Source organism: Pseudomonas sp. efr-133-TYG-23, from assembly GCF_030209215.1.
Taxonomy (GTDB): Bacteria; Pseudomonadota; Gammaproteobacteria; order Pseudomonadales; family Pseudomonadaceae; genus Aquipseudomonas; species Aquipseudomonas rhodesiae.
The window spans coordinates 1-57671 of the sequence record NZ_JARVSL010000018.1 but is presented as its reverse complement, the minus strand read 5'-3'; the positions used below and the strand labels follow the sequence as shown (position 1 = coordinate 57671).

Below are 57671 nucleotides of genomic sequence, written 5' to 3'. Positions count from 1 at the left end.
GGTGTCGTGCTTGATCAGCTTGGAACCCAGCAGGCTCTTGAGCGAGCGCATCAGCCGGCCTTCGTAGTTTTCCAGGTATTCGTGCAGGGCCAGGCGACCGTAGACCGGGCGACGCTCCTCGAAGTTGAAGAACACCACCGACGGCAGGGTGATTTTGTCGTCCTCCAGCGCAATAAGCGTCTCCTCGCCGGGGCGGATCCAGCCGACGGTGGAGTTGGACGTGCCGAAGTCGATGCCGCAGGCACGGGCTGGGGATGGGTTTTTCATGTCTATCGGGTTCCGGTCGAAAAACGGCCGCGCAGTGTATGCCAGTCCAGAGCCGATGCGTAGGCCGACTATCTGTTAAATCACGCTTGAAAGTCGCCGATTTGCCCCCACATCTGTTGCATACGGCTAGCGCCGATAACACTTTGACGCACCCCCAGGCCATAAGACTCAACAAGTGCAAAGCATCGCACCTTGTGCCCTGGGCTGTGCGATCCCGATGAGAGGATGGTGAACCGCCGATGGATTTCAAAGACTACTACAAGATTCTGGGTGTCGAGCCGACGGCCGATGACAAGGAAATCAAGACCGCCTATCGCAAGCTGGCTCGCAAATATCACCCCGATGTGAGCAAGGAAAAAGACGCCGAAGCCAAGTTCAAGGACGCGTCCGAAGCCTATGAAGCGCTCAAAAGCGCGGATAAGCGCGCCGAATACGACGAGCTGCGCAAGTATGGCCAGCATGGTCAGCCGTTCCAGGGGCCACCGGGCTGGCAGAGCCGTGGCGGCTTTGGTGGCGGCCAGGACGCGGGCGACTTTTCGGACTTCTTCAGTTCGATCTTCGGCTCCCGTGGCGACGCCTTTGGCGGCGGCCAGCGCCGCTCCGCAGCGCGCAAGGGCCAGGACGTGGAGATGCAACTCTCGGTATTCCTTGAGGAAACGCTGTCCACCGAGTCCAAGCAGATCAGCTTCCAGGTGCCGCAATACGACGCCTCGGGCCGGCATGTCAGCAACACCACCAAGAGCCTGAACGTGAAGATCCCCGCCGGCGTCACCGACGGCGAGCGTATCCGCCTCAAGGGGCAGGGTGCGCCCGGCGTGGCCGGAGGGCCCAATGGCGATCTGTACCTGATCATCAAGTTCGCGCCGCACCCCAAGTTCGAAGTGGACGGCGAAAACCTGATCACCCAGTTGCCGCTGGCACCGTGGGAATTGGCGTTGGGCGCGGAAGTCGCGGTGCCGACCTTGACCGGCAGGATCAACCTCAAGGTGCCGGCCGGCAGCCAGAACGGCCAGCGCATGCGCGTTAAGGGGCACGGTTTGATGAACAAGGCCGGGCAGCGCGGGTTCCTCTACGTGCAGCTCAAGGCAGTGATGCCTAAGCAGGCCGACGACGAAACCATCGCGCTGTGGCAGGCGCTGGCCAAGAAAGCCAACTTCAACCCGCGCGAAAACGTCTAAACCCGCCCCGGCGCGGGACCGTCACAGCGAGCGCGGCAGCACCACGGTAAAGGTGGTGCCGTCCGCCTCGCTGGACGTCACTTCAATGCTGCCCCGATGGGCCAGCACCACTTCCTTGACGATAAACAAACCCAACCCCAGGCTGGTCGACGTGCTGCCCGGTTCCTCATTGGCGCTGCGCACCAGTGGGTCGAACACCGTGCCCAGGGCGGCTTCGGGGATCGGCGGGCCGTAGTTGTGCATGCGCAATTCCACGCTGTCCGCCGTGCCTTTGAGCGTCAGGGTCACCGCCTGGCTGTGGGTGCCGTGCTGCAAGGCGTTGCCGATCAGATTCTGCAGCAGTTGGTCGACGCGGCCACGGTCCCACTGACCGTGGGTGTCGCCGTGGATGATCAGCGCCGGGTTGCATTCCGGGCGACCTGCGCACGCCTCGTCGATGGCCTCGCGCGCGGCGTCCGCCAGGCTCATGGGTTTGGGGTCGATGGGCAGGCTGCTGCCCAAACGGCTGCGTACGAACTCCAGCAGGTCGCTGACCATCGCCCCCATGTGGCGCGCGCCGTTGCGGATATTGCCCAGCAGGCTCAACCCCTGGTTATCCAACTGGGCCTTGCGCAACAGCATCTCGCTCGACATGTTCACTGCCTGCAACGGCGCGCGCAGGTCGTGGCCTAGGATCGCCAGGAAGATGTCCCGCGAGCGCGCCACTTGTTCGGCGTAGGCTGCGGTGGACTCGGCCAGGGCTTCGTCGATGGCTTCATTGAAGCGGATCATGTCTTGCAGGTCTGCCCGTTGCGGGGTTTGCACGCTGTCGACCCACAGCCGGATCACGCAGGCGCGCAAATGGCGGAACTCGGAGGTCATCTGCACCAGGTCAAAGCCCACGGTATGGCGCAGCTCGCCATGGCTGGCTGCGGCTTGATCCAGGCTGGGGGTTTTCTCCGGGCCTTCGCCCTTGGCCTTGGCGGCTTGTTCGCTGGCGCTTTGGCGGGTGTTCATGTCACGGGCGGCGGCCAGCAGGATCGAATGGGCGTGGTCGCGCAATTGTGTGCGGTTGAGGGTGTCGGCGGCGGGTGTCAGGGTCTGGGCGAACAGCTCCCATTCATCAACGATCTGCTCGGCGTGTAACACGATGAATTCGGATAAACGCATGGCCAGGTTTCCAGAACGATGAAAGCGCGTGGCGCATCGTAGCGCCATACGCGTGCTTCATTCACTGGCCCCGCAGGCCTGTGCCGATGAACGGTCAGAACAGGAAATAACGCTGCGCCATCGGCAGCACATCCGCCGGTTCGCACCAGAGCAATTGCCCGTCTGCCTTGACCTGATAGGTCTGCGGGTCCACGTCGATCTCCGGCAGGTAATCGTTGTGGATCAGGTCGGTTTTCTGCACATCACGGCAGCCCTTGACCACGCCGATGCGTTTCTTCAAACCCAGCGCTTCGGGCAGACCCTCGTCCAGCGCCGCCTGGCTGATAAACGTCAGGCTGGTGGCGTGCAATGAGCTGCCAAAGCTGGCGAACATCGGGCGGTAGTGCACCGGTTGCGGGGTCGGGATCGAAGCGTTGGCATCGCCCATCAGGCTGGAGGCAATCGCGCCGCCCTTGAGGATCAGCGTTGGCTTGATCCCGAAGAACGCTGGACGCCACAGCACCAGGTCGGCCCATTTGCCCACTTCGATGGAGCCCACCTCATGGCTGATGCCATGGGTGATCGCCGGGTTGATGGTGTACTTGGCGATGTAGCGTTTGGCGCGGAAATTGTCGTTGCCCGGGCCGTCGCCGGGCAGGGCGCCGCGTTGCTTTTTCATTTTGTCGGCGGTTTGCCAGGTGCGCGTGATCACTTCGCCGACGCGGCCCATAGCCTGGCTGTCGGAGCTGATCATCGAGAACGCGCCGAGGTCGTGCAGGATGTCTTCGGCGGCGATGGTTTCGCGGCGGATGCGGCTTTCGGCGAAGGCCACGTCTTCGGCAATGCTGGGGTCTAGGTGATGGCAGACCATCAACATGTCCAGGTGCTCGTCGATGGTGTTGCGGGTGAACGGCCGCGTCGGATTGGTGGAGCTGGGCAGTACGTTGGGGAAGCCGCACGCCTTGATGATGTCCGGCGCGTGGCCGCCGCCGGCGCCCTCGGTGTGGTAGGTATGGATGGTGCGACCCTTGAGCGCGGCGAGGGTGGTTTCGACAAAACCGGACTCGTTGAGGGTGTCGCTGTGGATCGCCACTTGCACGTCGTAGTCGTCCGCCACCGTTAGGCAGTTGTCGATGCTCGCCGGGGTGGTGCCCCAGTCTTCATGCAGCTTCAAACCGATGGCGCCAGCCTTGACCTGTTCGATCAATGGGCCCGGCAGGCTGGCGTTGCCCTTGCCGGTAAAACCGATGTTCATCGGGAACGAATCGCTGGCCTGCAGCATGCGCGCCAGGTGCCACGGCCCCGAGGTGCAGGTGGTGGCGTTGGTGCCGGTGGCCGGGCCGGTACCGCCGCCGATCATAGTGGTGACGCCGCTGGTCAGCGCTTCTTCGATCTGCTGCGGGCAAATGAAATGCACATGGGAGTCGATGCCGCCGGCGGTGAGGATCATGCCTTCGCCGGCGATCACTTCAGTGCTGGCGCCGATGGCCATGGTCACGCCGGGCTGGATATCCGGGTTACCGGCTTTGCCGATGGCGTGGATGCGCCCGTTCTTGAGGCCCACGTCGGCCTTGACGATGCCCCAGTGGTCGATGATCAACGCATTGGTGATCAAGGTGTCGACCACCTCGGCGGCGAGCAACTGGCTCTGGCCCTGGCCATCGCGAATCACCTTGCCGCCACCGAATTTGACCTCTTCGCCGTACACGGTGAAGTCCTGTTCCACTTCGACGAACAGCTCGGTGTCGGCCAGGCGGACCTTGTCGCCGACGGTGGGGCCGTACATATCGGCGTAGGCTTGGCGGCTGATTTTCATGTGTGTGCCCTGAAATATTTGTGTTGAATGTGAAATCGCTATCGGGGGCAAGCCCCCTCCCACCTTTGGAATGCGTTCCCCTGTGGGAGGGGGCTTGCCCCCGATGAGGCCCTAAAGGTCGCCCATGATCCGCCCGGCAAACCCGAACACCCGCCGACCGCCGCTCAAATCCACCAGCTCGACCTCACGGCTCTGCCCCGGCTCGAACCGCACCGCCGTACCCGCCGGAATATTCAAACGCATGCCACGGCTGGCGGCGCGGTCAAAGGTCAGCGCGTCGTTGGTTTCGAAAAAGTGGTAATGCGAACCCACCTGGATCGGCCGGTCGCCGCTGTTGGCCACGCTCAGGGTGACGGTACGGCGGCCGACGTTGAGTTCGATCTCGCCGGGCTGGATCTGAAATTCACCAGGAATCATGCAGGTTGCCCCAGGGTCTTGTAGTAGATGGCGGTCGGGCTGTAGCGCCCGTCCGGGCTTTGGCAGTAGTCGGGCAGCTCACCGATCTTGGTGTAGCGCAGCGACTGGTAGAAGGCTTCGGCCGGCGAGCCGGCTTCGGTGTCCAGGTACAGCAGGCCACGCCGGTGCTGGCGGGCGGCGAGTTCCAGGGCGTTCATCAATTGCTGGCCGAGGCCGTGGCGGCGGGCGCTGCTGTGCACCAGTAGCTTCTGGACTTCGGCGCGATTGAGGCCGTTGGCTTTCTGGCACAACGCCAACTGCACGCTGGCGATCACCTGCTCGTCGCGCACCACCACCCACAGCAACAGGCTGGCGTCTTGCAGGCTCGCCTGCACGCCGTTGAGGTAACTGCGCGCCTGGGCGTCATCGAAGTCGGCCATGAAACCCACCGACGCACCGTGACTGACCGCGTCCAACAGCAGTTCACTCAAGCCCTGGCGGTAATGGGCGAAACTTTCCGCATTGACGCGACGCATTTGCGCAGCACTCATCGATCTCACTCCTTGGGCGGTTCGGCGCCGGGGTTCAGGGCCAGTTGCATAAAGGTCAGGTCCAGCCAGCGGCCGAACTTGATGCCCACTTGCGGCATTTGCCCGGTGGTGACGAAGCCCAGGCGCTCGTGCAGGCGGATCGAGGCCTGATTGCCACTTTCGATGGCGGCGACCATCACGTATTTGCCGGCGCTGCGCGCTCGTTCGATCAGCACTTGCATCAAGCGTGGGCCAAGGCCCTTGCCGCGTTGGTCGTTGCGCACGTACACCGAGTGCTCGACGCTGTAGCGAAAACCTTCGAATGGTCGCCAGTCGCCGAACGAGGAATAGCCCGTCACCTCGTCGTTTTCCACCGCCACCAGGATCGGGTAACCCTGGGCCTGGAGCGCGTTGAACCACGCCAGGCGGTTGGCCAGGTCCACCGGTTGTTCGTTCCAGATCGCCGTAGTGTTGCGCACCGCGTCGTTGTAGATATCGCGAATGGCGGGAAGGTCCTTTTCGGTTGCATCACGAATCATGAGCGTGCCTCAGGCAATCGGTTGATGAACGGTGACTAGCTTGGTGCCGTCCGGAAAAGTGGCTTCCACCTGGATATCCGGGATCATCTCCGGGATGCCTTCCATCACTTGTTCACGGCTCAGCAGGGTGGTGCCGTAGTGCATCAGGTCGGCCACCGTGCGGCCATCGCGGGCGCCTTCCATCAAGGCGGCGGAGATGTAGGCGATGGTTTCCGGGTAATTGAGCTTCACCCCACGCGCCAGGCGGCGCTCGGCAACTAAGCCGGCAGTGAAGATCAGCAGTTTGTCTTTTTCCCGTGGGGTCAGGTCCATGGTTCAGTCCGTCGTGAAATACATTCGTAAATACAGTGAAGATTAAGTGTGGGAGGGGGCTTGCCCCCGATAGCAGTGGGTCAGTGAAAAATGCTCTGCTTGACACGCCACTATCGGGAGCAAGCCCCCTCCCACATTTTTGATCTTCATGTGCTCCAGATTCTCGGTGATACCGCTTCTCGGCCCAATATGGCCGGGCGCAACAGCCGCCACACATCAATCAACCATCCCCGCGCCAGCAACGCCTCGCTGGCCAGGCAGCGGGCCACCAGCAAGCCGGGCAATTGGGTCAGGTCGCCGCGCACGGCGTGGGGCAGCGCGCGGCAACGTTCCAATAACTCAGGGTCGATATCGCCCGTCACCAGCAACGTGGCGAACACCGGTTGCCCGTCCAGGCCGATGGGCGAATCCAGCAGCCCGTCGCCGCCGACGATGCGTTGGCGTTCATGCCAGAGCGACTGCCCGTCGCGGCGGATATCCAGGTGCGATTGAAAGTGCCCAAGGTCGAAGCGTTCGTCACTGGCCGGTCGGCCCAGCGCAACCACGTCCCAATAGAACAGCCGGGCATCGCCGTGCAGGTCGATGCGCGTGGTGAGTTCGGCTTGGGCCGCACTGAACACGATGGTTTCCTGGGGCAGCCACTCCAGCGTGGCGCCGGCCTCTACCGTCAGCGCCAGTTGTTGAAAAGCCGGGCTGCTGGCGCGGTACCACTTGGCCGCGCCAGGGCTGGTCAGTTGTGCCCAGGCGCCCTCGGCGACGTGGGCGCTGATGTCCAGGCGGTCGCCGCCGGCAATGCCGCCCGGTGGGTGCACTATGATGTGCTGGCACACCTCGGGGCCTTCGGCATACAGATGCTTTTGCACGCGCAGCGGGCCGACGTGGCGGCGCATCACCGGGCGCGTGGTGTCGCCGAAGCGCGCGTAGCCTAGCTCCAGCGCGGCGTGCCAGCTGGGGGTGAACAGGGCAGGGGAAACGGGCAGGTTCATAACGGCGTGCTTTTCATGAGGTCGCAACAGATTAGATGGTTACCAGGCCGCGCACACCTTCGCTTTCCATATTTTCGCCACGGCCTTGCTGGACGATTTCCCCACGTGACATCACCAGGTACTGGTCGGCCAGTTCGGCGGCAAAGTCGTAGAACTGCTCCACCAGCAGGATCGCCATATCGCCCCGGGCCGCGAGTTTTTTGATCACCGCGCCGATCTCCTTGATCACCGACGGCTGGATGCCCTCGGTGGGTTCATCGAGGATCAACAGGCGTGGGCGACTGGCCAGGGCGCGGCCGATTGCCAATTGCTGCTGCTGACCGCCGGACAAGTCACCGCCACGACGATGCTTCATTTGCAGCAACACCGGGAACAGTTCATAGATAAACGCCGGCACTTCCTTGGCCTCGGCGCCGGGGAATCGCGACAGGCCCATCAGCAGGTTTTCTTCCACCGTCAGCCGCCCGAAAATCTCCCGGCCCTGAGGCACGTAGGCGATCCCGGCGTGTACGCGCTGATGGGGCTTGAACCCGGTGATCGGCTTGCCCTCCCAATTCACTGCGCCTTCTTTGGCCGGCAGCAAACCCATCAGGCATTTGAGCAGGGTGGTCTTGCCCACGCCGTTACGGCCGAGCAGGCAGGTCACTTCGCCGATTTTTACGTCGAATGAGAGCCCGCGCAGGATGTGGCTACCGCCGTAGTACTGATGCAGCTTGTCGACTTGCAGCATGTTCAATTCTCCCCAATGATCGTTCCCATGCTCCGCGTGGGAATGATCAACGAACTCCGTTAGTTGGCGTTAAGCGGCAAGCTTCAAGCTTCAAGCTGCAAGTTAGAGCGGACGGATGCCTGCTTTGCTTTAACTTGCCGCTTGAAGCTTTAGGCTCGAAGCTGGCCGATGTATCACCGTCCCAAATACACCTCAATCACCCGCTCATTTTCCTGCACCTGCTCCAGCGATCCTTCGGCCAGCACGCTGCCCTGGTGCAACACCGTCACATGGTCGGCAATCGCGCCGACAAAGCCCATGTCGTGTTCCACCACCATCAGCGAATGCTTGCCCGCCAGGCCCTTGAACAATTCGGCGGTGAATTCGGTTTCGGCGTCGGTCATGCCGGCCACCGGTTCGTCCAGCAACAGCAACTGCGGGTCTTGCATCAACAGCATGCCGATTTCCAGGAATTGCTTTTGGCCGTGGGACAGCAGCCCGGCCGGGCGATGCACCGAAGCGCTGAGGCGGATGGTGTCGAGCACTTCATCGATACGATCCTTTTGTGCGCCGCTCAGGCGCGCACGCAGGCTGGCCCATACCGACTTGTCGGTCTTTTGCGCCAGCTCCAGGTTTTCGAACACGCTGAGAGCTTCGAACACCGTGGGTTTCTGGAACTTGCGACCGATGCCGGCCTGGGCGATCTGCACTTCGCTCAGGCTGGTCAGGTCCAGGGTTTCGCCGAACCAGGCATTGCCGTGGCTGGGGCGGGTCTTGCCGGTAATCACGTCCATCAGCGTGGTTTTGCCCGCGCCGTTGGGGCCGATGATGCAGCGCAGTTCGCCGACGCCGATGTACAGGTTCAAGTCGTTGAGCGCCTTGAAACCATCGAAGCTCACGCTGATATCTTCCAGGGTCAGGATGGTGCCATGGCGGGTGTTCAGGCCCTTGCCGGCCACCTGGCCCAAGCCGATGGCGTCGCGGCCGCTGCCCGCATCGAGAATAGGTTCAAGCATCACATTCCTCATTTCTTCAGCAGCCCGATCACGCCCTTGGGCAGGTACAGGGTGACGATGATGAACAGCGCCCCGAGGAAGAACAGCCAGTATTCCGGGAAGGCCACGGTGAACCAGCTCTTCATGCCGTTGACCACCCCGGCACCCAGCAGCGGACCGATCAGCGTGCCGCGCCCGCCCAGGGCCACCCACACGGCGGCTTCGATAGAGTTGGTCGGCGACATTTCGCTGGGGTTGATGATGCCCACCTGCGGCACATACAGCGCCCCGGCCAGGCCGCACAGCACCGCGCTCAACACCCACACGAACAGCTTGAAGCCGCGTGGGTCGTAGCCGCAGAACATCAGGCGGTTCTCGGCGTCGCGCAGGGCGGTCAGCACCCGGCCGAACTTGCTGCGCGCCAGGCGCCAGCCGATGAACAGACTCGCCACCAGCAACAGCACCGTGGCCAGGAACAACACCGCCCGCGTGCCCGGCTCGGTGATGCCGAAGCCGAGGATGCTGCGAAAGTTGGTGAAGCCGTTGTTGCCGCCAAAGCCGGTCTCGTTGCGAAAGAACAGCAGCATGCCGGCAAAGGTCAGGGCCTGGGTCATGATCGAGAAATACACGCCCTTGATTCGCGAGCGAAAGGCGAAGAACCCGAACACCAGGGCCAGCAACCCCGGCGCCAGCACTACCAGGCACAAGGCCCAGAGAAAGTGATCGGTGCCGGCCCAATACCAGGGTAATTCGGTCCACGATAAAAAGGTCATAAACGCCGGCAGCTCACTACCGGCGGCCTGGCGCATCAGGTACATGCCCATCGCGTAACCGCCCAGGGCAAAGAACAAACCGTGGCCGAGGGACAGCATCCCGGCGTAACCCCACACCAAGTCCAAGGCCAGGGCGACGATGGCATAGCACAGGATTTTGCCCACCAGGGTCAGGGTGTAGGCCGATACGTGCAAGGCGTTGTCCACCGGCAACAGCGACAGCAATGGCAACGCCAGCAGCAGCGCCAGGATCACCGCGCCCACGGCGATGGTCACCTTGGGGCCGGCCTTTTGCGTGGCCGTGAGCATCAATGGCTGGTTCATCAGTCGATCACCCGTCCTTTCAGTGCGAAGAGTCCTTGCGGGCGTTTCTGGATAAACAGAATGATCAGCGCGAGGATCAGGATCTTGCCCAGCACCGCGCCGATCTGCGGCTCCAGAATCTTGTTGGCGATGCCCAGGCCGAAGGCGGCCATGACGCTACCGGCCAGTTGGCCGACGCCGCCGAGTACAACCACCAGGAACGAGTCGATGATGTAGCTCTGGCCCAGGTCCGGGCCGACGTTGCCGATCTGGCTGAGTGCGACACCGCCCAAGCCGGCGATGCCGGAACCCAGGCCGAACGCGAGCATATCCACACGCCCGGTGGGTACACCGCAGCAGGCGGCCATGTTGCGGTTCTGGGTCACGGCACGCACGTTGAGCCCCAGGCGCGTCTTGTTCAACAGCAGCCAGGTCAGCACCACCACGCACAGCGCAAAGGCGATGATCACGATGCGGTTGTACGGCAACACCAGGTTGGGCAGTACTTGAATACCGCCGGACAGCCATGCCGGGTTGGACACTTCGACGTTCTGCGCACCGAACACCAGACGCACCAGTTGGATCAGCATCAGGCTGATGCCCCAGGTGGCCAGCAGGGTTTCCAGCGGTCGACCGTACAGGTGACGAATCACCGTGCGTTCCAGGGCCATGCCGATGGCGGCGGTGACAAAGAAGGCCACCGGCAACGCGATCAAGGGGTAGAACTCGATGGCCGCGGGCACGTAGCGCTGCATCAGCAACTGCACCACATAGGTGGAATAGGCGCCGAGCATCAGCATCTCGCCGTGGGCCATATTGATCACGCCGAGCAGGCCGAAGGTGATCGCCAGGCCGAGGGCGGCCAGCAGCAGGATCGAGCCCAGGGACATACCGCTGAACGCCTGGCCGAGGATTTCACCCAGCATCAGTTTGCGTTTGACTTGGGCCAAGCTGGTTTCGGCGGCGGTATGCACGGCGGCGTCGGTTTCCACGCCCGGCGCCAGCAGCGCTTCCAGGCGCGTGCGCGCCAGCGGGTCGCCGGTGCTGCCTAGCAGGCGCACGGCGGCCAGGCGTATCGCCGGGTCGGCGTCGACCAGTTGCAGGTTGGCCAGGGCCAGGCTGAGGGCGGTGTGTACGTCCTCATTGGTTTCGGCGGCGACCTGCTGGTCGAGGAATTTCAATTGCGCCGGTTGGGCGCTTTTTTGCAGGGTTTGCGCAGCCGCTAGACGCACTTTGGGGTCGGCGGCCAGCAGTTGTTGGCTGGCCTGTACGTTATCGATCAAGCCGCGTAGACGATTGTTCAAACGCACGGTCTTGGTTTCGCCATTGACGGTGAGTTGGCCCTGTTGCAGGGCGTCCACCAGCTCGATGCGCGCAGGGTCGGGGTTGGCGGCCCAGTCCTGCAACAGCTTGGCCTGTTGCGTCGGGTTGGCGGCCAGGAAGTCTTCGGCATCGCCGGCGTGTACCACCAAAGGCAGCAACAGCAAGGCTGTGACGATGAAACGGTGCAGGGCAGTGGGCATACAAAATGTCCTGATCGTGTGGGAGGGGGCTTGCCCCGATGGCGGCGTATCAGTCAGCACATGCAGTGCCTGACACTCAGCTATCGGGGCCCCCCTCCCACAGTTGGCCTGTGGTGGGGCTTAGTTGCTCTTCACCGCATAGTCCGGCTTTTTGTCATTGCCTGGGATGTATGGGCTCCACGGCTGTGCTCGAATCGGCTCCTGGGTCTGCCACACCACCGAGAACTGCCCGTCGGCCTGGATCTCGCCGATCATCACCGGCTTGTGCAGGTGGTGATTGGTCTTGTCCATGGTCAGGGTAAAGCCCGACGGCGCGGCGAAGGTCTGGCCGCCCAGCGCTTCACGCACTTTGTCGACGTCGGTGGACTTGGCTTTCTCCGCCGCCTGCGCCCACATATGGATACCCACGTAGGTGGCTTCCATCGGGTCGTTGGTCACGGCTTTGTCGGCGCCCGGCAGGTTGTGTTTCTTCGCATAGGCTTTCCAGTCGGCGACGAATTTCTGGTTCACCGGGTTCTCCACCGACTGGAAGTAGTTCCAGGCGGCGAGGTTGCCCACCAGCGGCTTGGTGTCGATGCCGCGCAGTTCCTCTTCGCCAACAGAGAACGCCACTACCGGCACTTCGGTCGCTTTGAGGCCCTGGTTGGCCAGCTCTTTGTAGAACGGCACGTTGGAGTCGCCGTTGACGGTGGAGATCACGGCAGTCTTGCCGCCGGCCGAGAACTTCTTGATGTTGGCGACAATGGTCTGGTAATCGGCATGGCCGAACGGGGTGTAGACCTCTTCGATGTCTTTATCCGCTACGCCTTTGGAATGCAGGAACGAGCGCAGGATTTTGTTGGTGGTGCGCGGGTACACGTAGTCGGTGCCGAGCAGGAAGAAACGCTTGGCGCCGCCGCCTTCCTCGCTCATCAGGTATTCAACGGCCGGGATCGCCTGCTGGTTCGGCGCCGCGCCGGTGTAGAACACGTTCGGCGACATCTCTTCGCCTTCGTACTGCACCGGGTAGAACAGCAGGCCGTTGAGTTCTTCGAACACCGGCAATACGGATTTGCGCGACACCGAGGTCCAGCAGCCGAACACCACGGCGACTTTGTCCTGGGTCAGCAACTGCCGACCTTTTTCAGCGAACAGCGGCCAGTTCGACGCCGGGTCAACCACCACAGGCTCCAACATTTTTCCGTTCACACCACCCTTGGCGTTGATCTCGTCGATGGTCATCAACGCCATGTCCTTAAGCGACGTTTCGGAGATAGCCATGGTCCCGGACAGCGAGTGCAGGATGCCGACCTTGATGGTCTCGGCGGCCTGGACGGTCCAAGTCATGCCCATGGCGGCAATGGATGCCGAAAGAGTGAAAGCCTTGATCAAGCTGCGACGCTTCATGGTGCGATCTCCGAGTACCCAAGTGTTGTTGTTGGACAGATACTCCGGTGATTGCAAGGGCTGTGCCTGCTTGCCCTAACGAGTGAATACGGCGCTCACACCGCGCTGGCGGCCAGGCTCTGCACCGAATCGGCGCCTGAACCTGGCCGTGGTGCGGGGCCGGCACTGCACTGGTGCGTTGGCCCCGGCTTGTGTCATGGGCGCGCCGATTGGCCTTGCCCGAACCACCGCGACAGCACCAGGCGATCCAGCACCCACACCGCAATCAACGAGGCGCCCACCAAGGGGAAGATGATCGCCAGCGCCAGCATGATGGCCATCGCGGTTTTCCACTTCGGCAGGTCATGGCGCAATGGCGGCACCCCGAGCCCGCCCTGGGGCCGGCGCTTCCACCAGATCACCACGCCGCTGACCGCGCTGAGCAGGATCATCAGGCAGATCAACAACACGAGCAGTTGGTTGACCCAGCCGAACATCTTGCCTTCGTGCAGCATCACGCCGGTCTCGGTGGCCCGCGCGACCAGGTTGTAGTGCGCCCAGCGCACGTCGGCCAGGACCTTGCCGGTGTATTGATCCACATGCAGGGTCGCGTCGTTGCGCGGGTCGTCGGCGAACACGGCGATGGTGAAAACGCCGTTGGCCGTGGTGGGGAAGGTGATGCTGTAGCCGGGCTCGACTTGGCGCGCGGTGGCCAGGTCGACCACCTGTTGCAGGCGCACGGTCGGCGCAGCCGGGCCCGAATGCATGGCGCCGTGATTCATGTGTTCGGCATGGTCGCCGGACATCGGCATCGGCGTGTTTTCCATGGCCCAGGGCACGGTCTGTTGCGTCGCGGTGTTGAGTGCCCGCGCTTGCTGATCGGACTGCGGCACGTCGTTCCACATCGCTGCGGGGAAGCGGTTCCAGAGCTCGGCGTATTGCTTGCCCCAGAAGCCGGTCCAGGTCATGCCGCTGAGCAGCATCACCAGCAGAAACGCCGCGCCCCAGAAGCCCACCACCGCGTGCAGATCGCGCCAGAACAGCCGCCCGCGACTGCCGAGACGTGGCCACAGCACGCCGGCTGAAGACTTGCCGCGCGGCCACCACAGGTACAGGCCGGACACCACCAGCATCACGCCCCAACCGGCGGCGAGTTCTACCCAGCGATCGCCGGTGGTGCCGATCATCAATTCACCGTGCAATGCACGGGCGATGGCTTGCAGATTGTATTGGGCGTCCTGCTCGCCGAGCACGGTGCCGCGATAGGGGTCGACAAACACCGTCACTTCGCGGCCATCGTTGCGCATCACAAACTGTGCGCTGCTGGTGGCGGTGGCCGGCGGTAGGTATTTGCTGATCTTGCCCTGGGGAAAGGCCGCCTGGGCCCGTTGCAGTTGCTCGTCGGCGCTCAGCGCGTGTTCGGCGCTTTGCACCGTGAGCAGGTCGCCGTACATCAGCGGATCGAGCTGGGGTTTGAACAGGTAGATGATGCCGGTCAGGGCCAGCAGCACCATAAAGGGGGCGACAAACAGGCCGGCGTAAAAATGCCAGCGCCAGGCCAGGTTGTAGAAGGAAACTTTTTGAGTGCTCATCAGGGGCTCCGCAAGGCTTTGGTTTTTTGTTTCAGATGTACCGCCATCGGGGGCAAGCCCCCTCCCACATTGGGTGCGCATTTCAAAATGTGGGAGGGGGCTTGCCCTGATGCTTTTAGAAGCTCATGTCCACCTTGGTCCAGAGCGTGCGCCCCGGCTCCTTGAGGGCTTGCGGATCGCTCGCCGGGTAGCCGAACCCGGCGTTGCCGGCCAGGTTCAGGTGCTCGGCGTAGGCCTTGCCGAACAGGTTGTCGACGCCGGTGCTGACTTTGAAGTTTTTATTGATGCGATAAGCCCCGTTCAGCGAGAACACGCCAAACCCGCCGCTCTTGTCATAGTCCTTGCCGACCACATTGCCTTTGTTCTGGTCGATGCGGTTTTGCGCCGCGACTACCCGCCACAGGGCTCCGGCGCTCCAGTTATCCTCGCTGTACGTCAGGCCCAGGCGGGTATCCAGCGGCGGCATTTGCGGCAGGGCCTTGCCGTCGCTGCTGTTCTTGCCCCAGGCGTAGGCCAGGGTCGCATCGGCTTTCCAGTGCTGGGTCAATTTGTAAGCCGCGCCCAGTTCGCCGCCCATGATGCGTGCGTCCACATTGCGTGCCTGGGAGGTGGTGCCCATCATGCCGGGCTTATAATCGAACAGGATAAAGTCGCGCACCTGGCCGACGTAGCCCGATGCCCAGGCTTCGAGCGTGTCGGTTTTGTACTGCGCGCCGACGTCGAGCTGGGTGGTTTTTTCCGGCTTCACACCCTCGAATGCATTCACCGAACCGACCGCGCCGGTGTTGGGCGAAAACAGCTCCCAGTAGTCCGGGAAACGCTGCGAATGGCCGAGCCCGGCGTAGACAGTCGTGGGGCTGTCCGCCAGGTCGTGTTCATAGCGCATAAAGCCCGACGGCAAAGTGTCGGCGCGGGTCTCATCGGCGGTGGGGTTGGCGCGTTTGCTCATGCCCGAGCCGGTGGTCTGGCGAAAGTCCTTGGCCGAGGCGCGGTCCAGGCGCGCGCCGCTGACCAGGCGATCACGGTCGGCGGCATACCAGGTGAGTTCGCCAAACACGCCGTAGTTGTGGAAGTCGGCGTCCTTGTCGCGCGGCAGGTTTTTGTAGGTGTCGATGCCCATACTGCTGCGTTGGCGGTGTTCGTTGGTCTGGGCGTCCAGGCCGCCGATCAACTGCACGTCGGCCCAGCGCCAAGTGGCCTTGATGCGGGCACCGAGGGTGCGTCGGTCGACGTTGGAGGCCATGGGGCCGGCCATCATCCCGGTGCCCGACGGCGTGCGCAGGCTGTAGTTGTCCATCACATGGTCGGCGTAGTTGTAGTAAACCTGGGCTTCGACCTTATCCAGCACCTCGCCGATATTCGACTTTTCGAAGCGCAGCCCCAGGCTCTCGCGCAGGAACTGCGAACCGTCCATGCCGCGCCCGGCGTAGCGCGCTTCGCCGTCGCCACGGCCAGCGGTAAGTTCCAGCAAGGTGTCGGCGTCGGGGGTGAAACCCACCGCAACGTCACCGTTCCACTTGTCATAGCGCGAGGCGACTGTGTCGTTATGGCCGTCCTTGTAGTCATCGGCGTGGGCCTGGTTGCCGATCACTCGCACGTAGCCCAACGGCCCGCCGGCGGCGGCATCGATGACCTTGTCGAAGCGTCCGTTGGAGCCGGCCAGCACACTGGCGTTGAGACGCGTGCCGAGTTCGCCGAAATGCTCAGGCTCACGGTCGAACAGGATCGTGCCGGCCGAGGCGCCCGGGCCCCAGAGTACGGTTTGCGGGCCTTTGATCACGGTGAGAGTGTCGTAGGTTTCCGGCGAGATGTAGGAGGTGGGCGCATCCATACGACCGGGACAGGCCCCGAGCATCATGCTGCCGTTGGTGAGGATATTCAGGCGCGAACCGAACATGCCGCGCAGCACCGGGTCGCCATTGGTGCCGCCGTTGCGTACCAGGGCGAAGCCGGGGATGGTCTTGAGGTAGTCGCCGCCATCGCTGGCGGGCACCGGTTGGCGGGGATCCTTGGGGTTGGTGACCACGGTCAGCGGCGAGCTGGGGGCGATTGCGGTGATCACCGTGGGGCTCAATTCATGTTCGTCGGCGTGGGCCATCGGAACCAGCAGTGCGCCGCACAGAACGGCGAACACGGGGGGGCTTCCCAAACGGGAGTCAGCAGAAAACCTGGACATGACAAATTCCATCAATCAATCGTAAACAACACGGCCAGCAGCCTGCGGCTGTCTGTCTAAAGTCGGCCGGGGTGAAGTAACGGGGTTGAGTGCTTACGTTGCGATGGGCGGCGCACGGCTGCGGGCGCCGGGGAAGATGCTCTGCCGGGCATGGCCCAGGCGCGTGGCGGGGGTGAGGGCGTTGGCCGGCGGTGGGGCGCCGACGGCCACGAAGGATGCGTTGCCGGGCAGGGCCGGGCAACTGAACAGCAGCTCGCAGTAGCCGCACTTGGCCCACAGCGCGTGGTGCTCGCTAGGGGCCTTGGGATGATGGGAGTCGCCGTGGTCAGCGGGCATCTCCATGGGCATTGCCATGGACATACCGGCGTGATGATCCATCGGCATCGCTTGGGAAATCAGCGGACCGATAAAGATCATCAGCATGGCGAACAGGCTGATCCAACTGCCGCGCGTTACACGGCGGCGGGGAGACAACCTGGCGCGAGGGGCGCCCATCGAGCTTCAGCCTATTGCGGGTGCTGGTGCTGGTGCTCGTGACCGGCCATGGGCGGCATTTTCTGCACTGACACTTGCACCTCGACCTTGCCGGCCTTTTCGAAGGTCAGGGTCAGCGGGAACTGTTTGCCATCGGCCAGCAGGCTGCGGTCTTTGAGGCCCAGCAACATCACATGGTAGGCCATGGGCGCGAACGTCAGATCGCCTTTGGCCGGCACGGCCACGTTGGGCACCTCTTGCATTTTCATCAGGGCGCCTTGCATGACGTGCTCGTGCAACTGCGCCTTTTCTGCCACTGGCGTCTCGGCGCTGAGCAGGCGGTCCGGTGTTTCTGCGGTGTTATGCACCACGAAATACGCCGCGACGGTGGGCGCATTGGGTGGCAACTCCTGGGACCAGGGATCGCTGACCAGCAGGTCGCCGGCCTTGTAGTCTTGAGCATTGGCAGCACTGAACACCGGCAGCAGCAACGCGGCCAGAAGCAGGGAAGATTTGAGCATGGCAGTTCTCCAGAACGGTTCTAAACGCAGTTCACTTGCGAAAAAGACTAGACCGGTGGAGAGGCGCGGGGGTTGAGGCTCGGCCATTGCTGGCGCGGGGTGGGGGTCTGCAATAACGGCGGCGACAGGCTTTGTAGCGGCTCGAAGCGCGTCACATACAACTGCGGCACATGCCCCGGCAATGCCACCAACGACGGTGAGCCCGAGCAACACCAGCAATGCTGCATGGTGGAATGATCGTCCGGCTGCGGTGCCGGAATCTCCAGTTTGCCCAGTTCGATAGTCTTGAGGCTGGCGCCATTGGATGAACAGAAACTACCCCACAGCAGTTGCTGCACAGGGTCCTTGGATTGCTGCATCGCCCCGGCCAGCGGCATGGCAAACGCGTTGAACAGCACTGCAAAGCAGGCGATCCAGACGATTGCAAAGCGTTGACGGGCCATGGCGGACAATCCGTAGGGTTAAACGATCAGGCCGGTATTTAGCCTGATCGGCGGGGATAAGTAAAAAGCGGCGGTGTGGTTTGGTGTCGCAGTGCTATCAGATCACCGTGGCGTGCAGCTTGAGGCCCAACGCTTTCATGACTTTCATGATAGTCGCGAACTCGGGATTGCCACCGCTGGAGAGGGCTTTATACAGACTTTCTCTGCCGAGGCCCGCGTCGCGGGCTACTTGGGTCATGCCTTGGGCGCGGGCGATGTTATTGAGCGCCGAACGAATCAGCACGCCGTCGCCCGCATCTTCTTCGAAGCATGCTTCAAGATATTCGGCCATATCTTCGGGCGTTCTTAGGTGCTCTGCCACATCGAAGTCAGTGAATTCATTCATGAATTACTCCTTTTTCTCAAAGTCTTCTGCAATTTGTTTAGCACGCTGAATGTCACGTTTCTGCGTTGATTTGTCGCCTCCGATCAACAGCAGATAAACCACCTCGCCTCTGCGAGTGAAATAAACCCTGTAGCCAGGGCCATAGTGGATGCGCATTTCAAAAACGCCATTTCCGAGCGCTTCGCAATCTCCAAAGTTGCCCCATTGCGCGTTATCCAACCTCGCCAGTACGCGTGCTCGCGCGGGTTTACTGCGTAACGAATCAAGCCATTCTTGAAAGTGTTTTGACTTCTTAAATTGAATCATCTTGGATCGTATTCCTTGGGATACAAAGTGGCAAGATGCGACGCGCTGCAAAAGCAGTGCATCCCCCTCCGCGGGCGCTGACGCAAAACCGCGAAACGGGAGGTTAGGGCGGGGGCTTTTGGCTGAGCCAGCCAGCTGGCTCGGAAGTGTCTGTAGGTGGATTCTGCGTTTAAGGCGGGGTAAGGGTGGTATCGGCGTCTGTTTACCGTAGCCGCTGGCATCAGCACCGGAGACCTGTTGGTCAACCTCAGCGAAGCACTCGCCTCGGCCAATGCGCTGAGTAGCGATTGCTCGGCGTTGCGCAGTTGATCAAACTGGCGCAGTGACTGGCGGATCCTGTGCACAGTGGTGTCGGACAGGCGATAGCCACAAGCCACTAACGCCACAACAAACAAGGTGGGAGGGGGCTTGCCCCCGATAGCGTTGTGTCAGTCGCTGATTTGCTGGCTGAACTATCGCCATCGGGGGCAAGCCCCCTCCCACATTAGGTTTGTGGTGCTCCACGAGTGTGTATTGCCTGTAGCAGCGCTGACACGGCTGTGAATTCTCGGTCCACCGCCGCCAACACTGGCCGCTTCAACACCAGCACTGGCACCCCGCGTTCCCGCGCCACTTCCAGCTTCGGCTCGGTGGCGGCACTGCCGCTGTTCTTGCTGATCAGTACATCGATCCCACGCCGTTCAAACAGCGCGCGTTCGTCTTCGAGCAGAAACGGCCCGCGTGCGCCAATCACTTCACAGCGATCATTGCCGGGGTACACATCCAATGCGCGCAGTGTCCAGAATTGCTCGGCGGGGATTTCGTCGAGGTGCTGCAACGGTTCGCGGCCCAAGGTGAAGAGCGGGCGCTTGAAGGGTTTCAGGGCTTCGATCAGCTCGGCCCAGTCACTCACTTCGCGCCAGTCATCATCGGCCTGCGGCTGCCACGCCGGACGGCGCAGGGCCCAGCAAGGGATGCCACTCAACCGCGCAGCCTCGGCGGCGTTACGGCTTATCTGCGCCGCATAGGGATGGGTCGCGTCGAGGATCAGGCTGATCCCTTCATCCCGGACAAACTGCGCCAGGCCCTCAGCGCCGCCATAACCTCCGACACGCACTTGGCAACTGAGATCGGTCGGCACACGCCCCACTCCCGCCAAACTGTAGATGTGCTGCGGGCCCAATGTGTGGGCAATGGCGAGGGCCTCGGTCACACCCCCCAGCAGCAGAATCCTGTTCATAGTGGCTTGATCACTTCGAGCAAAGTGATCGGCAGCGCCTGGCGCCAGGTATCGAAGTCGCCCAACGGCTGGGCCTGGGCTACATGGATGCGCGTCAGTTCGCCGCCGTGCCGGGCGCGCCAGTTCATCAGGGTTATTTCGCTTTGCAGGGTGACCGCGTTGGCGACCAGTCGGCCGCCGGGGCGTAGGTGTTGCCAGCAGGTATCGAGTACGCCGTCGCGGGTGACGCCGCCGCCGATGAAGATCGCGTCCGGGGCTTCAAGGCCTTGCAACGCATCCGGCGCTTTGCCGCGTATCAGCTGCAGGCCAGGTACACCAAGGGCGTCGCGGTTGTGTTCGATCAGGGTTTGGCGGCCTTCATCGGCCTCGATCGCCAGCGCGCGGCAGCTGGGGTGGGCGCGCATCCATTCGATGCCGATGGAGCCGCTGCCCGCGCCCACATCCCACAGCAGTTCGCCGGGCATGGGGGCGAGGCGGGCGAGGGTCATCGCGCGCACGTCGCGCTTGGTCAGTTGGCCGTCGTGCTGGAACGCCGAATCGGGCAACCCCGCCAGGCGCGACAGGCGCGGCGCCGTGGCATCCGCCACACAGTCGATGGCAACCAGGTTCAAATCGGCCACGCATGTGTGTTGCCACGCCTGCGCCAACCCATCGATGCGCTGTTCCTGCGCCCCGCCCAGGTGTTCGAACACGCTCAACCGGCTAGGTCCAAAGCCTGACTCAGCCAATAGCGAGGCGATCAAGGCAGGGCTGCGACCGTCATTGCTCAACACCAACAACCGCACGCCGCTGGCCAGATGCGCGTTAAGCGCCGCCAACGGGCGCGCCACCACGGAGAGCGTCACTACGTCCTGCAACGGCCAGCCCAACCGCGCCGCCGCCAACGACACCGACGACGGCGCCGGCAAGATCAGCAACTCCTGTGCGGCCACTTGCCGCGCCAGGCTGGCCCCTACGCCGTAGAACATCGGGTCGCCGCTGGCCAGCACGCACACAGGCTCACCGCGCCGCGCCAACACCGGCTCCAGGGAAAACGGGCTCGGCCATAATTGCCGCTCGCCTCGAATACACATCGGCAACAGATCCAACTGGCGTTGCCCGCCGATTATCCGTGAGGCGCGCAACAGGGCGTGCCGGGCGTTCCTGCCCAGCCCCTTGAAGCCGTCTTCACCGATGCCTACTACCGTCAGCCAGGGCGACATAGGGATTCCTTGAACGACATCCGACGGGCAGGCTTTTCATGCCGCCGGACAAAGCAGGCATAATACCGCGCCTTTGCCTATGAACCGGTAGCCCCGTGAAGCCAACGCCCGCTGTGAATACCTTGCGCCCCTCGGCTTGTCCGGGGTTGCTGCGTATTGTCCAGGCGCTGGATGGCGGCATCTGCCGGATCAAATTGGCCGGCGGTTCCATCACCGCCGCCCAGGCCCACGCGGTGGCGGACGCCGCCCAAGCCTATGCCGGTGGGGTGATCGAGGCGACCAATCGCGCCAATCTGCAGATTCGCGGCATCGGCGCCGAGCAGGACGCGTTGATTGCCATGCTGCTCGCCGCCGATCTTGGGCCGAATAACCCCGCCGGCGATGACGTGCGCAACCTGATGCTCAGCCCCAGCGCCGGCATTGACCCACAGATGCTGTTCGATACCCGCCCGCTGGCCGAGCAGATCCTCGCCACCTTGCAAAACCATTCGCGGTTTCACCAACTGTCGGCCAAGTTCGCGATCCAGTTGGATGGCGGCGAGGCCCTGGCGATGCTCGACCATCACCATGACCTGTGGCTATCGGCGTTTGTGCGCGATGGCAAGACATTGCTGGCGTTCGGCCTGGCCGGCTGCCCAGGCCAGGATGCCCCCGTGGCGGCGGTGCCGCTGGAGCAGGGCCATGCGCTGGTGGTGGCAGTACTGGAAGCTTTTCTCGACCTGGCGACCCCCGAGCAAACCCGCATGCGCCATCTGGATGTGGATAACCTCATGCGCCGCCTGCGTCTGCCGCTGCTGTCGGTGGAGGGCTTTAAACGCCCGGCCACTGGCGCGTTGCTGCACATCGGAAGTTATCCACAAGAGCAAAAGAATCAGTTCTATGTCGCGGCAGGCGCGCCGCTGGGTCGCCTGGACTCGATGATGCTCAAGGGCGCCGCGCAACTGGCCTGCGAGTACGGCGATGGGACGTTGCGCCTGACCCCTTGGCAGGGCGTGTTGCTGCCCAATATCGAGCGTCCGGTCGCGTTGACCCAGCGCTTGGCGCAGTTGGGCTTCCTGTGTGCAATCGACGATCCCCTCGCGCGCCTGATCGCCTGCACCGGTTCCAGCGGCTGCGGCAAAGCCCTGGCCGATACCAAAGCTGACGCTGTGCAACTGGCCGCGCTGCAACCCGGCGTGGAGGTGCACCTGTCCGGCTGCCCGCGCTCCTGCGCTGCTGCGCACACCGCGCCGGTCACCTTGCTTGCGGTAAGCCCCGGTCACTACGACGTCTATTTTCGCGATGCAGCCCAGCCCGGTTTTGGCCGGCTGCAGGCGCGCACCCTTTCTATTGAAGCGACGGGCACCTTGCTGCGTGCCCACCCACGGAGCAACACCGATGATTGATTACATCCGCGACGGTCAGGAGATCTATCGCAACTCCTTCGCCATTATTCGCGCGGAAGCCAACTTGGCCCGTATCCCGGCTGATTTGGAAAAACTCGCGGTGCGCGTGATTCATGCCTGCGGCATGGTCGAGGCCATCGACGGCTTGCAGTTTTCCGACGGCGCAGGCAAGGCCGGGCGCGATGCACTGGCCGCCGGCGCGCCGATCCTGTGCGACGCGCGCATGGTCTCCGAGGGTGTGACCCGTGCGCGCCTGCCGGCCAACAACCCCGTGATCTGCACCCTGCGTGACGACAGCGTGCCGGAACTGGCGCGGGAGCTGGGCAACACCCGTTCCGCCGCCGCCCTGGAACTGTGGCGCCCACACTTGGAGGGCAGCGTGGTGGTGATCGGCAACGCGCCGACGGCGCTGTTCTATCTGCTGGAGATGCTCGATGCCGGCGCACCGAAACCGGCGTTGATCCTGGGCTTTCCGGTGGGTTTTGTCGGTGCCGCCGAATCCAAGGCGATGCTGGCCGCCGACAGCCGTGGCGTGCCGTTCGTGATCATGCAAGGTCGCCTGGGCGGCAGCGCCATGGCCGCCGCAGCGGTGAATGCGCTCGCCACGGAGGTTGAATAATGTCGGCGCGCGGACGCTTGATCGGCCTGGGCGTGGGCCCCGGCGATCCTGAACTGATCACCGTCAAGGCGCTGCGCCTGCTGCGTGAGTCGCCGGTGGTGGCGTACTTCGTGGCCAAGGGCAAGAAGGGTAACGCCTTCGGCATCATCGAAGACCATCTGGTGCCACAGCAGACCCTGATGCCGCTGGTGTACCCGGTGACCACCGAAGCGCTGCCGGCACCGCTGTCCTACGAGCAGGTGATCAGCGATTTCTACGATACCGCCAGCGTCGATGTGGCCGCGCACCTGGATGCCGGCCGCGACGTGGCGGTGATCTGCGAAGGCGACCCGTTCTTCTACGGCTCCTACATGTACCTTCACGACCGTCTGGCCGAGCGCTACGAAGCGCACGTCATCCCCGGCGTGTGCTCGATGCTTGGCGGCGCCTCGGTGCTCGGCGCGCCACTGGTGTATCGCAACCAGAGCTTGTCGGTGCTTTCGGGCGTGTTGCCCCATGACGACCTCAAGCGCCGCCTGGCGGACGCTGACGCGGCGGTGATCATGAAGCTGGGGCGCAATTTTCCCAAGGTGCGCCAGGTGCTCGAAGAACTCGGCCTGGCCGAACGCGCGCTGTATGTGGAACGCGCGACCATGGCCAACCAGAAGATCGTGCCGCTGGATCAAGTGGAACCGATGTCGTCGCCATATTTTTCGCTGATCATCGTGCCCGGTGAACGGTGGCAAGGATGATGCGCCCGGCGATTGTCATCCTGGGCCAAGGCAGCTTGGCCACGGCGCGCAAGATCCAGCAGGTTTACCCTGGCGCGCTGATCCACGGCCTGGCGGGGCGTATTGAGGGTGCGGACACCCTCTACAACGAGTTCGGCACCACCCTGCGCCAGCTCTATCAACAGGGCACGCCGTTGATTGCGTTGTGCGCGGCCGGCATCGTGATTCGCACCCTGGCGCCGTTGCTGCTGGAAAAAGGCGAAGAGCCTGCGGTCCTCGCGGTGGCCGAAGACGGCAGCGCTGTGGTGCCGTTGCTGGGTGGGCTGGGTGGGGTCAACGTCATGGCCCGCGAGATCGCGGCTGCGTTGAACGTGGCGGCGGCAATCACCACCAGTGGTGAACTGCGTTTCGGCACTTGCCTGCTCAACCCTCCGAGTGGTTATGAGTTGGCCGATCTGGAGTTGGGCAAGCGTTTCGTCTCCGACCTGCTGGCCGGTGAAAGCGTGCGCATCGAAGGCGCGGCGCCGTGGCTGGAACAGGCCAATCTGCCCCAGGATCAACAGGCGCGCCTGGCGATTCATGTGGGCAGTGCCGAGCGCAAACCTGCGGCCAATGAATTGCTGATCTATCCGAAAACCGTGTGTGTGACCTGTGCTCCGGGCCCGTACTTGGCCGAACGCGTGCGCAGCGCTTTGGGAGAAGCCGGTATTGCCGTGCAATCCCTGGCCTGCCTTCTGGCCAGCCACACGCAGATGGCCGACTCGACGCTGCACGAAGCCGCGCTGGCGCTGGGCGTGCCGCTGCGGTTTGCCGATGTGCAGCCCGGCGCGCAGTTGCTGATCGATGTTGCCGAGCAACCATTGGATGTGTCCAAGCTGGGCCGCGCCCGTGGTCGCCTCGCTGTGATTGGCCTGGGCCCCGGCGCCGCCGAGTTGATGGTGCCGGCGGTGAAAGCCGAACTGGCGCGCTGCACCGATGTACTGGGTTATGAAACCTATGTGCGCATGGCCGGCCCATTCCGTGACGATCAGGTACAGCATTGCACCGACAACCGCGAAGAAATGCAGCGTGCGCGCCATGCTTTCGAACTGGCCGCCCAGGGCCGTTCGGTGGTGGTGGTGTCGTCCGGCGACCCGGGTGTGTTCGCCATGGCTGCGGCGGTAATCGAGGCGTTGCACGAGTCCGACGACCCGGCCTGGCATCAGGTCGACCTGGAAATCCTGCCAGGTGTCTCGGCGTCCCTGGCCACCGCCGCTCAGGCCGGCGCGCCGTTGGGGCATGACTTCTGCGTGATGTCGCTGTCGGACAACCTCAAGCCCTGGTCGATCATCGAAAAACGCCTGGACCTCGCGTCCCAGGCCGACCTGGCCCTGGCGTTCTACAACCCGATTTCGCGTTCGCGCCCGTGGCAACTGGGCCGCGCCCTGGAAATCGTCGCGCTGCATCGCACGCCGCAAACGCCGGTGGTGCTGGGCCGCGACATTGGCCGCCCCGGCCAGACGCTGCGCGTAACCACCCTGGGTCAACTCACCCCGGACCAGGTGGACATGCGCACCATGGTGCTGATCGGCTCGTCTACCACCTGCACATTCCCGCGGGCCGATGGCGGTACATGGGTCTATACACCGCGTTGGTACGGCGAAAAACCCGGCGCCTGAGGCTGCACGAAAGCTCCGATAACCCCTGGGCGATCACCGGGTGTTTTCGGAGCTTTTTTCTTTTTTGCACAAGGAAAACCGGAAGGTCCGGCGATGTGCCCCGCAATTGCTGGGCAGCGTTTCGCGCGGCGTTGCGGCGAGCGTTGTTTGTCGTGTGGAAACCCCGCCGGGCGCTGGACTAGGGTGAAGGCAGCCCCATGTTGGGGTGCTTGTGGAGAACTGGAAAATGGAGCGACATCACAAACGGATCAACAACGTAAAACGGCGCAAATTGATCGCCGCCTACAAATTGCCGGGGGCGCCCGGGGCGCACGCCACGTTACCGCTGGACACCGATGAAGACAGCAACGCCGCGGTGGTCAACAACAGTGTCATGTCGTTTGCCGAGGGCCTGTCGGGGCTGAACCGCGAATACATCCGTAAAAGCTATCTGCTGGCCAGCAGTTACGTGAGCGATGTGTTGAAAATCCAACGCGGCAGCGAGGCGTGGTACGACGAATTTATCAAGGTGATGATCAGTCTGGGCTGGCTACCGGTACGCAGTCGGTTCGAGCGCGTCTCCAGCGTCGGCAAGGGCCTGACGGTGCAACTGGCGGCGTTGAATATGATTGCGACGTTGCTGGCCTCGACGTCATTGAGCGGGCCGTTGCTGGCTACGCTGCCCAAGCTCGCGGCGGATGCGCTGGAGGCGCTGAAGCAGCAGCCGACGTCTTTCGAACTGTTCAAACGCAACAGCGCCGTGCACCAGGGCGGTGATTTCGGCCTGGCGTCCTGCGCCGAATCCGACGGTGAATTGACGATGGTTCTGGTGACCTACAGCACCCAGGGCGTGAGTAAACAGGTGGGGTTGCCATTCCTGGAATGGGATAGCTCCTCGTTCGAGGCCTTCAGCGGGCAAACCTGCCTGGTGCTCAATACCTCGGTGGTCAACGAAAAAACCATCCAGCTGATGCGCGAGAGCGCGGGAGACAAAGTACAGCTGGCAATCGCGAAATACCGGATTTAGGGCACCAGATAGCCGCGCACGCCCGTAAAAATAATCTGCGCGGCAAGGGCGCAAACAAACAAGCCCATCAACCGACTGACAATCTGCAAGCCCTGGTCACCCAAAATGCGTTCGATGCGGTTGGACAAGTACAGCACCACACCCACCGTGAAGCTGGCCAGGGCGATGCTGAGGATGGCCATGATTTTGTCATCCCAGTGCGGCTGGCTGACCCCCATTACTAGCAACGCACCGATGGTGCCGGGGCCGACGGTGAGGGGGATGGTCAGCGGCACGATGGTTACGTCCTGCTGCACGTTATCGGTCTGCACGGCCGACTTACCCTGAGCCATGCCCAGGGCAGAGATGAACAGCACACTGCCGGCGCCGATGCGGAATGCGTCCACGGTGATGCCGAACACACTGAAAATCAACCGGCCGAACAGGTAGAGCAACACACTGGACACCAGTGTTGCCAAGGCCACTTTCCAGGCCAGGCGGCGTCGTTCTTTGCTGGAATAGCCGCGAGTCAGGCTGATAAAGCAGGACAGCACGAAGAACGGGCTGTAGAGCACCAGCATCTTCAGGTAAACGCTGAATAACACGTGGAGCATGGAGGAGGCTCGCGGCAGGAGAAGTGGGGAGAGTCTAACAGGCGCCAGGGGGCAAATGTGGGAGGGCAAGCCCTATCCCACATGGGATTTCAGGTCACGAGGGGGCGTGTTCGGGGCGCTGTTGACGCTGTGCCACCCAGAACTCCACCAGTTCACGCAGTTGCGACAGTTCCACTGGCTTGGCCATATGCCCGTCCATGCCGGCTTGGCGTGCGCGCTCTTTGTGTTCCGAGAGAATGTGCGCGGTGAGCGCGACCACCGGCGTGCGGATGCGTTGGTGGCTGACTTCCCAGGCGCGCAGTTGTTGGGTGGCCGAAAAGCCGTCGAGGATCGGCATCTCGCAGTCCATCAACACCAGGTCATAACGCTGGGCTTTCATGGCCTCCAGCGCTTCTTCGCCGTTGCTGGCAGTGTCCGGGTTGAGGTTGAGCTTGCCGAGCATGCCGCGGATAACCTTGGTGGAAATGCTGTTGTCTTCGGCCACCAGGATGCGGAAATCGCTAGGCACGGTGACCGCTTCCGGCGTAGTGGGGACCGGGCGCGGCGTGGCGCTGCCTTTGCTGCGTTGGGTCAGTTCGTCGGCCAGGGTGGTCTTGAGGGTATAGCCGGCCACCGGCTTGGCCAGGATGCGCTTGATCCCGCAGTTACGCGCGATGATCTTGCTCGGCGCGTTGCTGATGCCGGTGAGCATGATCAACAGAATGTCGTGGTTCAGGCTAGGGTCTTCCTTGATCTTCGCCGCCAGTTGCATGCCGGTCATGCCTGGCATGTTCTGGTCCAGCAGCACCACGTCGAAGTAGTCGCGCAGGTGCGCTTTGGTGCGCAGCAGGGCCAGGGCTTCTTTGCCCGAGGGCGCGGCACTGACGTTCAGGCCCCAGGCCGAGCATTGCTGCACCAGCACTTTGCGGCAGGTGTCGTTGTCGTCCACCACCAGCACGCGGGCGCCTTTGAGCGGGCCGTCGAGGTCGGACGTCGGGTGTTCCAGGCGCTCCGGGTCCAGCGGCAGGGTTAGCCATAGGGTGCTGCCCTGATGGCTGCCGCTCTTGATGCCGAATTCGCCGTTCATCAACAGGATCAGCTGGCGCGCGATCACCAACCCCAGGTGGCCGCTCAAACGGGTGGCCGACAGGAAATTCTTACTGTGCAGTTCGCTATGCAGCAGGGCATCGCGCTCGGCGGCTTCCATTGGAATGCCGCTGTCTTGCACGGCGATGCGCAGGCGCGGTTTGGTGCTGCGATCGTCCAAGGCCACCACGATCAGCACTTCGCCTTCGTCGGTTTTCTGCAGGGCGTTTTCCAACAGGCTCAACAGCGCCTGGCGCAGGCGTGTCGGGTCGCCGCTGATAACGCGCGGCACCTGGGGCTGGATAAAGCTGATCAGTTCGACATTCTGCTGCTCGGCCTTGGCGCGGAAGATACTCAGGCAGTCCTCGATCAGCGCATTGAGGTCGAACTGCACATCGTCCAATTCGATCTGCCCGGATTCGAGTTTGGAGATGTCGAGAATCTCGTTGATCAGCGTGAGCAGTTCGTTACCGGCGCTGTGGATGGTCTGCACATAGTCCCGTTGCTTCACCGACAGCGGAGTGCCCAGCAGCAGTTCGGTCATGCCCAGCACGCCGTTCATGGGGGTGCGGATTTCGTGGCTGATTTTTGCCAGGAACTCGGCCTTGGCGGCGATCTCGGCATTGCTGGCGGCCAGGTCGCGGCTGAGGCTGAAGCGTGCCTCGACAATCGCGCGCTGGCGCTCGCCCAGAGCCAGGCTCATCAACAGGCCACTCAGGCAAATGAATGCCAGCAGCGTCACGATCAGGCCCTGTGGCGAGACCATCGTCAGGCCCAGCAGCGCCGGCAGGATAATCAGAGTGCCGATATTGAAGACCACCATCCCCGCCACGAACAGTCGCGCTGGACGGTAGCCTTTCTGCCAGTGATACGCTGAAACGAACAACATGCTCAGCCCCGCCAACGCCACCAGCGCGTAGGTGATGATATTCAGGGGCAGGGTGTTGACGAACAACAGCAGCAGACCGCACAGCACGATGAGCAGGATGTCGGCCATCAGCAGCTTGTTCAGTACATGGGGGCCGAGCGGCATAAAGAAGCGATAGGCAAACATCAGCCCGCACGGTGCGGTCAGCAGCAGGGCCAGGTACGCGCCGGGGGTCTGCACTGCGTGCCAGTTGGGCAGCCACGGGCCGACCAGGTTAAGCAGCAGCGCCAGGCTGAGCATCAACAGGGCCTCGCAGGCGGCCAGCCATAGGCTGCTGCGCGAGCGGTGGTAGGCGAACCGTGTGAGGTTATGCAGGATCAGCATCAGCAGGCAGCCGAACAGCAGGCCGTAGATCAGCGTCTGCGTCTGGTTGGCGGCGGCAAGTACGGCCGGTTCCAGAGTGATATAGGGGCGCAGCTCGTGTTCCGAGACCAGCCGCACGTAGACATCAAGGACGTTCTGACTTTGCGGCAGCGGTAGCATGAAGTCGCTGCTGGGCAGCGGGCGTTCCGTCTGGGCCTGGCGGGTGCCGGTGCTTTGTTGCTCTACCAGGGTGTCACCATCGAGCACGTATAGGTTCAGGTGGGACAGGTCCGGGGCGAAGATGCGCAGCACTTGCTCGTGCTTGCCGGGTTGCAACTTGAAACGTACCCACAACGCACCGTCCGGCTCCGCGGCGGTAATACGGTCCAGTTCGATGGGGCTGAATTGATTGGTGTAACGCGAGGAGCGGATGTCGCTCAGTTGCAGGTCAGCCTGTTCATCAAGCAATACTGCCCAGCCACTGCCTTGCGCGGCGGCCTGGGCCGGGAGCAAGCAGAGCAGCGTCAGCAGACTGACAGTGAAACCTATGGCGATCCTGAGCCAGCGCACGGCGAAATCCCTTCGTAGGTTGATGCACGGGTTAACTATGCGCGGGGTGGCGGGTATACGGCAAGGGCCTTGAGCCCTTGCCTAACCGAACGGATAGCTACTGACAATGCTAGCGATGTTCGAGATTTACTGGCTCTCACCACGCTCGCGGGCAATGGCGCGATAGCCGATGTCCTTGCGGTAGAAGCAGCCCTTCCAGTCGATTGCCGCGGCCAGTTTGTACGCTTGCTGCTGCGCGGCGTCGACACTGGCGCCCATGGCGGTGGCGCACAGCACGCGGCCGCCGGCGGTGACGACCTGGCCGTCCTTGAGCGCAGTGCCCGCATGGAACACCTTGCCTTCCAGCTTAGCCGCCGCTTCCAGGCCTTCAATCACGTCGCCCTTGGCGTAGTCGGCAGGGTAGCCGCCGGCTGCCAGCACAATGCCGACGCTCGGACGTGGGTCCCACTGTGCTTCAACCTTGTCCAAGGCCTGGGCCAGGGCGGCTTCCACCAGCAGCACCAGGCTCGATTGCAGGCGCAGCATCACCGGTTGGGTTTCCGGATCGCCGAAGCGGCAGTTGAACTCGATGACTTTCGGATTGCCGGCTTTGTCGATCATCAGACCGGCGTAGAGGAAACCGGTGTACACGTTGCCTTCGTCGGCCATGCCGCGCACGGTCGGCCAGATCACCTGATCCATCACACGCTGGTGCACATCACTGGTCACCACCGGCGCCGGCGAGTAAGCGCCCATGCCACCGGTGTTCGGGCCAGTGTCGCCGTCGCCGACGCGCTTGTGGTCCTGGCTGGTGGCCATTGGCAGCACGTTCTTGCCGTCGACCATCACGATGAAGCTGGCTTCTTCACCGTCGAGGAATTCTTCGATGACGACACGCGAGCCCGCATCGCCGAAGGCATTGCCGGCGAGCATGTCGCGTACGGCGTCTTCGGCTTCCTGCAGGGTCATCGCTACGATCACGCCTTTACCGGCGGCCAGGCCGTCGGCCTTGATCACGATTGGCGCGCCTTTTTCACGCAGGTAAGCCAGGGCCGGCTCGATCTCGGTGAAGTTCTGGTAATCGGCGGTCGGGATCTTGTGGCGGGCGAGGAAATCCTTGGTAAAGGCTTTCGAGCCTTCCAATTGCGCAGCACCGGCGGTGGGGCCGAAGCAATCCAGGCCACGGCTGCGGAACAGGTCCACCACACCGGCCACCAGCGGTACTTCCGGGCCGACGATGGTCAGGGAAACGTTTTTCTCGGCGAAATCGGCCAGTTGCTCAAGGGCCAGCACGTCGATGGCAACGTTCTGGCATTTGGCTTCAATGGCGGTGCCGGCATTGCCGGGGGCTACGAAAACTGTCTGGACGCGAGGGTCCTGGGCAACTTTCCAGGCCAAGGCGTGTTCACGGCCGCCGCTGCCGATGATCAAAACATTCAAGTCAGACTCCTTCGAGGGAAGTTAAAAGCTGCAAGCGGCAAGTTAAAAGCAATCTGCATTGCCTCTCCCTACGTTGCGCAGCCTCTAATGAATAAGGCTGCAAGCGAAAGTAAAAGCGATCCCGGTCTACTCTTACTTGCCGCTTGCAGCTATAAGCTCGCTACTTCACGCAGTGGATCAGTGGCGGAAGTGGCGCATGCCAGTGAAGACCATGGCAATGCCAGCTTCGTCGGCCGCGGCAATCACTTCGGCGTCGCGCATCGAGCCGCCTGGCTGGATCACGGCAGTCACACCGGCCTTGGCGGCGTTGTCCAGGCCGTCACGGAACGGGAAGAACGCGTCGGACGCCATCACCGAACCGGCCACCTGCAACCCGGCGTGCTCGGCCTTGATCGCGGCGATACGCGCCGAGTTCACGCGGCTCATCTGGCCGGCGCCGACCCCGATGGTCTGGCGGTTCTTGGCGTAGACGATGGCGTTGGATTTAACGTACTTGGCCACTTTCCAGGCGAAGATCAGGTCGTGGATTTCCTGCTCGGTCGGCGCCCGCTGGGTCACCACTTTCAGGTCGTCGGCGCTGATCATGCCGATATCGCGGCTCTGCACCAGCAGGCCGCCGTTGACGCGCTTGTAGTCCCATGCCGCGGCGCGGTCGGCCGACCACTCGCCGCAGGCCAGCAGGCGCACATTGGCCTTGGCTGCGACGATGGCGCGGGCTTCTTCGCTCACGGATGGGGCGATGATCACTTCAACGAATTGACGATCGACGATGGCTTTGGCGGTCTCGGCGTCCAGTTCGCGGTTGAAGGCGATGATGCCGCCGAACGCCGACTCGGTGTCGGTGGCGTAGGCCAGTTCGTAGGCCTGGCGAATGCCGCCTTCGGCGTCCGGGCTGACGGCCACGCCGCACGGGTTGGCGTGCTTGACGATCACGCAGGCCGGCTTGACGAAGCTCTTGACGCACTCCAGCGCAGCGTCGGTGTCGGCCACGTTGTTGTAGGACAGCTCTTTGCCTTGCAACTGGGTCGCGGTGGCGATGCCCACTTCGGCAGGCTTGGCTTCCACGTAGAACGCCGCGCTCTGGTGCGGGTTCTCGCCGTAGCGCATTTCCTGGGCCTTGATGAACTGGCTGTTGAAGGTGCGCGGGAACTGGCTGCGGCCTTCGGTGCTGAGGGTTTCGGCGGCTTGATTAACGGTGCCCATGTAGTTGGCGATCATGCCGTCGTAGGCGGCGGTGTGTTCGAACGCCTTGAGCATCAGGTCGAAACGCTGAGCGTAGGTCAGGCCACCGGCCTTGAGGTTTTCCAGCACGCTGGCGTAGTCGCTGGCATTGACCACAATGGCCACGTCTTTGTGGTTCTTGGCCGCCGAGCGGACCATGGTAGGGCCGCCGATGTCGATGTTTTCGATGGCGGTCGGCAGGTCACAGCCGGGTTTGTTGATGGTGGCTTCGAATGGGTAGAGGTTGACGGCCACCAGGTCGATCGGCTTGATGCCGTGCTCGTTCATGATCGCGTCGTCGGTGCCGCGACGGCCGAGGATGCCGCCGTGGATTTTCGGGTGCAGGGTCTTGACCCGACCGTCCATCATTTCTGCGAAACCGGTGTAGTCCGCGACTTCTACTGCGGCCACGCCGTTGTCCTGCAGCAGTTTGAAGGTCCCGCCCGTGGAGAGGATTTCCACGCCCAGAGCTTCCAGCTCACGGGCAAATTCGAGGATCCCGGTCTTGTCGGAGACACTGATCAAGGCGCGGCGGATCGGCAGGCGGGTGGTCTGGTCGGTCATTTCAATTTCCATCAAAAGCAAAGGAGTCAGCAAAAAAGGCGACCGGTTTTACGCGGGCGCCTTTCTGGTTGGATTGAATGCTTACAGCAAATCGTACTGCTTGAGCTTCTTGCGCAGGGTCCCACGGTTGAGGCCCAGCAGCTCACTGGCTTTGGTCTGGTTGCCCTTGACGTAGTTCATCACGCTTTCGAGCAAGGGCGCCTCGACTTCGGAGAGCACCAGGTTGTACACGTCCGTGACGGAAGCGCCCTCAAGGTGGGCGAAATAATTGTGCAGCGCCTTCTCGACACTCCCGCGAAGGGTCTGACCTTCTTCGCTCGGCGTGTTGAGGTGCTGTTTCAAATTGACGTTGTCGCTCACGGGTGCTGTTCCACTCACTAAAGTCTCGGTCATCATCGTCATGCGGCCACCCCCTCTCCGTCCCCTGTCACCAGGCTCTTGTAACGTCCGGCGAAGAACTCACGAACGTTGGCGCACTGTGCTTCCGTATCATCCAAACGATTGAAGTGGGCGCGAAACTCCTTGGCGCCCGGCAAGGTTGCGAGATACCAGCCCACATGCTTACGAGCAATGCGTACTCCCATGACGTCTCCATAGAAGGCGTGCAGGGCGGCCAGATGCTCTAGCAGAATACGTTCCACCTCGATCAGCGCCGGCGCCGGCAAGGTTTCGCCGGTGCGCAGGAAGTGCTCGATCTCACGAAAAATCCACGGCCGCCCCTGGGCAGCACGGCCAATCAACAGGCCATCGGCACCGGTCGCGTGGAGTACGCGCCGGGCTTTCTCGGCGGAGTCGATATCGCCATTGGCAAAGACCGGCATCGACACCGCCTGCTTGATCGCGGCGATGGTGTCGTACTCGGCTTCACCGGTGTAAAGGTCGGCGCGGGTGCGGCCATGCACCGCCAGCGCTGTAATACCTGCCTGTTCGGCGATCTTCGCCACCGTAAGACCATTCTTGTTGTCCCGGTCCCAGCCGGTGCGAATCTTCAGGGTTACCGGCACATCGACTGCGGCGACAACGGCCTGCAGGATCTCGGCAACCAACTGCTCATCTTTCAACAGCGCTGAACCGGCGGCCTTGTTGCAGACCTTCTTGGCCGGGCAGCCCATGTTGATATCGATAATCTGCGCACCCAGCTCCACGTTGGCCCGGGCCGCATCCGCCAGCATCTGCGCATCTCCACCGGCGATCTGCACCGAGCGGGGCTCGGGATCACCTTCGTGGATCATGCGCATCCGCGACTTGCGGGTGTTCCACAGACTCATGTCGCTGGTGACCATTTCCGAGACTACTAGGCCGGCGCCCAATCGTTTGCACAGCTGACGAAAGGGCTGGTCGGTGACGCCCGCCATAGGGGCGAGAATCAAGCCGTTCTGCAATGTGTATGGGCCGATGCGTACCGCCGACATAGGACTTCCCTGTTGTGGGGCCGGATCATTAGAGTTCGAAAAAGGGTTGGCATGATACCCGCTCTCGATGACTGGATAAAGGCTGAATTGGATAAAATCTGAACAGTTATTTCTTTATCGCCGTCGGTTTGGTTGACCGGCGCGCAGTCAATCTTCCACCGTCAGGTTTCGCTGGTTGAGTCGTTTCACTCGGGGGAGTGGAAGCTCAGGCTGTAATTCACGGCTTTGTTGCCCGGATCGAGGATATCCAGGGAGATATGGATCGGGGTCTGCGATGGCATTTCGCTAACGCCGGCCAGCTCGCCGCTGAGGTATTCGCTCGGTTTGAACCGACGACTGGCAATCAAGCCGCCGTTGAGGTCGGCGAAACGCAGCTCTAGCAGTGGGAAGGGCTGGGAGAAAGTTGCACGGTTGTAGATGATTGCGTCCACCACCAGCGCCCCGGCGAACTCAGGGTGGCTGCGCACCACCAGGTTGCTGCTCTTGATATGGGCGATATCGACCCGTGACGGTACCGTGCAGCCCAGTGTGGGGCACAACTGCTGGAACCACGGACGGTAGGCGTCCTGGCGGGCCAGGTCGTCGAATTGATAGGCGATGTACTGGCCCGCCAGGCCGGCTGCGGCGAGAAGCACCAGCAATAGCCAGATCAGGCGGCGGCCCAGCCCTGAAGGGCGTTTTTGCGCGTAGAGGTGCAGCGGGTCGTCTTCCAGGTCCTGAAGCACGTCGTCGTGGACGCTGGCCGCAGGGCGCGCACGCTTGCGGCGCGGCTGAGGGTGTTCTTCCGGCTCCGGGGTGGGGGTCTCATCGTGTACTGGAGTGACGGGGGGATCGAATGCGTCGGTGTCGCGTATCGACCGCAACGGCGGCTCATCCTCGATCTCGTCGGTGTGGAACGACATCGACGGTTCGGTGCGCTGACGTGTCGCAGCGCCTGGGGTCGCTTCGGGTTCGTCTTCGTCGGCTTGGACACGTTCTTCAGCGGGTTCGCTGAACAGGCTGGCGGCCCACTTTTCCTCTTCGGCCTTGAGCGTGTCGCGGCTGGCGCTGAGGGGTTCTTCCTTCTGCCGACGATCGCCGGGTTGGCGACGGTCGGCGCTCACCGATGCGGCGGGCTGAGTGGGGCGGCGTTCCAGCTTGGCCAGTTCTTCGTCCAGGTCCAGGTGATCCAGATCCAGCTCTTCGGCGCTCCATTGCTTCTGGCTGATCGCGCGCGGCGCCTCGGGCAAGGCCTCGGCGGCTGTCGGCGGCTCGGTCGTCGGCGCAGGCGCAGGCGCAGGCGCATGGGCCGCGCGTTGCTCCAGTAACTGACGAGCCGCGTTGAACACTTGCAGGCACGAGCCACAACGAACTACGCCGCGGGCCACGCTCAATTGAGCATGGTTGACGCGAAAGCGAGTCTGGCAATGTGGGCACTGGGTGACGAAACTGTCGGTCATGCGGCCATCCGATTCAGGCAAGCGCTCATTCTAGCGCCGACGACCGCTGATGCGTACCCAGCCATCGCGGTTAGCGATCGGGTCCAGGTCGAAGTCCTGGGCATAAGCGGCGGCGACTTCATCGCCCTGTTCGGCGAGGATCCCCGACAGCGCCAGGCGCCCGCCGGGCTTGACCAGGCTCGATAGCTGCGGCGCCAGGGACACCAGCGGCCCGGCGAGGATATTGGCCACCAGCACATCGGCCTGCACCTGGGGCAAATCCTGCGGTAGGTAAAGCGGGAATTTGCCTTCAGGAATGTTGTTGCGCCCGGCGTTGTCGCGCGACGCTTCCAAGGCCTGTACATCGATATCGGTGCCGACGGCTTCCTTGGCACCCAGCAGCAGAGCGGCGATTGCCAGAATCCCCGAGCCGCAGCCAAAGTCCAGTACGTGGCTGTCGCGCAGGTCCTGACCGTCGAGCCATTCCAGGCAGAGGGCGGTGGTGGGGTGGGTGCCGGTGCCGAACGCCAGGCCCGGGTCGAGCAGCAGGTTCACCGCGTCCGGCTCCGGGGCCGCGTGCCAGCTCGGCACGATCCACAGGCGCTGGCCAAAACGCATGGGCTGGAAGTTGTCCATCCAACTGCGCTCCCAGTCCTGGTCTTCGATCACTTCGCTGTGATGTTCCGGCAGCGGGCTGCCGGTGAGCAGTTCCAGATGGGCCAGTACGCTGGCGGCTTCGGTGCCGCCCTCGAACAGGGCCAGCAAGTGGGTGTGGGACCACAGTGGGGTGGTGTTCAGTTCGGGTTCGAAGATCGGCTGGTCTTCGGCATCCATAAAGGTCACCGACACGGCGCCCACTTCGAGGAACGCGTCTTCGTAGGTTTCGGCTTGTTCTGGGCTGATGGCGAGACGGACTTGCAGCCAAGGCATGGCGGGCACCTTTGAAAATAATGAGTGTGCGACGACGGGGTCGCGAAAGCGCGCAAGTTTACGCGAGCGGCGGGCAGAAGACGACACTACTGACTGCACGCCGGTCAAATGTGGGGAGGGGGCTTGCCCCCGATAGCGTTGGACCAGTTAGAGATACTCAGACTGACACACTGCAATCGGGGCAAGCCCCCTACCACATTTGGCTTGTGTACATTTTCACAATAGAGGGCTCACAAACAACAAAACCGCCCGAAGGCGGTTTTGTTGGGTGGAGCACTTACTGGTCGGCCAGTTTGTGTTCCAGGTAGTGAATGTTCACACCACCTTCGCAGAAGCCTTCATCGCGGACCAATTCCCGGTGCAGCGGAACGTTGGTCTTGATGCCGTCGACCACGATTTCGTCCAGGGCGTTGCGCATACGGGCCATGGCCTCGTCGCGCGTGGCGCCCCAGGTGATCAGCTTGCCGATCAGCGAGTCGTAGTTGGACGGAACCTTGTAGCCGCTGTACAGGTGCGAATCGACGCGAACGCCGTTGCCGCCCGGAGCATGGAAGTGCTTGACCAGGCCTGGGCTCGGCATAAAGGTTTTCGGGTCTTCGGCATTGATCCGGCACTCCAGGGAGTGGCCATGAATCTTCACGTCAGCCTGGGTGAACGACAGCACGTTGCCGGCGGCGATGCTTAGCATCTCCTTGACGATGTCGATACCGGTGACCATCTCCGAAACCGGATGCTCCACCTGCACGCGAGTGTTCATCTCGATGAAGTAGAAACGACCGTTCTCGTAGAGGAACTCGAAGGTACCGGCGCCACGGTAGTTGATGTCGATGCACGCCTTGACGCAGCGCGCCAGAACTTCCTGGCGAGCGGTTTCGTCCAGGCCCGGAGCCGGCGCTTCTTCCAACACCTTCTGGTGACGGCGTTGCAGCGAGCAGTCACGGTCGCCCAGGTGGATGGCGTGGCCCTGGCCGTCGGACAGTACCTGCACTTCCACGTGACGTGGATTGGTCAGGTATTTCTCCAGATAGACCATCGGGTTGCCGAACCAGGCGCCGGCTTCCGCACGGGTCTGCTTGGCCGCTTCGATCAGGTCTTCTTCTTTGTGCACCACGCGCATGCCGCGACCACCACCACCACCGGCGGCCTTGATGATCACCGGGTAACCGACTTCGCGACCAATGCGCAGGGCGGTTTCCTCGTCTTCAGGCAATGGGCCATCGGAACCCGGAACGGTTGGCACGCCGGCCGCAATCATGGCGTCCTTGGCCGACACCTTGTCGCCCATCAGGCGAATGGTTTCGGCTTTCGGGCCGATGAAGGCGAACCCGGATTTTTCCACCTGTTCGGCGAAATCGGCGTTTTCCGCGAGGAAGCCATAGCCTGGGTGGATGCCATCAGCGCCGGTCACTTCTGCCGCGGCGATGATGTTCGGGATGTTCAGGTAGGAGTTCGAGGCCAGTGGCGGGCCGATGCAGATGCTCTCGTCCGCCAGCTTAACGTGCATCAATTCGGTGTCGGCCGTCGAGTAAACAGCGACGGTCTTGATGCCCTCTTCCTTACAGGCGCGCAGGATACGCAGCGCGATCTCGCCGCGGTTGGCGATCAGGACTTTTTGCAGTTTCTTCGCAGGTTTCAACATCGAAGGTGCTCCGCGGTTCAAACGATGGTGAACAGCGGCTGGTCGTACTCAACCGGCTGACCGTTTTCTACCAGGATGGACTCGATCACGCCGGCTTTTTCAGCGGTGATGTGGTTCATCATTTTCATCGCTTCGACGATGCAAATGGTGTCGCCCACTTTCACGGTCTTGCCCACTTCAACGAAGGCTGGCGAGGTCGGTGCCGGGGTGCGGTAGAAAGTACCGACCATTGGCGACTTGACCACGAAACCGTTCAGCGCAGGAGCTGCCGGTGAGGCAGGAGCAGCCGGGGCAGCCGGTGCAGCGGCTGGTGCAGCAGCAGCCGGAGCCGGCGCTTGCATCTGCGGGGCATAGAATTGTTGAGCTGGGGTCTTGCTGTGGCGGCTGATCCGTACGGACTCTTCGCCTTCCTTGATTTCCAGCTCGTCGATACCGGATTCTTCCAGCAGTTCGATCAACTTCTTAACTTTACGGATATCCATGAATCATCAACTCCCAAGGGTCGGTCAGGGGCGCTTGGCCGGTTGTTCAAGCTGTTCCAGGGCGGCCTCCAGGGCCAGTCGGTAACCGCTGGCGCCAAGGCCGCAGATCACTCCCACCGCTACGTCGGAGAAGTAGGAGTGATGGCGGAAAGGTTCGCGTTTGTGCACGTTCGACAAATGCACTTCGATGAATGGGATGCTCACCGCCAGCAGCGCGTCACGTAATGCAACACTTGTATGCGTAAAAGCGGCTGGATTGATCAGGATAAAGTCCACACCTTCGCCGCGCGCGGCATGGATGCGATCAATCAACTCGTACTCGGCATTGCTTTGCAGGTATTGCAGATGGTGGCCGGCATCACGGGCCCTCTGTTCCAGATCGAGGTTGATCTGATCGAGGGTCACTGCCCCGTAGACGCCCGGTTCACGGGTGCCAAGCAGGTTCAGGTTGGGTCCGTGAAGAACCAGTAAGGTCGCCATCGGCTGTTCCTTGTTATAGAGGTGGGTACGTCAGAACCCGGCGACTATGCCGCAAAGCCTTTGTGACTGTCCAGTTCTATGCAGTAGGCGGCACGATTAGCGAGGATTGCGCAAAATTTATGACTGTGGGTCAGTATCCGGTCATAGGCGACACGTCATGAACCCTATGGAGATCAAGTGTGGAAGGGGGCTTGCCCCCCGATTGCAGTGTGACAGTCTCAGTATCTCTAACTGATCCACCGCTATCGGGGGCAAGCCCCCTCCCACATTAGTTCTTGATATGACGCTGGGACCGGTTAGACGCGGAATGCCTGTACGGCGGTATTGAGCTGCCCACCCAGCACCAGCAAATGCTCACCCTGGCTGCGACCTTGGCCGATACGCAGCAAATTGTCTTCGCCCAGTTGATGAATACGCTCGCTGTTATCGCGAATCTCACTTACCGCGCCACTCTGCTGCGCGGTGACATCGGCGATGCGCACGGCGGTGTCGGAAATGGTCTGGATCGCGCCGACGATTTCGTCCAATGCGCCGTCGGCGGCCTGGGCCTGCTGGGCGGTGGCTTCGGCGTGTTCCACCTGGGCGCGCATGCCTTCCACCGATTGGCGGGCGGCGCTTTGCAGGCCGGCGATCAAGCCTTGGATTTCGGCGGTGGCGCCGGCGGTGCGCTGGGCCAGGGAGCGGACTTCGTCGGCGACCACCGCAAAACCGCGGCCGGCCTCCCCGGCGCGGGCGGCTTCGATGGCTGCGTTGAGTGCGAGCAGGTTGGTCTGGTCGGCGATGGAGCGGATTACCGTCAGCACACCGCCGATGGTGGCGGATTCTTCGGCGAGTTTTTCGATCATCTGCGCGTTTTGCTGTACTTCGCCCACCAGGACATGCAGGCCGGTCAGGCTCAGGCCGATCACCCGCTGGCCCTGTTCCACCGCCTGGCCTGCGCTGCGGCTGGCGCCGGCGGCCTGGCTGGCGTCGCCGGCCACTTGCTGAATGGTCGCTTCCAGTTCACCCAGGGAGTCGCGGATCTGCGCGGTATCGCCGGCCTGGCGCTCGGCGCCGTCGTGCAGGCCGCTGCTCAATTTGGCCAGCGCACGGCTGCTGCCGGCGACTTCTTCGGCATTGCCACGAATGGTGTCTACCAAGTCCACCAGGTAGGCACGCAAGCGGTTCAGGGAGGCTTCGATATCGTGCAGTTCGCGGTTGGTCTTGCCCAGGGCAATCGGTTGGCTGAAGTCGCCCTCTGCCCAGGTCGATAAGGCCGGCGCCAGGCTGGTCAGCACTCGGGCCAGGCGGCGTTGGAGGGTGTCGATCAGCAGCGCGATCAGCAGGATCAGGCCAATCATCACGCCTTGCATCAGGCGCACTTCGCCCTGGATTTTGCCATGCTGCGCGCGCACTACCGGTTCCAGCCCGGCGATGGCCTGTTGCACCGCATTGATCTTCAGATGCGTGGCGGCGGCCAGGTCGGCGCGCTGCTGGATCTGCGCGCGGGTGCGTTTGAGTTCGGCGGGGTAACGGGTCAGCAGGCTGTTGAGTTCGCGCTTGAGGTCGACGCCGCTGTCCTGGGCTTCGGCTTTTTCAGTGTTTTCCAGGCCCATCAACGCGGAGAAGTCATCGGTATTGGATTCGGCGCTGGCTTTCACACCCAGTAATGGCAACTGTTCCAGCAGGTCGGCCTGGCCACGGATCTGGCCGAGTTCGCGCTCCACGTCATCGGCCAGCTCGGCGCGCCCGCTGCTGACCAGTTTGTCGCGGGCCAGTGAGAGTTTGCCCAAGTGCTGGGACGCGGCCAGCAGCGCTGGCAGGTAGCGTGCAGCTTCCGGGGAGTTCACGCCGGTGGCGTACTGGCTCAGCTGTTCCAGGTTCGCACTCAGCTCACGCTCGGCCTGCACCAACAAGGCTTGCGGGTCGCCGGCCAACTTGCCGGCGGCGAGCAGGTCGGTCTTGCTGAAGGCGTCCAGCTCCACCAGGCTGGGGCGTAGGCTCTGCGTCAGCTCGGCGGGCAGTTCATCCAGATGTTGCTGCAGGCTTTCCAGGCTTTGGCTGGCACCGCTCAAACGCAGCGCATCGCCACTGGCCAGATAGTCCTCGATATTGCGTGCCGCCTGGTTCTGAAAGGTCTGCGACAGGCTCAGGTAGCGTTCCATCAGCAGATAAGGGCGCTCCAAGGCGCGTTGCGACCACCATAAGGTCGCCCCCAGCGCCAGGCACACGGCCACTAACAGGAGGGTGTTGAGATTGGTCAGCAGCTTCAGGCGCATGCGTGGTTTCAGCCGGCAGCAAAAGATAAGTGCCTGAAGTTATTGCGTTTCTATTACAGCGTTATGACGGAGTCAGTGGATTCCGATGAAAAGATGGCACTTTGCTTTGATGTGCGCGCCGCCTGTACGCGGTTGCGTCCTCCACCTTTGGCGCGGTACAGCGCCTCGTCGGCCTGGGCCGCCATCATCAGGCTGTCGGAACCGTCGCACAACTCCACCAGGCCGGCGCTGAAGGTGCACCACAGATCATGGGGCTGGGCGGGGTAGTGGATTTCGGCAAAGCGTTCGCGAATTTCATCCAGCACCTTGCAGGCCGATTCCAGGTCGGTGTCGGGCATGACGATGGCGAACTCCTCACCGCCGTAGCGCCCGATAAAGTCGGTCTTGCGCAACCGCTGCTTAAGAAACAGCGCCAGGCTCTTGATCACGCGGTCGCCCATCGGGTGGCCGTGGCTGTCATTGACGCGCTTGAAGTGGTCGATATCGAGCATGGCAAAGCTCAGCGGCTTGTTTTCGCGGCGCGCGCGGAAGCTGCAGTCTTCGAGCAGTTGCAGGATATGGGTGTGGTTGTACAGACCGGTCAGGCTGTCGCGCACCATCCGCGCCTTGAGGTTACGGGCGCGGGCCGCGCGGTTGCGCACGGTGGTGATCAGGTGGCGCGGCTTGATCGGCTTGGTGAGGAAGTCGTCGCCGCCCTCGCTCATGGCATCCAGTTGCTTGTCCAGATCGTCCTCGGCCGACAGGTAGATGATCGGCACGCTCACATAACGGTCATTGTGGCGGATCACCTTGGCCAGCTCGGTGCCGGTGCAGGCGGGCATGTACATGTCGAGGATGATCAGGTCGGGCTGGAAGTCCGCCAGTTCGGCCATGGCCTGGATCGGCTCGATCAAGGTGCGGGTGACGATGCCGGCGCTGTTGAGCAGGCGCTCGGTATGCAGGGCCTGGGCCCGCGAGTCATCGATGATCAGCACTTTATAAGGTTCGTACTGGGCGACGCAGGTCAGCACTTCGATCTTTTCCAGCAGGCTGGAGGCTTCCAGCGTGCCGGTGAGGAATTCCTGGCCCCCGGCGCGAACGGCGGCCAGGCGCGTGGGGGTGTCGGTTTCGTGCAGGCTGAAAAACAGCAGCGGCAGTTTTTGCTCCAGGCCTTCTTGGGCTTCGGCAGCGAGCTTGAGGCCCAGCCCGGTGCCGCAGAAATCCACGTCCATCACGATGGCAGATGGCAGGCGCTCGGCCATGGACGAGCGAAATGCCGCTACGCTGTCCAGGGACTGTGCGCTCATACCAAAGAATTCCAATTGCTTGGCCAGGCGCTCGGCACGGTCGTGATCGGCCAGCATCACGTAGATCGGCTTGCGCATCGGCGGCAGAAAGGTTTGTTCCAGCTGGTCGCCCTGGCGCAGGCCGGTGCGGGACAAACGCTGCATCAAACGGTTGAGTTCAGTGATCAACTGGCTGCTCAGGCGGCCGCGGTTTTCGTCCACCGCTTTAAGGGATTCGCCGATATGGTGAGCCAGTTGACCGTGCTCGGGCTGTTCGAAGCGCTCGGCAAAGCGCAGCAGGCGTAAATTGGCTTCGCTGAGTTCGGAGAGGTCGGCGCTCGACCATTCGCTGCGTTGCAGGCGCTGCCAGATCTCAAGAATTTGACGTGCCTGATGAATTACCCGCTGGGCAAAGTGCTGCTTGAGGCGCTCACGGCTGGGGTCTTCTGGCTCGGTCATATCCTGACTACTAGGTGAGGGTGCATGCTGAGGTTGACTGATGGCTCTATGCTAGCACCTCTTTTCATGGGAATGAGTGTCATACGTCAATTAACTGTGCGTCTTCGCTATTCAGTTACTGACTCGGTGGTCGCGCTGCGAAAAAAAACGTGCATCCTTATATAGACGAACACGCCCGATACGCCAGTTTGGATAAAACCCCCACACCGACCGGCACGATGGGGTAGGGTTGTGGTCGGAGTGTTTTGAACGCACGCCCTCAATTCAAGTGCATGAACTCAAGTGATTGAAAGGATATCGCCATGCTGGACTGGAAAAACCGTGCAGGCAGTGCCACCGGCCCCGCGCCTGAACCCAAATCGACCAACCGCGGCTATTTTCGTACGCTGCTGATGAGTCGGGCCGTACTCAGCGTACTCGGCCTGTACCTGTTGGTCACCGGCGCTCTGGGCTGGTATTGGAGCGAAGAGCCGGCGTTGTTTCCGGTCCAGCAAAATGCGCAGATCGCTGCCGACAAAGACGGCAAGCAGATGGTCGTGGGCTTCACCACCGTTGAAACCCTCAAGACTGTGGTCGGCACGCTGTTGAACAAACCCGGTGGCTACATTTCTAACGACCGCTTCCCGCCGGGCCTGTGGATGGACAACATGCCCAGCTGGGAATACGGCGTGCTGGTACAGGTGCGCGATCTGACCCGCGCTCTGCGTAAGGACTTCGCCCGCTCCCAGTCCCAATCGGCTGAAGACGCTGACTTGGCCAAGGCCGAGCCACGCTTCAACTTCGACAACAAGAGCTGGGTGCTGCCGTCCAGTGAGTCCGAGTACCAGGAAGGCATCAATTCCCTGAGCCGCTACGAAGCGCGCCTCTCCGATCCCAACCAGAAAGGCGCGCTGTTCTACGCCCGCGCCGACAACCTGAACAATTGGCTGGGCGATGTCGCCACGCGCCTGGGTTCGTTGTCCCAGCGCCTGTCGGCCAGCGTCGGTCGGGTCAAACTCAACACTGCGTTGAAAACCGAGGCGCTCGCGCCGGGTGAAGTGCCGCAGGTTGACGAAGAAGTGGTGGAAACACCGTGGATGCAGATCGACAACGTGTTCTACGAAGCCCGTGGTCAGGCCTGGGCCTTGTCTCACCTGCTGCGTGCGATCGAAGTCGACTTTGCCGATGTGCTGGCCAAGAAGAACGCCACCGTCAGCGTGCGCCAGATCATTCGTGAGCTGGAAGCCTCGCAAGAGCCGGTGTGGAGCCCAATGATCCTCAATGGCAGCGGTTTTGGCGTGCTGGCCAACCATTCGCTGGTCATGGCCAATTACATTTCCCGGGCCAACGCTGCGGTGATCGACCTGCGTCAACTGCTCAACCAGGGTTGATGATGGATGCCAGTCAACGGGAGGAGGCCCATCGCGCGGCCTCCGATGCCGAGCTGATCTGTTGGGTCGACGAGCAGGACAACCTGCTCGGCCACCTCGTCAGGTCCGATCTGCGTGCGCGTGGCTTGATCGGCCGCTGCACGTTTATCTTCCTCTTCAACTCCAAGGGTCAGCTGTGCGTGCATCGGCGCACCCTGAGCAAAGCCCTGTACCCAGGGTTTTGGGACACGGCGGCGGGTGGAATGGTCGCGGCGGGTGAGTCTTACGCGGTGTCGGCGGCCCGTGAATTGGAAGAAGAGTTGGGCGTGGGCGGGGTGGATCTGGTCGAACATGACCATTTCTATTTCGAGGATGGTGACAGTCGGCTCTGGTGTAAATCCTATTCAGCCGTGTGGGATGGCCCTCTGCGGTTACAGCCAGAAGAGGTGATGGAGGCGCGCTTTTTACCCATCAGCAAAGTCTTGCGGGACGCCAAGAAAAAACCTTACTGCCCTGACGCTCAAGAGGGCTTGCGCCGCTATCTGGCCTTGCGTCGCTAAAGTTGCATGAAATGGCGCCATTTGGCTCTTAGCAAGCGTGCTTTTTGCCGTTACACTGCGCGACTTTTCACCCGCGTCGCTTTGGCGATTCGGTAGCGCTGCCCCTGCCTGAGTGGGGCTTCGCGGTCGGCTGACCCTTTTGGGGGCCGATCAGTCTTCATCCTCCCAAGAGGATTGCCGGTGGCCAAAAAAGCCGCATCCTTCGCCGCCCTTGGTGGCCTGGTATTTTCCACCGACGCAGGTCGACACTGCCCGGACTGTCGTCAGCCCGTGGATGCCTGCATCTGCAAACAGACCCTGATTCCCGAAGGCGACGGTATTGCCCGCGTGCGACGCGAGAGCAAGGGCCGTGGCGGCAAGACGGTGACCACCATCACCGGCGTGCCCCTGGCCGCGGAGCCCCTCAAGGAACTGGCCACCACGCTGAAAAAGCGCTGTGGCACCGGTGGCGCGTTGAAAGACGGCGTCATCGAGATCCAGGGCGACCACGTCGAGCTGTTATTGGCCGAGCTGATCAAGCTGGGATACAAGGCCAAGAAGTCCGGCGGCTGAGCCTCTTACCGGCCAGTGTCTAAACTCTGTCCTGCGAGTGGGGTCTACCTCTCTTACAGGCAAATCGTCATTTTCATTCTTTAGACTGCGCCGGCCTCGAACCCGAGGCGGTGCCTTCGACTTCATTTATAGGGGACTTCGATGTCCGTACGACGCACACGCAAAGACGATGGCAGCCAATGGACCGTTGCGGACAGCCGCAGTGTTTATGGGATCCGCCATTGGGGGGCCGGGTATTTCGCGATCAATGACGCCGGTCGCGTTGAAGTTCGTCCAAACGGCCCGAACAGCACGCCCGTCGACCTTTACGAGCAAGTCGACGAACTGCGCAAAAGCGGTCTTTCGCTGCCGCTGCTGGTGCGCTTCCCCGACATCTTGCAAGACCGCGTGCGCCAACTGACCGGTGCTTTCGATTCCAACATCGAACGCCTGGAGTACCAGAGCAAGTACACCGCGCTGTACCCGATCAAGGTGAACCAGCAGGAAGCGGTGATCGAGAACATCATCGCCACCCAGAACGTTTCCATTGGCCTCGAAGCCGGCTCCAAGCCCGAGCTGCTGGCCGTGCTGGCGTTGGCACCAAAGGGCGGCACCATCGTTTGCAACGGTTACAAGGACCGTGAGTTCATCCGTCTGGCGCTGATGGGCCAGAAGCTGGGCCACAACGTGTTTATCGTGATCGAAAAAGAATCCGAAGTCGGCCTGGTGATCGAAGAGGCCGCGAGCCTCAAGGTCAAGCCTCAGGTGGGCTTGCGCGTGCGCTTGTCGTCCTTGGCGTCGAGCAAGTGGGCGGACACCGGTGGCGAGAAATCCAAGTTCGGTTTGTCGGCCGCGCAGTTGCTGTCGGTGGTCGAGCGCTTCCGCGCCGCAGGCCTGGATCAGGGCATTCGTCTGCTGCACTTCCACATGGGCTCGCAGATCGCCAACCTGGCGGACTACCAGCACGGCTTCAAAGAGGCCATTCGTTATTACGGCGAACTGCGTAACCTCGGCCTGCCGGTGGATCACATCGACGTCGGCGGTGGCCTGGGCGTGGACTACGACGGTACTCACTCGCGTAACGCCAGCTCCATCAACTACGACATGGACGACTACGCCGGCGTGGTGGTTGGCATGCTCAAGGAGTTCTGCGACGCGCAGAGCCTGCCGCATCCGAACATTTTCTCCGAAAGCGGCCGTTCGCTGACCGCCCACCACGCCATGCTGGTGGTGCAGGTGACCGACGTCGAGAAACACAACGACGAAATCCCGCTGATCGAGAACAAGGAAAGCCTGCCGGAAACCGTGCAATGGCTGGTGGACCTGCTCGGCCCGACCGACATCGAAATGGTCACCGAAACCTACTGGCGCGCTACCCACTACATGAGCGACGTGGCTGCCCAGTACGCCGACGGCAAACTGACCCTTTCGGAAAAAGCCCTGGCCGAACAGTGCTACTTCGCCGTGTGCCGTCGCCTGCATAACTCGCTGAAAGCCCGCCAGCGCTCGCATCGCCAAGTACTGGACGAACTCAACGACAAACTGGCCGACAAGTACATCTGCAACTTCTCGGTCTTCCAGAGCCTGCCCGACACCTGGGCCATCGGCCAAGTGCTGCCGATCCTGCCGCTGCACCGTCTCGACGAAGAGCCGCTGCGCCGTGCGGTACTGCAGGACCTGACCTGCGACTCCGACGGCAAGATCAAGCAATACGTCGACGAGCAGAGCATCGAAACCAGCCTGCCGGTACACGCCCTGAAGGAAGGCGAGGACTACCTGCTGGGTATCTTCCTGGTCGGCGCCTACCAGGAAATTCTCGGCGACATGCACAACCTGTTTGGCGACACCGACTCGGTGAACATCTACCAGCGTGAAGACGGCTCGGTGTACAGCGCCGGGATCGAAACCCACGACACCATCGAAGACATGCTGCGCTACGTGCACTTGTCGCCGGAAGAGTTGATGACGCACTACCGTGACAAGTGCGCCAGCGCGAAGATCAGCGCGTCGGAGCGTACCCAGTTCCTGGATGCGTTGCGTCTGGGGCTGACGCGTTCGTCCTACTTGTCTTCCTGATACCGTCTTGAGCGACGCACGGTGTTTTCCGTGCGTCGTATCGGCGGGCGCTTCAGTGCACTTTCAGGCACACACTGTGCCCGCATTGAGCGGTATTGAACTCAAGGCTAAGTCGGTCAATTCTGTCAACGTTACCGTTTCTACGGTGCACCATGACAACTCGGTCATCAATGGGCAGCTCAACTCGACCTTTTGGCCCAAGTTGGTGAACATCGGCTTCTTGGGTGACTATCAGATTGAACTGGGTGCTGTTTTCCACCTCCAGCATGCCCTGAACATTGGCCGGCCCTTGCCCATTAGTGCAGCCAGCAGTGGTTGCGAGTGTGCAAGCGGCGGCCATCCACAGTGCTTTCGTGATGTTCATATCCGACTCTCCTTGAATGTATGGGATGGGGATTACCCATGACCATTCAACGCCCGGCGGGTCGGTTTGTAACCTGTGAAAACTAACAGGTCGGATCGCCAAACCATTGGTTCTTTTTGCTCAAGCGCCACGCGATAACCCACAAGGTTAAACTGCGCAGCGCCATAAACAGCAGGAAGCTGATCCACAACCCGTGATTGCCCAGCCCCTGCAAGACCCACGCGAACGGCAGCACGATCAATACCGTCAACAACATCCCATCGCGCATTTCCCGCGCCCGCGTGGCACCGATAAACAGCCCATCCAGCAGATAACTCCACACCGCAATCAAGGGCAGTACCGCCAGGTAAGGCAGGTAGGTGTCGGCGGTTTCGCGCACGCTGGGGATATCGGTCTGCATGGCGATAAACAGATGGCCGGCGACGCTGAACAACAATGCAAATCCAAGGCTGGCGATCAGTGACCAGCCACCGGCCACTACCAGCGAGCGGCGCAAGGTTTGCCGGTCCCGTGCGCCGATGGCGTGACCGCACAGTGCCTCCACCGCGTGGGCCAGGCCGTCCAGGGCGTGGGCGGTCAGCAGTAGGCCGTTGAGCAGCAGCGCATTGGCCGCCACGGTGGCGTCGCCCAGGCGCGCGCCTTGCACCGTGATCATGAAAAACACTGACTGCAACGCCAGGCTGCGGATAAAAATGTCGCGGTTGACCGCCAGCAACGGGCGCCAGCTCTGCCAGCGCTTGAGGGCCGCCCAGGCGATATGCCCGGGGTAGGCGCGTAGGGCTTTTTGCGTGAGGGCCAGGCCAAGCAAGGCACCGGTCCACTCGGCGATGACCGAGGCGCGTGCCGACCCCGCGACGCCCCACTCCAGGCCAAGCACGAACCAAAGGTTCAGGGCGATATTGACCAAGTTGGTGGTCAGCAGAATCGCCAGCGGCGCGCGGGCGTTCTGCGTGCCGAGGAACCAGCCAACCAGCGCATAGCTGGCCAGTGCAGCGGGCAGGCCGAACAGGCGGGTGTGGAAAAAATCCCGGGTCAGTTGATTCAGTTGCGCGGACGGCTGCATCCATTCCAGTGCCATATGGCTCAGGGGGATGCCCACCGTGCCCAGCAATATGGCCAGCCCAAGCGCCAGCAGCAAGCCTTGCAGCAGGATCTGTCGCAGCGCTGCGCCATCCTTGCGCCCGGCGGCCTGAGCGGCGAAACCAGTGGAGCCCATGCGCAGAAAACCCATGGCCCAGGCCAAAAAGGTGTACAGGCTGGCACCCACGGCCACCGCGCCCAATTGGTGGGCATGCGGCAAATGGCCGATCACCATGCTGTCGACCAGGGCAACCAACGGCACCGAGATGTTCGACAGAATCATCGGCGCAGCCAGGGCCCATACGCGGCGGTGGGTGGGGCGGTCGCGCCAGTCGGTCAGTAAGGTGGACATGCAGGCTCCTTGGGGGAACGACATTGTAACCATCCATTAGCCATGCAGCAGAGCCAATGTGGGAGGCGGCTGTGGGATTTGGCTGGGGGTTTCAAACGGCTGCGAACCAACCCACCCTCCGTCGGTCAATGTGACCAGCACCACATCGGCCCCGCTCGGGCTGATATATAGTTCACACCCCCGGTTCCCTCTGACAACGAGTGCCCCATGCTTAACAAAGGATTGTTCCTGGCCTGCGCCCTGGCCCTGCTGAGCGCCTGCGATTCTTCCGATAAACCCACTGCGCCCACCGCACCCGTGGCGATCACCAGCACCGCCCCCAAGCCGATCAAAGCGGCGGTGGATGTGGCGGCGCTGAAGCAGCGCTACGCCGGGCGTGAATTAAGCGTGGTAGACGTGTCCGAGGTGCAGTTGGACGGTGCCAGCACGCTATCGGTGAGCTTCTCCATTCCCCTGGACCCGGAGCAGAAGTTTGCCGACAAGCTGCACCTGGTCGACAGTAAGTCCGGCAAGGTCGACGGCGCCTGGGAACTCTCCGATAACCTGATGGAATTGCGCCTGCGTCACCTCGAACCGCAGCGCAAACTGGTGCTCACCGTCGACGCCGGGCTCAAGGCCGTCAACGATAGTAAACTCGCCGCCGAGCACATCGCCCGCCTGGAAACCCGAGACCTGCAAGCCACCGTCGGCTTCGCCAGTCGCGGCACCCTGCTGCCGACGCGCCTGGCCGAGGGCCTGCCGGTGATCGCGCTGAACGTCGACAAAATCGACGTCGAATTCTTCCGCATCAAGCCCGAGTCCCTGCCGTCGTTCCTGGCGCAGTGGGGGCGCAATACCAGCCTGCAAAGTTACGAGTCCCGCGAGTTGCTGCCCATGGCCGATCTGGTCTACGGCGGGCGTTTCGATTTGAACCCTGCGCGCAATACCCGCGAAACCCTGCTGCTGCCGATCGCTGGCCTCAAGCAATTACAGCAGCCAGGCGTATACCTGGCGGTGATGCGTGCGTCGGGCACGTATAACTATTCCCAACCGGCCACGCTGTTCACCCTGAGCGACATTGGCCTGTCGGTGCACCGCTACAGCAATCGCCTCGACGTTTTTACCCAGGCCCTGGAAGGCGGCAAAGCCCTGAATGACGTGGACCTGGAAGTGCTGGATGGCGATGGCCGCGTGCTGGCCGAGGGCAAGACCGAAAAGGGCGGCCACGCGCAGTTGCCGCTGCCGAAAAAAGCCCAGGTGTTGTTGGCCAAACAGGGTGAGCAGACCAGCCTGTTGCGCCTGGATAGCGCCGCGCTGGACCTGGCCGAATTCGACATCGGCGGCCAGCCGTCCCACCCCTTGCAGTTCTTTGTATTCGGCCCGCGCGACCTGTATCGCCCAGGCGAAACCGTGCTGCTCAACGCCTTGCTGCGGGACAAGGACGGCAACACGGTCAAGCCGCAGCCGGTGAGCGTCGAAGTGCGTCGTCCGGATGAACAGGTCAGCCGCAAATTCGTGTGGGATGCCGACGCGTCCGGCCTCTATCAATACGCCCTGCAATTGGCCGGCGAAGCGCCGACCGGGCGCTGGCAACTGGTGTTCGACCTGGGCGACGGCAAGCCGCAGTTGTACGAATTCCTCGTTGAAGACTTCCTGCCCGAACGCTTGGCCCTGGAACTCAAGGGCAGCGACACGCCGTTGAGCCCGGCGGACAGCCCGCAAATCCAGCTCACGGGGCGCTACCTCTACGGCGCGCCGGCTTCGGGTAACCGGGTGAGCGGCCAGGTTTATGTGCGGCCGTTGCGCGAGGCGGTCAAGTCGCTGCCGGGCTACGAGTTCGGTTCCGTCACCGAGGAGGACCTGAGCCAGGATTTCGAGATCGACGAAAACGTGCTCGACGCCAAGGGCCAGGAGGTTCTGAGCCTGGAGAGCAAGTGGGCCGAGGCCAAGTCGCCGCTGCAACTGATCGTGCAGGCCAGCCTGCATGAGTCGGGCGGGCGGCCGATCACTCGGCGCCTGGTGCAGCCGATCTGGCCGGCCAAGCAACTGCCGGGCCTGCGCGGGCTGTTTGACGGCAAGGAAACCAATGGCGACGGCCCGGCGGAATTCGAAGTGCTGCTGGCCAACCAGGACGGCCAGAAGCTTGCCGCGCCCAACCTCAAGGTGCGCCTGGTGCGCGAGCGCCGTGACTACTACTGGAACTACTCCGACAACGACGGCTGGAGCTACCACTACAACGAAAAATTCCTCAACCTCGACGAGCAGACCCTCAACATCAAGGCCGGTGATACCGCCAAGGTCAGCTTCCAGGTGGAGTGGGGGCCGTATCGCGTCGAGGTCGAAGACCCGCAGACCGGCCTAGTCAGCAGCCTGCGTTTCTGGGCCGGTTATCAGGCCCAGGACAACACCGAAGGCGGCGCCGTGCGCCCCGATCAGGTCAAGCTGGCGCTGGATAAGCCAGCCTATGGCGATGGCGATACCGCTAACATCACGGTCACGCCGCCGGCCGCCGGTAAGGGTTACTTGCTGGTGGAATCCGCCGAAGGGCCGCTGTGGTGGCAGGAAATCGACGTGCCGGCCGAAGGCAAGAGTTTTGCCGTGAAGCTTGACCCGAAATGGTCGCGCCATGACCTGTATGTCAGCGCCCTGGTGATTCGTCCCGGCGAGCGCAAAGCCAATATCACCCCGAAACGCGCGGTGGGCCTGCTGCACTTGCCCCTGGATCGCACCCAGCGCAAGCTCGGCGTGACCCTCAGCGCTCCGGAAAAAATGCGTCCCAAGCAGCCGCTCACGGTGAAGGTCGCAGCCAGGAATGCCGACGGCAGCGTGCCTAAACAAGTGCATGTGCTGGTGGCAGCGGTGGACGTGGGCATCCTCAATATCACCGAATATCCGACGCCCGACCCGTACGCCAGCCTGTTCGGCCGTAAGGCTTATGGCGTGGATCAGTTCGACATCTACGGCCAGTTGATCGAAGCCGGCCAGGGCCGTCTGGCCAGCCTGGCGTTCGGCGGTGACGCGGCGTTGGCCAAAGGTGGCAAACGCCCTGACACCAGCCTGACCATCGTGGCGCTGCAAAGCGCGCCGGTGACGTTGAATGACAAGGGCGAGGGTGAAGTCAGCGTCAATATTCCTGACTTCAACGGCGAGTTGCGCCTGATGGCCCAGGCTTGGAGCGATGACCGCTACGGCATGGCCGAAGCCAAGACCGTAGTCGCCGCACCCCTGGTGGCCGAACTGTCGGCGCCGCGCTTCCTGGCCGGCGGCGACCAGACGAGCCTGGCGTTGGACCTGTCCAACCTGTCGGGCAAGGCGCAGAAGCTCGATGTGCAACTGAGTGCCGAAGGCCAGTTGGAACTGGTCGATGCCGGCGCGCAATCGGTCGAACTCAAGCAAGGCCAGCGCACCACGCTGCGCATCCCGGTGAAAGCCTGGGGCGGGCTGGGGCAGGGCAAGCTCAAGGTCACCGTCAATGGCCTGGACCTGCCGGGCGAACAGCTGCCGCCGTTCAGCCGCGAATGGACGTTGGGCGTGCGCCCAGCCTACCCGGCGCTGCTCAAGCATTACCGCGCGGTGCTCAAAAGCGAACCGTGGAGCTTGCCCGTTGGCACGCTGGATCAATTCGATGCCTCGGGGCGTGAAGCCTTGCTGAGCCTGTCGAGCCGGCCGCCGTTGAACCTGGGCGCGCAGATCAGTGCGCTCAAGGCCTATCCCTACGGTTGCCTGGAGCAGACCGCCAGCGGCCTGTATCCCTCGCTGTATGCCGATGACGCGTTGCTCAAGCGCCTGGGTATCAAGGGTGAGTCGGACGCCGAGCGCAAGCGCAAAATCGAACTGGGCATCGAACGCCTGCTGGGCATGCAGCGCTATAACGGCAGCTTTGGCTTGTGGGGTGCCGATGGCGAAGAGGAATATTGGCTGACCGCGTACGTCACCGACTTCCTGCTGCGCGCCCGTGACCAGGGTTTTGCCGTACCGGCCGAGGCCCTGAAAAAAGCCAGCGAGCGCCTGCTGCGTTATGTGCAGGAGCGCAACCTGATCGACGTCGACTACAGCGACAACGCCGACCACACCCGCTTCGCCGTGCAGGCTTATGCCGGCATGGTCCTGGCGCGCAGCCAGCAGGCGCCGTTAGGGGCGTTGCGCAGTCTGTTCGAGCGGCGCAGCGATGCGCGCTCGGGGTTGCCGTTGGTGCAGTTGGCGATTGCCCTGCAGAAAATGGGCGACCAACCGCGTGCCGATCAAGCCTTGCTCGCCGGCCTTGCCGCACAGCGCAGTAACAAGGATTGGCTGGCCGATTACGGCAGCCCATTGCGCGATCAGGCGATGATCCTGGCGCTGCTTGAAGAAAACGACCTAGCCAAGGGCAAGCGCGAGGAGCGGCTGTTTACCTTGTCGGATCAATTGGCGGCCAGCCCGTATCTGTCGACCCAGGAGCGCAATTCGCTGTTCCTCGCCGGGCGTCTGGGGTTCGCGCAACCGGAGGCCAACTGGCAAGTGTCGCTTACCGGCAGCGGCGGGGTGCATGAGTTGAATAATCAGCAGTCGACACTGGCATTGGACGGCAAGCTGCTGTCCGCCGACCTGGCCCTGAGCAATCAGGGGGAGACGCCGGTGTACCAGCAACTGACGATCTCCGGTTACCCACAAGTCCCGCCGGCACCGGGGGGCGACAACCTGAGCATCCGCCGCGAGTACCTGGGCATGAACGGTCAGCCGTTGAACCTGCGCAACCTCAACAGCGGCGATCTGGTGCTGGTGCATGTGGCAGTCAAAGCCAAGCAACGGGTGCCGGACGCTCTGGTGGTGGATTTGCTCCCCGCAGGCCTGGAGCTGGAAAACCAGAACCTGGCACAAAGCGCCGCCAGCCTGGATAACGCCAGCAGCCAAGTGAAGGAGTGGCGTGAGTCGATGCAGAACGCATCGCTCAAGCACCAGGAGTTCCGCGATGACCGCTACGTGGCGGCCTTGAATCTGGACAGCGATGTCACCACGCACCTGCTGTACCTGGCGCGTGCCGTAACGCCGGGCACCTATCGCGTGCCGCCGCCGCAGGTGGAGTCGATGTATCGGCCGAACTGGCAGGCGGTGGGTGAGACCCCGGCGGATCTGGTGATCAAGGGGCGCTGATTTCTCAACTCGGAATCGGCGCTAATGTGAGAGGGAGCTTGCTCCCGATGGCGGTGGGTCAGTTGCCAGGTGCGTTGACTGGAGCGCTGCTATCGGGGGCAAGCCCCCTCCCACAGGGGGCTGTGGCGTGCTTAACGTTAATGCACGACCCAACTGAGCAGCCACAGGCCGAGCATCAGCCAGATGATGCCCATGATGATCGACGCCCGCATAAAGGCGCGTACGGCCGAGTAGAGCAGCATCAGGCCGATGATCAGGGTGATGATGCTGATGATCGAAGTGTCCATGCCCAAGGTGCGGGACAGGCCTTCGACGAAGTTGCTGCCGGCGTGGGTCAGGGCGCCGAACAGTCCGCTGAGGCCGTCGACGATAAAGCGGATGACGGAACCGAGCGCCTGGCCCAGCCATTCGAAGAAGCTTTCTACCTGCATATATGTGTCCTGATCAAAAGGTGGGCGGGTGTGTGCCTTTGGTTGTTATTGCAGCGGGCTAGTTCCCCACAAGCATAGAGGTTTGCCGGTTTGAGGTTTCGTTTATTCATGGCTGGATTCACTCGGCTCCCACGGTTGCTGCGCTGGTTTATGGGTGCTGTGCTGTCAGTGATTGCGCTGCTGTGGCTGGCTGACCGCATCTGGCCCTTGCCGCTGCCTCAGGATGATTTGGCGCGGGTGGTGCTGGCCGAGGATGGCACGCCGTTGTGGCGATTTGCCGATGCCGACGGCGTGTGGCGCTATCCGGTGCAGACCAGTGAGGTGTCGCCGTATTACCTCGATGCGCTGCTCACCTATGAAGACCGCTGGTTTTATCAGCATCCGGGGGTGAACCCGCTGGCGTTGGTGCGGGCGACCTGGCAGAACCTGGCCGGGGAACGGGTGGTGTCGGGTGGCAGTACCCTGTCGATGCAGGTGGCGCGCCTGCTGGACCCGCACTCGCGCACCTTGCACGGCAAGTTGCGTCAGTTGTGGCGCACAGCCCAGTTGGAGTGGCACCTGTCCAAGGCCGAGATCCTCAACCTGTACCTCAACCGCGCGCCCTTCGGTGGCACCTTGCAGGGCGTGGCGGCGGCCAGTTGGGCGTACCTGGGCAAATCCCCGGCGCAGTTGACCCACGCCGAGGCCGCGTTGCTGGCGGTATTACCACAGGCGCCCAGCCGCCTGCGCCCGGATCGCCATCCGCAACGTGCGCAGCAGGCCCGCGATAAGGTGCTGCGGCGCCTCGCCGAATTCCAGGTATGGCCGCAAACGGCGGTCGATGAAGCCCTGGAAGAACCGCTGCTGCTCGCTCCGCGCCAGGAGCCCAGCCTCGCGCCGTTGCTTGCGCGACGCCTGAACCGTCCCGACAGCCCGCCGTTGATCCGCACCACCCTGGACGCCTCCTTGCAGCGCCGTCTGGAAGACCTGCTGCTGGGCTGGCGTGCGCGTCTGCCGGAGCACACCTCGGCCGCGATCCTGGTGGTAGAAGAAGAAACCATGGCGGTGCGCGCCTACTTGGGTTCGGTGGACATCAACGATGCCAGGCGCTTCGGGCATGTGGACATGGTCAGCGCCTTGCGCTCGCCGGGCTCCACCTTGAAACCCTTCCTGTACGGCATGGCGCTGGACGACGGCTTGATTCATTCCGAGTCGCTGCTGCAGGACGTGCCTCGGCGCTACGGCGATTACCGCCCGGGCAACTTTTCCATGGGCTTTACCGGTGCGGTGCCGGCGAGTACGGCGCTGTCCAGTTCCCTCAACCTGCCGGCGGTGCAGTTGCTTGAAGCCTACGGGCCCAAGCGTTTTGCCGCGCAGATGCGCATCGGCGGCGTGCCCCTGGCGCTGCCGGCGCTGGCCGAGCCGAATTTGGCGCTGATTCTGGGCGGCGCCGGCAGCCGCCTTGAGGATCTGGTGAGCGGCTACAGCGCTTTCGCCCGCGACGGCAAGAGCGCCACTCTGCGCTTTCAACCGGACGATACGCTCAGAGAGCGGCCGTTACTGTCGCCAGGTGCCGCCTGGATTGTGCGGCGCATCCTCAGCGGCCAGTCCCGGCCGGACCGCGACCCGCGCGCCGAGTTGGTCCAGCGCCCGGTGCTGGCCTGGAAAACCGGCACCAGCTACGGCTTTCGCGATGCCTGGGCGATTGGTGTGGGGCCGCGCTACTTGATCGGCATCTGGATCGGCCGCCCGGACGGCACACCCGTGCCCGGTCAGTTCGGTCTGGCGTCGGCGGCGCCACTGATGCTGCAAGTGCACGATGTGCTGACCAACCGCGACAGCCAGCGCGGTATCAGCGCGCCGGTCAAAGCAGTGCCGGCCAATGTCGGCGTGGCGGCGATCTGTTGGCCGCTGGGCCAGCCTATGAGCCGCACCGACCCTAATTGCCGACGCCAGCGCTTTGCCTGGACTCTGGACAACACCACGCCGCCGACCTTGCAGGCATTGGATCAACCGCTCAGCGTAGGGCTGATGGAAAACGTGTGGGTCAACGCCAAAGGCTTGCGAGTGGATGCCCACTGCCCCGGCGCGCAGGCCAGGAATATCGCCCTATGGCCCGCGCCGCTGGAGCCCTGGTTGCCCAGGGCCGAACGCCGTGAAGCACGCATTCCGGCGGCCGACCCGGACTGCCCGCCACCGGCCTTGGCGGCCTCTTCACCGCTGTCGATTGTCGGCGTTCGCGAAGGCGACCAACTGCGCCTTCCGGCCGGCAGCCAGCAGGCTTTGCAGTTGAAGCTATCCGCCCTGGGCGGCAGCGG

Annotated in this window: 50 protein-coding genes and 1 pseudogene (1 of these 51 running past the window's edge); 13 read left to right on the top strand and 38 right to left on the bottom strand. The window is 62.5% G+C overall.

What is annotated here, in order from left to right; genetic code table 11:
• Positions 1–267, bottom strand: partial view of an Hsp70 family protein gene (locus QRN41_RS11910; protein ID WP_034095650.1) — the beginning only. 1002 nt of this gene lie to the left of the window's left edge; only the first 267 of its 1269 coding nucleotides appear in the window; its start codon is at positions 265–267; its stop codon lies beyond the left edge, outside the window.
• Positions 268–506: 239 nt separating this feature from the next.
• Here QRN41_RS11910 and QRN41_RS11905 point away from each other — a divergent pair, with 239 nt between their 5' ends.
• Positions 507–1445, top strand: a complete 939-nt coding sequence (locus tag QRN41_RS11905) for a DnaJ C-terminal domain-containing protein (RefSeq protein WP_034095651.1) — start codon at positions 507–509, stop codon at positions 1443–1445.
• A 21-nt stretch (positions 1446–1466) separates the two neighbouring features.
• Here the strand turns inward: QRN41_RS11905 and QRN41_RS11900 are convergent, their stop codons facing one another.
• The 19 genes from QRN41_RS11900 to QRN41_RS11810 form a co-directional block, all read right to left on the bottom strand.
• Positions 1467–2594 (bottom strand): sensor histidine kinase, encoded by a 1128-nt coding sequence (locus QRN41_RS11900; protein ID WP_034136684.1) that lies wholly within the window; start codon positions 2592–2594, stop codon positions 1467–1469.
• Between the two features lie 94 nt (positions 2595–2688).
• Positions 2689–4389 (bottom strand): urease subunit alpha, encoded by a 1701-nt coding sequence (gene ureC, locus QRN41_RS11895; protein WP_040265944.1) that lies wholly within the window; start codon positions 4387–4389, stop codon positions 2689–2691.
• A gap of 111 nt (positions 4390–4500) precedes the next feature.
• Entirely contained in the window at positions 4501–4806 is a 306-nt protein-coding gene (locus QRN41_RS11890; protein WP_034111559.1) for an urease subunit beta, read from the bottom strand.
• The gene (locus QRN41_RS11885; protein ID WP_094065083.1) at positions 4803–5336 is read right to left on the bottom strand and encodes a GNAT family N-acetyltransferase; all 534 of its coding nucleotides are present in this window, start codon (positions 5334–5336) and stop codon (positions 4803–4805) included. The genes QRN41_RS11890 and QRN41_RS11885 overlap by 4 nt, the downstream gene beginning before the upstream one ends.
• Positions 5337–5341: 5 nt before the next feature.
• Positions 5342–5854: a GNAT family N-acetyltransferase gene (locus QRN41_RS11880; RefSeq protein WP_285421606.1), complete on the bottom strand. Its 513-nt coding sequence runs from the start codon at positions 5852–5854 to the stop codon at positions 5342–5344.
• A gap of 9 nt (positions 5855–5863) precedes the next feature.
• Positions 5864–6166, bottom strand: coding sequence for an urease subunit gamma (gene ureA, locus QRN41_RS11875; RefSeq protein ID WP_003171437.1), 303 nt, complete (start codon positions 6164–6166; stop codon positions 5864–5866).
• A 146-nt stretch (positions 6167–6312) separates the two neighbouring features.
• Positions 6313–7152 carry an urease accessory protein UreD gene (locus QRN41_RS11870; protein WP_167416814.1) on the bottom strand — a complete coding sequence of 280 codons (840 nt, stop codon included), beginning with the start codon at positions 7150–7152 and terminating at the stop codon, positions 6313–6315.
• 31 nt (positions 7153–7183) lie between these two features.
• Positions 7184–7882: an urea ABC transporter ATP-binding subunit UrtE gene (gene urtE, locus QRN41_RS11865; RefSeq protein WP_040265954.1), complete on the bottom strand. Its 699-nt coding sequence runs from the start codon at positions 7880–7882 to the stop codon at positions 7184–7186.
• 173 nt (positions 7883–8055) lie between these two features.
• Entirely contained in the window at positions 8056–8889 is an 834-nt protein-coding gene (gene urtD, locus QRN41_RS11860; RefSeq protein ID WP_034095659.1) for an urea ABC transporter ATP-binding protein UrtD, read from the bottom strand.
• Positions 8886–9953 carry an urea ABC transporter permease subunit UrtC gene (gene urtC / locus QRN41_RS11855; RefSeq protein ID WP_034095660.1) on the bottom strand — a complete coding sequence of 356 codons (1068 nt, stop codon included), beginning with the start codon at positions 9951–9953 and terminating at the stop codon, positions 8886–8888. The genes urtD and urtC overlap by 4 nt, the downstream gene beginning before the upstream one ends.
• Positions 9953–11455 carry an urea ABC transporter permease subunit UrtB gene (gene urtB, locus QRN41_RS11850; protein WP_034111567.1) on the bottom strand — a complete coding sequence of 501 codons (1503 nt, stop codon included), beginning with the start codon at positions 11453–11455 and terminating at the stop codon, positions 9953–9955. Before urtB ends, urtC begins: the two co-directional genes overlap by 1 nt.
• Before the next feature lie 120 nt (positions 11456–11575).
• Positions 11576–12841, bottom strand: coding sequence for an urea ABC transporter substrate-binding protein (gene urtA / locus QRN41_RS11845; RefSeq protein WP_034136691.1), 1266 nt, complete (start codon positions 12839–12841; stop codon positions 11576–11578).
• A 194-nt stretch (positions 12842–13035) separates the two neighbouring features.
• Positions 13036–14412 carry a PepSY-associated TM helix domain-containing protein gene (locus QRN41_RS11840; RefSeq protein ID WP_285421605.1) on the bottom strand — a complete coding sequence of 459 codons (1377 nt, stop codon included), beginning with the start codon at positions 14410–14412 and terminating at the stop codon, positions 13036–13038.
• A 115-nt stretch (positions 14413–14527) separates the two neighbouring features.
• Positions 14528–16588, bottom strand: coding sequence for a TonB-dependent copper receptor (locus tag QRN41_RS11835; protein ID WP_285421604.1), 2061 nt, complete (start codon positions 16586–16588; stop codon positions 14528–14530).
• A gap of 93 nt (positions 16589–16681) precedes the next feature.
• Positions 16682–17083: a DUF2946 domain-containing protein gene (locus QRN41_RS11830; RefSeq protein ID WP_034095664.1), complete on the bottom strand. Its 402-nt coding sequence runs from the start codon at positions 17081–17083 to the stop codon at positions 16682–16684.
• 11 nt (positions 17084–17094) lie between these two features.
• Positions 17095–17583, bottom strand: a complete 489-nt coding sequence (locus QRN41_RS11825) for a copper chaperone PCu(A)C (RefSeq protein ID WP_285421603.1) — start codon at positions 17581–17583, stop codon at positions 17095–17097.
• Positions 17584–17630: 47 nt separating this feature from the next.
• Positions 17631–18026, bottom strand: coding sequence for a DUF2946 domain-containing protein (locus QRN41_RS11820; RefSeq protein ID WP_123479525.1), 396 nt, complete (start codon positions 18024–18026; stop codon positions 17631–17633).
• Positions 18027–18123: 97 nt separating this feature from the next.
• On the bottom strand, positions 18124–18411 hold the full coding sequence (locus QRN41_RS11815) for an addiction module antidote protein (protein ID WP_167416819.1): 288 nt from the start codon (positions 18409–18411) through the stop codon (positions 18124–18126).
• Positions 18412–18414: 3 nt separating this feature from the next.
• Positions 18415–18717 carry a type II toxin-antitoxin system RelE/ParE family toxin gene (locus tag QRN41_RS11810; protein ID WP_040265967.1) on the bottom strand — a complete coding sequence of 101 codons (303 nt, stop codon included), beginning with the start codon at positions 18715–18717 and terminating at the stop codon, positions 18415–18417.
• Between the two features lie 198 nt (positions 18718–18915).
• On the opposite strand from QRN41_RS11810, the pseudogene QRN41_RS26305 reads away from it, so the two are divergent.
• A pseudogene (locus tag QRN41_RS26305) lies at positions 18916–19043 on the top strand (DUF6124 family protein).
• Between the two features lie 158 nt (positions 19044–19201).
• On the opposite strand, the gene QRN41_RS11805 reads toward QRN41_RS26305, so the two are convergent.
• Both QRN41_RS11805 and cbiE read right to left on the bottom strand, forming a co-directional pair.
• Positions 19202–19936 carry a cobalt-precorrin-6A reductase gene (locus QRN41_RS11805; protein ID WP_167416820.1) on the bottom strand — a complete coding sequence of 245 codons (735 nt, stop codon included), beginning with the start codon at positions 19934–19936 and terminating at the stop codon, positions 19202–19204.
• Positions 19933–21138, bottom strand: a complete 1206-nt coding sequence (gene cbiE, locus QRN41_RS11800) for a precorrin-6y C5,15-methyltransferase (decarboxylating) subunit CbiE (protein ID WP_167416821.1) — start codon at positions 21136–21138, stop codon at positions 19933–19935. Before cbiE ends, QRN41_RS11805 begins: the two co-directional genes overlap by 4 nt.
• 95 nt (positions 21139–21233) lie before the next feature.
• Between cbiE and cobG the strand changes: the two genes are divergently transcribed.
• From cobG to QRN41_RS11775, 5 genes are all read left to right on the top strand, one after another.
• Positions 21234–22523, top strand: a complete 1290-nt coding sequence (gene cobG / locus QRN41_RS11795; protein WP_285421602.1) for a precorrin-3B synthase — start codon at positions 21234–21236, stop codon at positions 22521–22523.
• Positions 22516–23142, top strand: coding sequence for a precorrin-8X methylmutase (locus tag QRN41_RS11790; RefSeq protein WP_034095672.1), 627 nt, complete (start codon positions 22516–22518; stop codon positions 23140–23142). The genes cobG and QRN41_RS11790 overlap by 8 nt, the downstream gene beginning before the upstream one ends.
• A complete protein-coding gene (locus QRN41_RS11785; protein WP_285421625.1) occupies positions 23139–23873 on the top strand; it encodes a precorrin-2 C(20)-methyltransferase in 735 nt (244 codons plus the stop codon). The genes QRN41_RS11790 and QRN41_RS11785 overlap by 4 nt, the downstream gene beginning before the upstream one ends.
• Positions 23873–25510 carry a precorrin-3B C(17)-methyltransferase gene (gene cobJ / locus QRN41_RS11780; RefSeq protein ID WP_285421601.1) on the top strand — a complete coding sequence of 546 codons (1638 nt, stop codon included), beginning with the start codon at positions 23873–23875 and terminating at the stop codon, positions 25508–25510. Before QRN41_RS11785 ends, cobJ begins: the two co-directional genes overlap by 1 nt.
• A gap of 226 nt (positions 25511–25736) precedes the next feature.
• Entirely contained in the window at positions 25737–26516 is a 780-nt protein-coding gene (locus QRN41_RS11775; protein WP_285421600.1) for a hypothetical protein, read from the top strand.
• On the opposite strand, the gene tspR is transcribed toward QRN41_RS11775, so the two are convergent.
• The 13 genes from tspR to QRN41_RS11710 all read right to left on the bottom strand — a co-directional run bounded on the left by tspR (position 26513) and on the right by QRN41_RS11710 (position 43522).
• The gene (gene tspR, locus QRN41_RS11770) at positions 26513–27109 is read right to left on the bottom strand and encodes a type III secretion system genes modulator TspR (protein ID WP_034095676.1); all 597 of its coding nucleotides are present in this window, start codon (positions 27107–27109) and stop codon (positions 26513–26515) included. The two genes, QRN41_RS11775 and tspR, sit on opposite strands and share 4 nt — an antisense overlap.
• Before the next feature lie 94 nt (positions 27110–27203).
• Positions 27204–29975 (bottom strand): hybrid sensor histidine kinase/response regulator, encoded by a 2772-nt coding sequence (locus QRN41_RS11765; RefSeq protein WP_285421599.1) that lies wholly within the window; start codon positions 29973–29975, stop codon positions 27204–27206.
• A gap of 126 nt (positions 29976–30101) precedes the next feature.
• Positions 30102–31394, bottom strand: a complete 1293-nt coding sequence (purD, locus tag QRN41_RS11760; RefSeq protein ID WP_167416824.1) for a phosphoribosylamine--glycine ligase — start codon at positions 31392–31394, stop codon at positions 30102–30104.
• A gap of 177 nt (positions 31395–31571) precedes the next feature.
• On the bottom strand, positions 31572–33179 hold the full coding sequence (purH, locus tag QRN41_RS11755; RefSeq protein WP_034095679.1) for a bifunctional phosphoribosylaminoimidazolecarboxamide formyltransferase/IMP cyclohydrolase: 1608 nt from the start codon (positions 33177–33179) through the stop codon (positions 31572–31574).
• Between the two features lie 81 nt (positions 33180–33260).
• On the bottom strand, positions 33261–33581 hold the full coding sequence (gene fis, locus QRN41_RS11750; protein WP_003221275.1) for a DNA-binding transcriptional regulator Fis: 321 nt from the start codon (positions 33579–33581) through the stop codon (positions 33261–33263).
• Entirely contained in the window at positions 33578–34591 is a 1014-nt protein-coding gene (gene dusB / locus QRN41_RS11745) for a tRNA dihydrouridine synthase DusB (protein WP_167416825.1), read from the bottom strand. The genes fis and dusB overlap by 4 nt, the downstream gene beginning before the upstream one ends.
• A 185-nt stretch (positions 34592–34776) precedes the next feature.
• The gene (locus tag QRN41_RS11740) at positions 34777–36030 is read right to left on the bottom strand and encodes a DUF3426 domain-containing protein (RefSeq protein WP_167416826.1); all 1254 of its coding nucleotides are present in this window, start codon (positions 36028–36030) and stop codon (positions 34777–34779) included.
• Positions 36031–36060: 30 nt separating this feature from the next.
• Positions 36061–36939, bottom strand: coding sequence for a 50S ribosomal protein L11 methyltransferase (gene prmA, locus QRN41_RS11735; protein WP_040265994.1), 879 nt, complete (start codon positions 36937–36939; stop codon positions 36061–36063).
• Positions 36940–37216: 277 nt separating this feature from the next.
• Positions 37217–38578 (bottom strand): acetyl-CoA carboxylase biotin carboxylase subunit, encoded by a 1362-nt coding sequence (gene accC, locus QRN41_RS11730; RefSeq protein ID WP_034095683.1) that lies wholly within the window; start codon positions 38576–38578, stop codon positions 37217–37219.
• Between the two features lie 17 nt (positions 38579–38595).
• Positions 38596–39060, bottom strand: a complete 465-nt coding sequence (accB, locus tag QRN41_RS11725; RefSeq protein ID WP_034095684.1) for an acetyl-CoA carboxylase biotin carboxyl carrier protein — start codon at positions 39058–39060, stop codon at positions 38596–38598.
• 24 nt (positions 39061–39084) lie between these two features.
• Positions 39085–39540, bottom strand: a complete 456-nt coding sequence (gene aroQ, locus QRN41_RS11720; RefSeq protein ID WP_034095685.1) for a type II 3-dehydroquinate dehydratase — start codon at positions 39538–39540, stop codon at positions 39085–39087.
• A gap of 296 nt (positions 39541–39836) precedes the next feature.
• Complete coding sequence (locus tag QRN41_RS11715; protein WP_167416827.1) at positions 39837–41798, bottom strand: methyl-accepting chemotaxis protein; 1962 nt, start codon at positions 41796–41798, stop codon at positions 39837–39839.
• A 53-nt stretch (positions 41799–41851) separates the two neighbouring features.
• On the bottom strand, positions 41852–43522 hold the full coding sequence (locus tag QRN41_RS11710; RefSeq protein ID WP_034136709.1) for a response regulator: 1671 nt from the start codon (positions 43520–43522) through the stop codon (positions 41852–41854).
• A 302-nt stretch (positions 43523–43824) separates the two neighbouring features.
• On the opposite strand from QRN41_RS11710, the gene QRN41_RS11705 reads away from it, so the two are divergent.
• From QRN41_RS11705 to speA, 4 genes are all read left to right on the top strand, one after another.
• Entirely contained in the window at positions 43825–44892 is a 1068-nt protein-coding gene (locus QRN41_RS11705) for a DUF2333 family protein (protein ID WP_034136710.1), read from the top strand.
• 2 nt (positions 44893–44894) lie between these two features.
• Positions 44895–45431 carry an NUDIX hydrolase gene (locus tag QRN41_RS11700; protein ID WP_034136711.1) on the top strand — a complete coding sequence of 179 codons (537 nt, stop codon included), beginning with the start codon at positions 44895–44897 and terminating at the stop codon, positions 45429–45431.
• A gap of 180 nt (positions 45432–45611) precedes the next feature.
• A complete protein-coding gene (locus QRN41_RS11695) occupies positions 45612–45983 on the top strand; it encodes a translation initiation factor Sui1 (RefSeq protein WP_034095690.1) in 372 nt (123 codons plus the stop codon).
• Between the two features lie 141 nt (positions 45984–46124).
• Positions 46125–48038, top strand: coding sequence for an arginine decarboxylase (speA, locus tag QRN41_RS11690; RefSeq protein ID WP_034136712.1), 1914 nt, complete (start codon positions 46125–46127; stop codon positions 48036–48038).
• Between the two features lie 52 nt (positions 48039–48090).
• Here speA and QRN41_RS11685 read toward each other — a convergent pair whose 3' ends face one another.
• Together QRN41_RS11685 and QRN41_RS11680 are read right to left on the bottom strand one after the other, a co-directional pair.
• Positions 48091–48402 (bottom strand): hypothetical protein, encoded by a 312-nt coding sequence (locus QRN41_RS11685; protein WP_167416828.1) that lies wholly within the window; start codon positions 48400–48402, stop codon positions 48091–48093.
• 82 nt (positions 48403–48484) lie between these two features.
• Positions 48485–49834, bottom strand: a complete 1350-nt coding sequence (locus QRN41_RS11680; RefSeq protein ID WP_167416829.1) for an MATE family efflux transporter — start codon at positions 49832–49834, stop codon at positions 48485–48487.
• A gap of 207 nt (positions 49835–50041) precedes the next feature.
• Here QRN41_RS11680 and QRN41_RS11675 point away from each other — a divergent pair, with 207 nt between their 5' ends.
• Positions 50042–54943: an alpha-2-macroglobulin family protein gene (locus tag QRN41_RS11675; protein WP_167416830.1), complete on the top strand. Its 4902-nt coding sequence runs from the start codon at positions 50042–50044 to the stop codon at positions 54941–54943.
• Between the two features lie 137 nt (positions 54944–55080).
• On the opposite strand, the gene QRN41_RS11670 is transcribed toward QRN41_RS11675, so the two are convergent.
• Positions 55081–55374, bottom strand: a complete 294-nt coding sequence (locus tag QRN41_RS11670) for a hypothetical protein (protein ID WP_034095695.1) — start codon at positions 55372–55374, stop codon at positions 55081–55083.
• A gap of 150 nt (positions 55375–55524) precedes the next feature.
• Here QRN41_RS11670 and pbpC point away from each other — a divergent pair.
• Positions 55525–57671: peptidoglycan glycosyltransferase PbpC (gene pbpC / locus QRN41_RS11665; protein WP_502941888.1), on the top strand; the 2147-nt coding region annotated here is incomplete at its 3' end.

Bases quoted from the DNA above. Each gene is read 5' to 3' on its own strand.
- QRN41_RS11905 (WP_034095651.1), top strand. From the start codon at position 507: ATGGATTTCAAAGACTACTACAAGATTCTGGGTGTCGAGCCGACGGCC.
- QRN41_RS11900 (WP_034136684.1), bottom strand. From the start codon at position 2,594: ATGCGTTTATCCGAATTCATCGTGTTACACGCCGAGCAGATCGTTGAT.
- ureC (WP_040265944.1), bottom strand. From the start codon at position 4,389: ATGAAAATCAGCCGCCAAGCCTACGCCGATATGTACGGCCCCACCGTC.
- QRN41_RS11890 (WP_034111559.1), bottom strand. From the start codon at position 4,806: ATGATTCCTGGTGAATTTCAGATCCAGCCCGGCGAGATCGAACTCAAC.
- QRN41_RS11885 (WP_094065083.1), bottom strand. From the start codon at position 5,336: ATGAGTGCTGCGCAAATGCGTCGCGTCAATGCGGAAAGTTTCGCCCAT.
- QRN41_RS11880 (WP_285421606.1), bottom strand. From the start codon at position 5,854: ATGATTCGTGATGCAACCGAAAAGGACCTTCCCGCCATTCGCGATATC.
- ureA (WP_003171437.1), bottom strand. From the start codon at position 6,166: ATGGACCTGACCCCACGGGAAAAAGACAAACTGCTGATCTTCACTGCC.
- QRN41_RS11870 (WP_167416814.1), bottom strand. From the start codon at position 7,152: ATGAACCTGCCCGTTTCCCCTGCCCTGTTCACCCCCAGCTGGCACGCC.
- urtE (WP_040265954.1), bottom strand. From the start codon at position 7,882: ATGCTGCAAGTCGACAAGCTGCATCAGTACTACGGCGGTAGCCACATC.
- urtD (WP_034095659.1), bottom strand. From the start codon at position 8,889: ATGAGGAATGTGATGCTTGAACCTATTCTCGATGCGGGCAGCGGCCGC.
- urtC (WP_034095660.1), bottom strand. From the start codon at position 9,953: ATGAACCAGCCATTGATGCTCACGGCCACGCAAAAGGCCGGCCCCAAG.
- urtB (WP_034111567.1), bottom strand. From the start codon at position 11,455: ATGCCCACTGCCCTGCACCGTTTCATCGTCACAGCCTTGCTGTTGCTG.
- urtA (WP_034136691.1), bottom strand. From the start codon at position 12,841: ATGAAGCGTCGCAGCTTGATCAAGGCTTTCACTCTTTCGGCATCCATT.
- QRN41_RS11840 (WP_285421605.1), bottom strand. From the start codon at position 14,412: ATGAGCACTCAAAAAGTTTCCTTCTACAACCTGGCCTGGCGCTGGCAT.
- QRN41_RS11835 (WP_285421604.1), bottom strand. From the start codon at position 16,588: ATGTCCAGGTTTTCTGCTGACTCCCGTTTGGGAAGCCCCCCCGTGTTC.
- QRN41_RS11830 (WP_034095664.1), bottom strand. From the start codon at position 17,083: ATGGGCGCCCCTCGCGCCAGGTTGTCTCCCCGCCGCCGTGTAACGCGC.
- QRN41_RS11825 (WP_285421603.1), bottom strand. From the start codon at position 17,583: ATGCTCAAATCTTCCCTGCTTCTGGCCGCGTTGCTGCTGCCGGTGTTC.
- QRN41_RS11820 (WP_123479525.1), bottom strand. From the start codon at position 18,026: ATGGCCCGTCAACGCTTTGCAATCGTCTGGATCGCCTGCTTTGCAGTG.
- QRN41_RS11815 (WP_167416819.1), bottom strand. From the start codon at position 18,411: ATGAATGAATTCACTGACTTCGATGTGGCAGAGCACCTAAGAACGCCC.
- QRN41_RS11810 (WP_040265967.1), bottom strand. From the start codon at position 18,717: ATGATTCAATTTAAGAAGTCAAAACACTTTCAAGAATGGCTTGATTCG.
- QRN41_RS11805 (WP_167416820.1), bottom strand. From the start codon at position 19,936: ATGAACAGGATTCTGCTGCTGGGGGGTGTGACCGAGGCCCTCGCCATT.
- cbiE (WP_167416821.1), bottom strand. From the start codon at position 21,138: ATGTCGCCCTGGCTGACGGTAGTAGGCATCGGTGAAGACGGCTTCAAG.
- QRN41_RS11790 (WP_034095672.1), top strand. From the start codon at position 22,516: ATGATTGATTACATCCGCGACGGTCAGGAGATCTATCGCAACTCCTTC.
- cobJ (WP_285421601.1), top strand. From the start codon at position 23,873: ATGCGCCCGGCGATTGTCATCCTGGGCCAAGGCAGCTTGGCCACGGCG.
- QRN41_RS11775 (WP_285421600.1), top strand. From the start codon at position 25,737: ATGGAGCGACATCACAAACGGATCAACAACGTAAAACGGCGCAAATTG.
- tspR (WP_034095676.1), bottom strand. From the start codon at position 27,109: ATGCTCCACGTGTTATTCAGCGTTTACCTGAAGATGCTGGTGCTCTAC.
- purH (WP_034095679.1), bottom strand. From the start codon at position 33,179: ATGACCGACCAGACCACCCGCCTGCCGATCCGCCGCGCCTTGATCAGT.
- fis (WP_003221275.1), bottom strand. From the start codon at position 33,581: ATGACGATGATGACCGAGACTTTAGTGAGTGGAACAGCACCCGTGAGC.
- dusB (WP_167416825.1), bottom strand. From the start codon at position 34,591: ATGTCGGCGGTACGCATCGGCCCATACACATTGCAGAACGGCTTGATT.
- QRN41_RS11740 (WP_167416826.1), bottom strand. From the start codon at position 36,030: ATGACCGACAGTTTCGTCACCCAGTGCCCACATTGCCAGACTCGCTTT.
- prmA (WP_040265994.1), bottom strand. From the start codon at position 36,939: ATGCCTTGGCTGCAAGTCCGTCTCGCCATCAGCCCAGAACAAGCCGAA.
- accC (WP_034095683.1), bottom strand. From the start codon at position 38,578: ATGTTGAAACCTGCGAAGAAACTGCAAAAAGTCCTGATCGCCAACCGC.
- accB (WP_034095684.1), bottom strand. From the start codon at position 39,060: ATGGATATCCGTAAAGTTAAGAAGTTGATCGAACTGCTGGAAGAATCC.
- aroQ (WP_034095685.1), bottom strand. From the start codon at position 39,540: ATGGCGACCTTACTGGTTCTTCACGGACCCAACCTGAACCTGCTTGGC.
- QRN41_RS11715 (WP_167416827.1), bottom strand. From the start codon at position 41,798: ATGCGCCTGAAGCTGCTGACCAATCTCAACACCCTCCTGTTAGTGGCC.
- QRN41_RS11710 (WP_034136709.1), bottom strand. From the start codon at position 43,522: ATGACCGAGCCAGAAGACCCCAGCCGTGAGCGCCTCAAGCAGCACTTT.
- QRN41_RS11705 (WP_034136710.1), top strand. From the start codon at position 43,825: ATGCTGGACTGGAAAAACCGTGCAGGCAGTGCCACCGGCCCCGCGCCT.
- QRN41_RS11700 (WP_034136711.1), top strand. From the start codon at position 44,895: ATGGATGCCAGTCAACGGGAGGAGGCCCATCGCGCGGCCTCCGATGCC.
- speA (WP_034136712.1), top strand. From the start codon at position 46,125: ATGTCCGTACGACGCACACGCAAAGACGATGGCAGCCAATGGACCGTT.
- QRN41_RS11685 (WP_167416828.1), bottom strand. From the start codon at position 48,402: ATGAACATCACGAAAGCACTGTGGATGGCCGCCGCTTGCACACTCGCA.
- QRN41_RS11680 (WP_167416829.1), bottom strand. From the start codon at position 49,834: ATGTCCACCTTACTGACCGACTGGCGCGACCGCCCCACCCACCGCCGC.
- QRN41_RS11675 (WP_167416830.1), top strand. From the start codon at position 50,042: ATGCTTAACAAAGGATTGTTCCTGGCCTGCGCCCTGGCCCTGCTGAGC.
- QRN41_RS11670 (WP_034095695.1), bottom strand. From the start codon at position 55,374: ATGCAGGTAGAAAGCTTCTTCGAATGGCTGGGCCAGGCGCTCGGTTCC.